Annotated in this window: 43 protein-coding genes; 14 read left to right on the top strand and 29 right to left on the bottom strand. The window is 43.4% G+C overall.

Going from position 1 to position 44,306, the window contains the following annotated elements:
- Positions 1–132: 132 nt before the first annotated feature.
- Positions 133–4,005: a M28 family peptidase gene (locus tag D4N35_RS18615; protein WP_120074811.1), complete on the bottom strand. Its 3,873-nt coding sequence runs from the start codon at positions 4,003–4,005 to the stop codon at positions 133–135.
- Between the two features lie 428 nt (positions 4,006–4,433).
- On the opposite strand from D4N35_RS18615, the gene D4N35_RS14175 reads away from it, so the two are divergent.
- The 4 genes from D4N35_RS14175 to D4N35_RS14160 all read left to right on the top strand — a co-directional run bounded on the left by D4N35_RS14175 (position 4,434) and on the right by D4N35_RS14160 (position 7,173).
- A complete protein-coding gene (locus tag D4N35_RS14175; protein WP_120074809.1) occupies positions 4,434–4,826 on the top strand; it encodes a thiol-disulfide oxidoreductase DCC family protein in 393 nt (130 codons plus the stop codon).
- 76 nt (positions 4,827–4,902) lie between these two features.
- Positions 4,903–5,787, top strand: a complete 885-nt coding sequence (locus D4N35_RS14170; RefSeq protein ID WP_120074807.1) for a WD40/YVTN/BNR-like repeat-containing protein — start codon at positions 4,903–4,905, stop codon at positions 5,785–5,787.
- On the top strand, positions 5,780–6,628 hold the full coding sequence (locus D4N35_RS14165; protein ID WP_120074805.1) for a hypothetical protein: 849 nt from the start codon (positions 5,780–5,782) through the stop codon (positions 6,626–6,628). Before D4N35_RS14170 ends, D4N35_RS14165 begins: the two co-directional genes overlap by 8 nt.
- Before the next feature lie 71 nt (positions 6,629–6,699).
- Positions 6,700–7,173 carry a GyrI-like domain-containing protein gene (locus D4N35_RS14160; RefSeq protein ID WP_120074803.1) on the top strand — a complete coding sequence of 158 codons (474 nt, stop codon included), beginning with the start codon at positions 6,700–6,702 and terminating at the stop codon, positions 7,171–7,173.
- A gap of 455 nt (positions 7,174–7,628) precedes the next feature.
- On the opposite strand, the gene D4N35_RS14155 is transcribed toward D4N35_RS14160, so the two are convergent.
- The 3 genes from D4N35_RS14155 to D4N35_RS14145 all read right to left on the bottom strand — a co-directional run bounded on the left by D4N35_RS14155 (position 7,629) and on the right by D4N35_RS14145 (position 10,698).
- Positions 7,629–8,165, bottom strand: a complete 537-nt coding sequence (locus D4N35_RS14155; RefSeq protein ID WP_120074800.1) for a hypothetical protein — start codon at positions 8,163–8,165, stop codon at positions 7,629–7,631.
- A 235-nt stretch (positions 8,166–8,400) separates the two neighbouring features.
- Positions 8,401–9,258: an AraC family transcriptional regulator gene (locus D4N35_RS14150; protein ID WP_120074798.1), complete on the bottom strand. Its 858-nt coding sequence runs from the start codon at positions 9,256–9,258 to the stop codon at positions 8,401–8,403.
- A 198-nt stretch (positions 9,259–9,456) separates the two neighbouring features.
- Positions 9,457–10,698 (bottom strand): DUF3238 domain-containing protein, encoded by a 1,242-nt coding sequence (locus D4N35_RS14145; RefSeq protein ID WP_120074796.1) that lies wholly within the window; start codon positions 10,696–10,698, stop codon positions 9,457–9,459.
- Between the two features lie 109 nt (positions 10,699–10,807).
- On the opposite strand from D4N35_RS14145, the gene D4N35_RS14140 reads away from it, so the two are divergent.
- Positions 10,808–11,752, top strand: a complete 945-nt coding sequence (locus D4N35_RS14140; protein ID WP_120074794.1) for an AEC family transporter — start codon at positions 10,808–10,810, stop codon at positions 11,750–11,752.
- Positions 11,753–11,787: 35 nt separating this feature from the next.
- Here D4N35_RS14140 and D4N35_RS14135 read toward each other — a convergent pair whose 3' ends face one another.
- Positions 11,788–11,967 carry a hypothetical protein gene (locus tag D4N35_RS14135; RefSeq protein ID WP_120074792.1) on the bottom strand — a complete coding sequence of 60 codons (180 nt, stop codon included), beginning with the start codon at positions 11,965–11,967 and terminating at the stop codon, positions 11,788–11,790.
- A 60-nt stretch (positions 11,968–12,027) separates the two neighbouring features.
- Between D4N35_RS14135 and D4N35_RS14130 the strand changes: the two genes are divergently transcribed.
- The 5 genes from D4N35_RS14130 (at position 12,028) to D4N35_RS14110 (ending at position 17,649) form a co-directional block, all read left to right on the top strand.
- Positions 12,028–12,579, top strand: coding sequence for a DUF420 domain-containing protein (locus D4N35_RS14130; protein ID WP_120074790.1), 552 nt, complete (start codon positions 12,028–12,030; stop codon positions 12,577–12,579).
- A gap of 533 nt (positions 12,580–13,112) precedes the next feature.
- Positions 13,113–13,883 carry a DeoR/GlpR family DNA-binding transcription regulator gene (locus D4N35_RS14125; RefSeq protein WP_120074788.1) on the top strand — a complete coding sequence of 257 codons (771 nt, stop codon included), beginning with the start codon at positions 13,113–13,115 and terminating at the stop codon, positions 13,881–13,883.
- Positions 13,880–15,196, top strand: coding sequence for a four-carbon acid sugar kinase family protein (locus D4N35_RS14120; protein ID WP_120074786.1), 1,317 nt, complete (start codon positions 13,880–13,882; stop codon positions 15,194–15,196). The genes D4N35_RS14125 and D4N35_RS14120 overlap by 4 nt, the downstream gene beginning before the upstream one ends.
- Positions 15,189–16,196: a 4-hydroxythreonine-4-phosphate dehydrogenase PdxA gene (gene pdxA, locus D4N35_RS14115; protein ID WP_120074784.1), complete on the top strand. Its 1,008-nt coding sequence runs from the start codon at positions 15,189–15,191 to the stop codon at positions 16,194–16,196. The genes D4N35_RS14120 and pdxA overlap by 8 nt, the downstream gene beginning before the upstream one ends.
- 73 nt (positions 16,197–16,269) lie before the next feature.
- On the top strand, positions 16,270–17,649 hold the full coding sequence (locus tag D4N35_RS14110) for a GntP family permease (protein WP_120074782.1): 1,380 nt from the start codon (positions 16,270–16,272) through the stop codon (positions 17,647–17,649).
- 202 nt (positions 17,650–17,851) lie between these two features.
- Here D4N35_RS14110 and D4N35_RS14105 read toward each other — a convergent pair whose 3' ends face one another.
- The 12 genes from D4N35_RS14105 to D4N35_RS14050 all read right to left on the bottom strand — a co-directional run bounded on the left by D4N35_RS14105 (position 17,852) and on the right by D4N35_RS14050 (position 29,617).
- Complete coding sequence (locus D4N35_RS14105; protein ID WP_120074780.1) at positions 17,852–18,874, bottom strand: SPFH domain-containing protein; 1,023 nt, start codon at positions 18,872–18,874, stop codon at positions 17,852–17,854.
- 23 nt (positions 18,875–18,897) lie between these two features.
- Positions 18,898–19,692, bottom strand: coding sequence for a TPM domain-containing protein (locus D4N35_RS14100; RefSeq protein ID WP_120074778.1), 795 nt, complete (start codon positions 19,690–19,692; stop codon positions 18,898–18,900).
- Positions 19,689–20,717, bottom strand: coding sequence for a TFIIB-type zinc ribbon-containing protein (locus D4N35_RS14095; protein ID WP_120074776.1), 1,029 nt, complete (start codon positions 20,715–20,717; stop codon positions 19,689–19,691). Before D4N35_RS14095 ends, D4N35_RS14100 begins: the two co-directional genes overlap by 4 nt.
- 92 nt (positions 20,718–20,809) lie before the next feature.
- Entirely contained in the window at positions 20,810–21,487 is a 678-nt protein-coding gene (locus D4N35_RS14090) for a PspA/IM30 family protein (protein WP_120074773.1), read from the bottom strand.
- 121 nt (positions 21,488–21,608) lie between these two features.
- A complete protein-coding gene (locus D4N35_RS14085) occupies positions 21,609–23,207 on the bottom strand; it encodes an amidohydrolase (protein ID WP_120074771.1) in 1,599 nt (532 codons plus the stop codon).
- 637 nt (positions 23,208–23,844) lie between these two features.
- Positions 23,845–24,207, bottom strand: coding sequence for a Na+/H+ antiporter subunit G (locus D4N35_RS14080; RefSeq protein WP_120074769.1), 363 nt, complete (start codon positions 24,205–24,207; stop codon positions 23,845–23,847).
- Entirely contained in the window at positions 24,185–24,469 is a 285-nt protein-coding gene (locus tag D4N35_RS14075) for a Na(+)/H(+) antiporter subunit F1 (RefSeq protein WP_120074767.1), read from the bottom strand. The genes D4N35_RS14080 and D4N35_RS14075 overlap by 23 nt, the downstream gene beginning before the upstream one ends.
- Positions 24,469–24,951 (bottom strand): Na+/H+ antiporter subunit E, encoded by a 483-nt coding sequence (locus D4N35_RS14070; protein WP_120074765.1) that lies wholly within the window; start codon positions 24,949–24,951, stop codon positions 24,469–24,471. Before D4N35_RS14070 ends, D4N35_RS14075 begins: the two co-directional genes overlap by 1 nt.
- A 25-nt stretch (positions 24,952–24,976) precedes the next feature.
- Entirely contained in the window at positions 24,977–26,461 is a 1,485-nt protein-coding gene (locus D4N35_RS14065; protein ID WP_120074763.1) for a Na+/H+ antiporter subunit D, read from the bottom strand.
- The gene (locus tag D4N35_RS14060; protein WP_120074761.1) at positions 26,454–26,792 is read right to left on the bottom strand and encodes a Na(+)/H(+) antiporter subunit C; all 339 of its coding nucleotides are present in this window, start codon (positions 26,790–26,792) and stop codon (positions 26,454–26,456) included. Before D4N35_RS14060 ends, D4N35_RS14065 begins: the two co-directional genes overlap by 8 nt.
- A 4-nt stretch (positions 26,793–26,796) precedes the next feature.
- Complete coding sequence (locus D4N35_RS14055) at positions 26,797–27,219, bottom strand: Na(+)/H(+) antiporter subunit B (protein ID WP_120074759.1); 423 nt, start codon at positions 27,217–27,219, stop codon at positions 26,797–26,799.
- Positions 27,206–29,617 (bottom strand): Na+/H+ antiporter subunit A, encoded by a 2,412-nt coding sequence (locus tag D4N35_RS14050; RefSeq protein ID WP_208646308.1) that lies wholly within the window; start codon positions 29,615–29,617, stop codon positions 27,206–27,208. The genes D4N35_RS14055 and D4N35_RS14050 overlap by 14 nt, the downstream gene beginning before the upstream one ends.
- 577 nt (positions 29,618–30,194) lie before the next feature.
- On the opposite strand from D4N35_RS14050, the gene D4N35_RS14045 reads away from it, so the two are divergent.
- A complete protein-coding gene (locus tag D4N35_RS14045; protein ID WP_120074756.1) occupies positions 30,195–30,899 on the top strand; it encodes a universal stress protein in 705 nt (234 codons plus the stop codon).
- Between the two features lie 306 nt (positions 30,900–31,205).
- On the opposite strand, the gene D4N35_RS14040 is transcribed toward D4N35_RS14045, so the two are convergent.
- The 3 genes from D4N35_RS14040 to D4N35_RS14030 all read right to left on the bottom strand — a co-directional run bounded on the left by D4N35_RS14040 (position 31,206) and on the right by D4N35_RS14030 (position 33,707).
- Positions 31,206–32,219: an AI-2E family transporter gene (locus D4N35_RS14040; protein ID WP_120074754.1), complete on the bottom strand. Its 1,014-nt coding sequence runs from the start codon at positions 32,217–32,219 to the stop codon at positions 31,206–31,208.
- A 210-nt stretch (positions 32,220–32,429) separates the two neighbouring features.
- On the bottom strand, positions 32,430–33,143 hold the full coding sequence (locus D4N35_RS14035) for a class I SAM-dependent methyltransferase (protein WP_120074752.1): 714 nt from the start codon (positions 33,141–33,143) through the stop codon (positions 32,430–32,432).
- A 114-nt stretch (positions 33,144–33,257) separates the two neighbouring features.
- Entirely contained in the window at positions 33,258–33,707 is a 450-nt protein-coding gene (locus D4N35_RS14030) for a GNAT family N-acetyltransferase (protein WP_120074750.1), read from the bottom strand.
- 196 nt (positions 33,708–33,903) lie between these two features.
- Between D4N35_RS14030 and D4N35_RS14025 the strand changes: the two genes are divergently transcribed.
- Positions 33,904–34,689 carry a DUF2268 domain-containing putative Zn-dependent protease gene (locus D4N35_RS14025; RefSeq protein WP_120074748.1) on the top strand — a complete coding sequence of 262 codons (786 nt, stop codon included), beginning with the start codon at positions 33,904–33,906 and terminating at the stop codon, positions 34,687–34,689.
- 66 nt (positions 34,690–34,755) lie between these two features.
- On the opposite strand, the gene D4N35_RS14020 is transcribed toward D4N35_RS14025, so the two are convergent.
- The 6 genes from D4N35_RS14020 to D4N35_RS13995 all read right to left on the bottom strand — a co-directional run bounded on the left by D4N35_RS14020 (position 34,756) and on the right by D4N35_RS13995 (position 39,931).
- Positions 34,756–35,010 carry a hypothetical protein gene (locus D4N35_RS14020; protein WP_120074746.1) on the bottom strand — a complete coding sequence of 85 codons (255 nt, stop codon included), beginning with the start codon at positions 35,008–35,010 and terminating at the stop codon, positions 34,756–34,758.
- 287 nt (positions 35,011–35,297) lie between these two features.
- Positions 35,298–35,951: a DUF4097 family beta strand repeat-containing protein gene (locus D4N35_RS14015; protein WP_120074744.1), complete on the bottom strand. Its 654-nt coding sequence runs from the start codon at positions 35,949–35,951 to the stop codon at positions 35,298–35,300.
- Positions 35,952–35,972: 21 nt separating this feature from the next.
- Entirely contained in the window at positions 35,973–36,620 is a 648-nt protein-coding gene (locus D4N35_RS14010; RefSeq protein WP_120074742.1) for a GAP family protein, read from the bottom strand.
- Complete coding sequence (locus D4N35_RS14005) at positions 36,617–37,378, bottom strand: MerR family transcriptional regulator (RefSeq protein ID WP_120074740.1); 762 nt, start codon at positions 37,376–37,378, stop codon at positions 36,617–36,619. Before D4N35_RS14005 ends, D4N35_RS14010 begins: the two co-directional genes overlap by 4 nt.
- Before the next feature lie 452 nt (positions 37,379–37,830).
- A complete protein-coding gene (locus tag D4N35_RS14000; protein ID WP_120074737.1) occupies positions 37,831–39,717 on the bottom strand; it encodes an ABC-F family ATP-binding cassette domain-containing protein in 1,887 nt (628 codons plus the stop codon).
- Positions 39,704–39,931: a hypothetical protein gene (locus tag D4N35_RS13995; protein WP_128205415.1), complete on the bottom strand. Its 228-nt coding sequence runs from the start codon at positions 39,929–39,931 to the stop codon at positions 39,704–39,706. The genes D4N35_RS14000 and D4N35_RS13995 overlap by 14 nt, the downstream gene beginning before the upstream one ends.
- A 335-nt stretch (positions 39,932–40,266) precedes the next feature.
- Here D4N35_RS13995 and D4N35_RS13990 point away from each other — a divergent pair, with 335 nt between their 5' ends.
- A complete protein-coding gene (locus D4N35_RS13990) occupies positions 40,267–40,617 on the top strand; it encodes a hypothetical protein (RefSeq protein WP_120074733.1) in 351 nt (116 codons plus the stop codon).
- A gap of 262 nt (positions 40,618–40,879) precedes the next feature.
- Here D4N35_RS13990 and D4N35_RS13985 read toward each other — a convergent pair whose 3' ends face one another.
- From D4N35_RS13985 to D4N35_RS13975, 3 genes are all read right to left on the bottom strand, one after another.
- On the bottom strand, positions 40,880–41,410 hold the full coding sequence (locus D4N35_RS13985; RefSeq protein ID WP_120074731.1) for a hypothetical protein: 531 nt from the start codon (positions 41,408–41,410) through the stop codon (positions 40,880–40,882).
- Positions 41,411–41,484: 74 nt separating this feature from the next.
- The gene (locus D4N35_RS13980; protein ID WP_120074729.1) at positions 41,485–42,006 is read right to left on the bottom strand and encodes a YbaK/EbsC family protein; all 522 of its coding nucleotides are present in this window, start codon (positions 42,004–42,006) and stop codon (positions 41,485–41,487) included.
- Positions 42,007–42,117: 111 nt separating this feature from the next.
- Positions 42,118–43,317 (bottom strand): MFS transporter, encoded by a 1,200-nt coding sequence (locus D4N35_RS13975; RefSeq protein WP_120074727.1) that lies wholly within the window; start codon positions 43,315–43,317, stop codon positions 42,118–42,120.
- A gap of 498 nt (positions 43,318–43,815) precedes the next feature.
- Between D4N35_RS13975 and D4N35_RS18540 the strand changes: the two genes are divergently transcribed.
- Positions 43,816–43,983 (top strand): aspartyl-phosphate phosphatase Spo0E family protein, encoded by a 168-nt coding sequence (locus D4N35_RS18540; RefSeq protein ID WP_268920379.1) that lies wholly within the window; start codon positions 43,816–43,818, stop codon positions 43,981–43,983.
- The last annotated feature ends 323 nt before the right edge of the window (positions 43,984–44,306 follow it).

Here is a 44,306-nt window from a genome sequence, read left to right as displayed (position 1 = left end):
CTTGAAAATTTAATGCAACGCTAGTGATAATTTCCTAAAACAACTAAAAATCAGGGGAACAGGTCCCCTGATTTTAGACTTTGATTGTTCCTGCAAGGGAATCTCACAAAGAACTGCCCGGTTGTCCGAATATTAAGATGCTTTTTTCGACTGTGCGCCCTGTTTTTGGGTAATGAGCTCGGATACAGCTGAATGAATAATATTGCCCACTGTTTGAATTCTTTCAGGGCTGACGTTTTCAATCTTGTCGTTCGGCGTGTGGTACCAAGGCTCCAAACCTGCTGTTCCAGGCTCCATCCAGATAAATAACGCAGCATCGATGCCGGCTTCATGGAAAGGCACATGGTCCGATCTGCTGAATTGGTAAAGGTTTAACACATTGTCGTCTATGTTTAACCTGTCTGAAGCCGCTTTTACTGATTCCCATACAAGATTGGATTTCCCATCAACCGTGTTGACATATAGTTGGGAAGCAGGCTCATATTTTGTCCCGACCATGTCCAAGTTGAAATTGGCAATGCTTCTGGAAATTTCATCTTTGGACAATTGGCTGACATAATATCTGGATCCGACTAACCCGATTTCCTCCGCACCGAATGTGACGAACCTGATTTCTTTATTATTCGGTATATTCTGCATGGCTCTGGCCAATTCAAGAATGGTGGCTGTTCCGGATCCGTTGTCGTTCGCGCCAGGAGAACCGGGTACACTGTCCAGGTGAGAAGTAACATACACAATTTCAGGATTTGAAATGCCCTTCGGTTTTTTCACTGCGACGACATTTTGTGACTTTTGATTAGTAAAAGTACGCACCATTAAATTAACTTTTACCTCACCTGAGGAAGCTTTTGATAGCAGGTCCTTCCCATCTGCTTGGGTAATGCCGACTACCGGGATGGTACTCCTATTATTTCCCAGGCTCGGATTAATTGGGGAGGCGCTGTCCGTATTGTCATAGATGATTACACCTACAGCTCCCGCTTCGATTGCATTTTCAACCTTTTCCCAGAAACTGAGTTCTCCTCTCTGAATTAGCGCAATCTTTCCTTCTGCACCTGAAAGATCCTCCTTCTTACCTAAACCTGCATCAAATACATTCCCTGTGAGTCCGTTCTCATCTGTTTGAGACGAGCCGCTTGAAATCGCCATGTTCAGCTTTTTGTTATTATCGGAAACAACCTTCAATTCTCCGCCAAACCGATCCGGAATATCAAACTCCTGTGTAGAGACTTCGTATCCCAGACTCTCAAACTCTTTTTTAATGTATTGAACAGCTTGTCTTTCTTCGGCAGTGCCTGTCACTCTCGGTCCAATATCCACACTCAAATGCTGTATGTGTTTCATCGCTTTTTCAGAGCTGAATTGTGTATCCCATTTCTCAATCAGTTGATCTGAATAGGATTTGAGAATGCGGACCACTTTCCCGGAAACCAGTTTGTTCTTCTCCTGCTGTTCCAGCAGTAAGTTGAAACTCTTCATGTGCTTGGCCACTTTTTCAGCATCGTTTTGCTTCTCGTATAATGCAACTGCCGTCAAGTGCGTTTTCAACGCCCGGGCAGCCACTTCACTAGCGAATTCGCCCTCTTTCTCAAAACGTTCAACGAGTGATTTCATGCCATTGGCTGTAACGCCGTCAGGCAAATAATCAATAACAAACTTCGCTTCGTTGTAATTGTTCTCTTTTCCATCCGGGTTGTAACCGTTTTCGATATTGCCTGCCGCGTCCACGGAGAACCATTTGATTGTTGTCGTTTCGTCAATCGTTAATGCTTCGGCTCCATCCCTTGTACCCGCGACCCCAATGACTTTGGATTTCAATGTGGGTCTTGACCCGTCAAGCGTGTAATAGACGGTGGCCGGCTCACTGGTCTCAAACTTGACTTCAACAGGTTCGTTGTATGTCCCCGCTTCAATGTTTAGATTTGATTCAGGATTCACATTATCATCAGCATTTTCGAGTGCCACTTCGAACATGCCGATTAATCCATTGGCGAATTCCATTGCTTCAGCGTGTCCCTCTTCAAACTCAGGTTGGAAACCGACGCTCACCCAACGCTTCGCAGCCGCATCCCATAAAGGCGCTCCTACTTCAAAGTTCCACGCATAAATGCCATATTCATACCAGAGCGTATCAGCGGAATTTCCTCCCGCAGAATACAATACATCCGGAATCGGGCCGGTCCTTCCGGGCATGATGACCGTTCCACGATGTTCTTTAATTTTTTTCAAAATATGCTCCGACGCCTGCCAGTAATAGGCTTCCTCTCCTGCGGTCGGACGCGGAAGTGTCACGCGGTTGGCGTCATATGCACCAGGTGACCACATGAAGTAACCACCGTTTGAGTGGATATTCATCGCAAACTTAATATTCGGGTTCTCTTCAGCCAGCCAAATCAAATTCCGGCTTTCCGGCTCTGAGAAAGGTTCCGGACCAGCATACGTTCCTGACAGACAGTCTTTTGATCCGCCAATCCAACCGTCCCACACAGTGCCGATTTTATAGTTCCGGTTCAAGTCGACTCCCCACGAGTTCCGGTAGTCGGGATCAGATGTCTCCGGCCCACAATGGTTAACCAAGTTTTTCCTCTGCATAGTGTAGTCGAAGAAAGTGTAATGTCCCCCATCCGGATTTACGCTCGGCACGATGAAAATATCCAGATTGTCTACAAGTTTCTTCGTATTTTCATCCGTATGATAGTTTCTTAGCAAACGCTCGGCAGTTTCGACTGAAACAAGCGGAGTGACCCACTCGCGGGCGTGTTCCTGCGAATACCCAAGTACCCCCGGCTTGGAGCCGTCACGGACTTTACCGATCCGAATCGCTTTGACTGTCCACGGATCCCTGGAAATCTCTTCCGGGGCATTCAATTGATCGGAAAGAGAGATGCCGGATTGAGGTTGTACAATCCCCTTTCCATCCGAATTTCTATACTTGGCCGCACTCACCAAATCACCTGCTGCCTTATTGATGGCCTCTATCACTTCAGCTGATGTACTATTTGGTTTGGATGAACCATCCGTTCCCAAATTTACCGTGATCTTTTTGCCATCTACCGCCACCTTCAATTCAGCATTCGCCTTATCAGTTGATTTCACATCAACCTTTATATCATTTCCTCCCTCATGCCCCCAAGCTTTTGAGGTGAGAATGAAAGCAGCATTCGCTTCGCTTCCAATAGTTGCCTGTGCATGACGGCGGTAACCATTTGTTTTATAAGGCATCTCGACAATTTCCGCCAAATCAGGAAACTCTTCAGCCAACTGCTCAATCCGCTCCGTGACTTCTGTAGGGTTCATATAACGGTCGACAAAGTCGCTGAAATAGTCATCATCGGAAGGTGTACCGTCACCAATCCATTCTTTTAGCTTGGTTTCAATCTTTCCTCCCTCTTTTGTAGTGATGATGACATTCTCCGGAACCGCATCGATATCAGTTAAGATATAATGATAGAGGTATTCTCCGGCATCGACTTTTCTTGTCATGGAACCCGTTTGTTTTTCCCCTTTGCCATTTGTCCATTCAGCCGTCATCGTGGCATTTGGGCCGGCACTTGATTTTACCTCAAGGTATAAAAATGTCCCTGACTGGTTTTTAAAATAATCCGCCCGGAAAACTTTCAGCTTGTCTTCCTGCTGAACGCTCTGCATCTTCCTTTCTTGTTTTCTTAATTTCTTGTTTGCCTCTTGTGCAGTCTGGATTGTTTTCAATTTCAACCCTTGAAGCTTTAACATTTCAATGTCCGCTTCGCTCACAACCAACTGCACTTCGATGTCCCCGTTCCGGTCGTTCAATCCTGCAATATCAATCCCTTTCGCGACAAGATCATCCAGCACTTTCCGATCCGGCAAAACAGTTTGAACGAGTGACATCTCTCGTTCAAACTCGACTTCCTTTTCGGGCTCCTTGGATACCGCGAAAGTTGGCTGTCCCCCGAAAGAAGTCATCGTCAAGGCCATAATACTGGATACAGCAAGCATTCGTGACGTGAACTTTTTTATCCTCATTTAAACCTCCCCTTAGAATTTGTCTAACTAAAGGAGATTATATCATTTTATTCAGAAAATTTTATCGATTCTGATAAAAATAGTGCCTAAGAAACATATTTATCAGTCATTTTGCCTTTTTCACAAGGATAAAAGAATGATAACTAAATTGGTGGGATAGGTGAAAAAACACATATCGCCGTAGGTAAATCGTCCAACACTGCATATTCTGCAATAATTGTCTTAAATGCTTATTAATCGTTGAAATATGATCATATAAAAGCGGATAGGACGAACCAAAAAGAGGAAAATTTAAGCTTCAATCAGGAAAGCATGATCCGGATGCCGGACATGACCCGACCTGGCCCATACAGTGACATAAATCATTATGTTTTCCGGGCCATAAAAAGGTTAAAATAGAGGAAGGCTTACGATCAGGAGGAATAATTGTGAATCCCATCGTATTATTTGACGGCGTTTGTAATTTCTGTGATGCAAGCGTCCGGTTCATCATAAAAAATGACCCGAAAGGAACATTCCGATTTGCTTCGCTTCAAAGCGATATCGGGCAAAAGCTTCTGAAAGAGCGTAACGTGCCCTCTGATATAGACAGTATAATTTTGATTGAGGGGGATAAAGCCTATTATAAATCGACAGCAGCTCTTAGGATCGCCAGGCATTTACAGGGCTTTTGGAAGCTGGCATATGGGTTCCTCATCGTTCCTGCCCCTATCCGGAATCTCGCCTATGATTTTATCGCCAGTAACCGCTATAAATGGTTCGGCAAAAAGGAGAGCTGCATGATTCCTTCCCCTGATGTCCGGGAAAGATTTTTATCGTGAACCAGTTTGGCTTTATACAGCATTTATCAGGTCTAACCTATTAAACTGGTTTTTTTAAAATTAAGGGGAGCTGTCAATGAAAAACTTTATCTTGGGCACGGCCGTCACTGTAATGACCGGCCTGATCGCCGGGTTCATTTTTTACCATTCGCCTTCTAAACTTGCAGAGATACAAGAACCAAATGTTCAAGAACCGCCTATGGAGCAGCCCTTGTATGCAGATGAGGCAGTTGATTATTCCTTACAAAATAATGAAGTGAACATCACATTTGATAAGGGAAAAAGCTGGCTCACCGTTCCGATTGAAAAAGAGAACCTTTTTAATGGGGAATATTCCGGTAATCAAGAAAAATTAATGGAGAACAGCTATGTCCTCACGGAAAAGCGTACAGCCTTCCTATACTCGGAACAGGACAGCATCAAAATACTATCTTCCAGTGACCAGGGTGAATCGTGGCAGGAGTCAGTCGTTGCCGAACATTATCCGCCCATCCGGTTTCGAAAAATCAATATTCTTAATGACCATTTTGGCTATGTCATCATTTCCGGTGACCGCACCATGTCACAGGAAATGTCGAGTGTCTTTTTAACCCATGACGGCGGAAATACCTGGAAGGAAGCCAATCATTCCAATATCACAAGATTGGTAGCTGATGGCGGCTTCATCGATGGGCAAACCGGTTTTTTATCGTTTGGGATCCTGAATCCTGAACAGCCCGAACTTCATGTTACTCAAGACGGCGGTGCAAGCTGGAGTGAAGCGGAAATTCGAATTCCAAAGAAATATCATAAAATTTTTGTGATTGCTGAAACGCCCTTTAAAGAAGGAAATCAATTGGCAATGTTAGTAAATCAAGGCCCCAGCGGTGATTATTCAGGCGGGAAGGTAAAAGGAAAGTTTCTTTCAAGGGATGGGGGTAAAACATGGGAATTTGACGGGGAGGTACAGTCTGATGAATAAGAAGCTTAAAAATATCGGAGGATGGGGCTTATTTCTTATTTCCACAGGCTTATTCCTTTTACAAATGGCTTTCTTGTTTTTGTATGCCCGGTTTCAGGTTGAATACACCGATAACCGACTTTTCTATTTGATCAACATATTAAGTTCCATCTTTCTTTGGCTGGCTCTCCTCCTTTTACTGCAAATGGGCAAAAAGCAAAGACTCCTTGGCGGAGTCTTCATTGCACTATTTATTTTTGCCAATGGGATTTTTCTCACTATTGATCTAACAAAAACACACAATATTGTCAGTCTTTCCCCGGATTTGAAACATGTTTTATCCATCAAAGAAAATAAAGAAAAGGGGCAGGCAACTTATTACAGAACGTTTTACCATATTCTTGCCCGGCCAAAAGAAAGCCTTCCTTATAAAACAGCCGGCGATTTTAAGGTGAAATGGCTGGCCAACGATGTGGCGGCAGTGACGTATCAGTCCACCGACAAAAGCATTCATCAATACATAGGCACTTATGGAGACCGCGGCGGCGGAGGCTATTATTATGTGGGGCCATCCATCTACGGCCGCTGGTCAGGTGGAAATATTGAGGTTATAAGCGGCCAGGAAGGAATAAAGGTGATCCATAGCGGCGGGATCGATACATTTAACTGGGAGCAAGCCGTACAATTTGGAACGTTGGCGATTGTGTTGACCAACGATGATGAAGCGATGTGGACAATTGCTCTGAACGAAAATTTTAGGATACAATCTGAATCTCTCGTGCCGCCAATCGGTAATATCAGCATTTATAAGGCAACAATGGAGAATTCCAGGCCTGTTACATTAAAATATGCAGGTTCGTGAAAAAAAGAGGAAAAAGCTAATCAGCATCGAATGATTATATTTGGAAGAAAAAAACGAGAGGAATGACGGTTATGCAACAAAAAACCATTGCCACTTTTGAATGTGAGATCGTTCAGAAAGAATTGAAGCTGGTTGGCCAAAGTATCACCGCAAACTTCCCGGACTCCTTCCCCGATGCTGCCATCAAAGTGCAAGAGGAATTTTTACAAAGAACAGACGAGATTCATAACGCAAAACATAAAGAAATATTGTTCAGCCCGTTTATGTGCAACGAAATTATCGCAACATATTTTGCCTGCCTTGAAGTGGATGAGATTGACCAAATTCCTGAAGGAATGATCGGGTTCAAACTCCCGATGACGAAATATGCAAAAATATCGTGCTCAAACAAAACAATAAGCGAAGGGTATGACGCCGTTTACGCCTGGATGCAAGAACATGGATACAAGGAGAAATGGTTTAACCATTCGAGCCCGGTGGAAATTTATTATATTGACGAAAATGCCGAGGAAGAACCGGCGGAGATATTAATACCGATTTATTAAACCGGTCAGGCGGCCTTACATGCGAAGGCCGCCTTTATCGCTGTTTAAGAAACCATAAGATGTTTTAGCTTTAAAGTTTTGCACAAAGACTTTTGTTGTCTAGCTCCAGCGCCTATCGACTAGCAGACTTCGCACCTCTGGTGCTCCTGCGCCATAGCTTATCAAGGAAGCCTTGTTCAGCTCGTCGCAAAGCTCAGGAAGACTCTCGAAGAAGAAGCTTTCCTACGATAAGTCAACATCGGCTCGTTCCTCGCCGTGTTGTCTGGCTGCGAGTGCCATCGGCTCGAGGTCATAAGCCAATCGCTGCTGAAGGCAAACTACGCCTTCTTCAGCGCTCGTCTAGCTTTGCGCCGATAAGCAGGCACTCTCCGCCTTTCCTTATCCTTTATCTCGTCGGAGGCACTCCAGTCTGTACGTCGATGGGCAAGGCGCTTGCGCTTTTCTTAATAAACGGGTCAAACTTCATTCAACCCTTCCCTTTCCGTTTCATAATGCACATCATCAATGATCCATTTGTTTCCGTCCCTCTTTTTATAAAAGACAGTCAAAGTCGTAGGCCCATATAATTCAATGGAGCTGAACTGGCTGATTGCCATCTCTTTATCGCTTAGTTGTTTGAATTCATATGGAAGGCTGCTGTCAAACCAAAGCGGAGGCTCAGTCGGGATGTGTTCCATCACTCCATTTTCCTCTATAAAAAAGGCGTTGAGAAACTCTTCTGCCAAATCTGGGTCACTTATATTTTTATAATAGTTCATATAGTCTTCTTTCGTTTTTAAGCCAAGGCTATTTCCATCAGGATGAAGCGGAAGAATAAAATCGTCTGCAAGATCAACAGCAATTATCTCCATCCCTCTTTTATCAGTAACGCCGCTCGCTTCGCTGTCCTTGAGCTGGATGGCCTGTGGAGTATGTATGCTGGAATCCCCAGGGGTATAAGAAAATAACAAACCTGTGGCTGCTAGCAGATTCAAAATGATTGACGCGGGCATATACATTCCTCCTCTTTTATAGCATAAAAGCTTTAGTTATGATTTTCCCTAATACTTAGGGGGGCAAACCCTTTCATCATTTGCAGGAAGATAAAAAGCTGCAGAGTTCTGAAAACAGGGGACAGAAAACAGGGGACAGGCCCCCAACAAGGTAACGCGTTAAAGTAGTGAGGTAAGATAAAAAAGCTGCGGAGTTCGGGATAGTCCCGCTGCCAACAGCTTTTTTCCAAAAAAACTATTTGATTGCTATCCAAATCTCGTTATAGGAATCTTTCTTATACGGATCACTGTCTATATACGCTTCGAAGGAAGCTATTTCAGCCGGCTCACAGCCGTTTGAAGGAAACCACTCCGAATAAATTTTTTTCGTTGTATCTATGATAGCATCCGGGACAGGTCCCCTGGCCTCAAAAACAGCCCATTTGGCTGCAGGGAAGTGAAAAGTCGAAAATCCATCAGGTATTTCTCCGTTGTGTTCTGCAGCAATCGAATAATCAGTTGTGTTTTTCCCGATGTTAAAATTGGAACAAATGCCCAGCAGACCTTTGATCTGGCCATTGTTCAATTGCAATAATTTTGCACTTTCCCCATTTCTGTTTGTTTCTTCCCAAAATTCAGGGACTCCTGGAATCCCCATTTCTTCCCCACATTGAAATTTCCGTTTAATACCTATTGCTTCAAACGCATTTCTTTTCACAATACGATAGTTCATTGGTTCCGCCCCTTTCAGATTTACTTGTATTACCAGACGATTGTAAGACTGCAGCTTTCCTATCCCTTTCCTGGCTTCACTTGGGGTTATCCCGTGCTGCTTTCGGAAAGCTCTTGAGAAAGATTCAGGAGTATCATAGCCATATTTAAAGGCAAGATCGATAATTTTGCTATCTGTACTGGACAATTCTTGGGCCGCTAATGTCAGGCGCCGCCTTCGGAGATATTCTCCCACTGACATATCGGTCAAGATCATAAAAATACGCTGAAAATGAAAGGAAGATACATTCGCCTGTTTCGCAATATCGGCAGCCGTAATTGTGTCCAACAAATGCGTTTCCATATAATCGATAGCTTTTTGCAAAGATTCAACCAATGCCATGCCAATCAACTCCTTATATAAAGATTAACAGTGTGGATTATGCCGTTCATGACTTTTTGTGCTCTGTGTGGTCAGTTGTTGGCTTGAGTACATTACGGAACGGGCATACTAAAAGGTTCAAAAAGAGGTTCTAATGTAAAATTGTGAATCCATCTAACCAAAAAGGCTTGGATCCTTCATCAGAACCTTTCTCTTTTCCTATTTAAAATTCGACACTCTCCAATGCATGGGTGCCATCCTCTCCACCCCTTCGTCCTCCGACTGATGGAGGGTTGTCCATGAACGCTGGACCCCGTGCTTCAAATAAACTTCATGATCAGGAGTCTGCTCATGTACACCCGCAATATCAAAGTATCCGCTGCGATACAGATTAGCCCGGACTCGATAATCAACAGCGGGCAAATCGTCCAAAGGATTTTGGACTGAGTGATTCAGTATGAAGGAAACCTTCTCCTCTCCCGTCTCGATATCTTCCAACTGGATGCCTTCATCAGAAGCCGTTTCTTCTTTCTTCAAAATTCGAAGCATCCCGTATCCTTTCGTTGTCCCTATGTCCTTGTTCAACCTGATCTCAGATCCGTCAGGTGTTACAACGATTTCGGCCATCGAGCGGTATTCCTTGGATGCGGGGTCGAATCCGCGCCCTTCGCCTTTAAAATAGCGATAAGGGGATGCTTCATTCGGATTTTTTATCCAACTTCTTCCTGAAAAAGTTTTATACAGGAATTGCCATTCCTTTTTCTCAAATGGTTCATTTTCCGATTTTAAAATTTCTTCCAAGGGATCCAGCATCTTCGTCATTTGGAATTTTTCCATGACGGCATTTTGGTCTTTCGCTCGTTTTTTCTTTACTCTGGACTCCCGTTCATCCGGATCTTTTTCAAAGTCCTCCAAAGGCCGTTCGGCGTAAACCTGGTATGTATATTCCACTTGGCCCCTTACCCAGCGATCGACAAAGAAAGGCTCCTCCACTTTGGCTATTCTTTTCCCGTTCCGGTAAATGAGGTATTCCTCCACCCCTTCAATCGGCTCCCACTCCATCCCAACAAAAGACCGTGAAATAACGGCGGTTTGAGTGCAGTCCTCCAGTTTATTCTCTGATTCCCTGAATTCCGCGGCCGTTGATGTCTGGACTTTCATCCGCTCCGGCGTACCTCTTCTGGATCCTATTTCGATCGTATAAAGATAAGTAGTCCCCGAAGCCAATTCACTGTCCGTAAAGGATTCATCTTCCCCTTCATAAATCAGCCGGCCTTCCCTGTATATCCGGAACGGTCCTTTTTCGCTTTTAAAATGAAAAATAATTTCGTTTGTTGTCTGCTCAACCGCTTTAATCGGGAAGCTTTTCGGATATGCGATCTTTGTTTGAAGCTTTTTGCCAATCATAACAAGAGCTGTTCCGATTAAACTGATCAATGGTATGACATAGCGTCTGAACATCTTAACTCCTCGCTCTCCCCTTTTTTAAGATTAATACCTGTTTATTGACTTGTTCACTGAACATTTACCAAGAGCCCTTCATATGGTAAAAAAGCGGGGAGGGATCTTGATGATTTCACCAGGTATTTTTGTACAGGAAATGCTTACATTATATTGTATCGCCATATTAGGCTGGCTGGCTAGAAAAAGGAACATTCTGGACAAAAATTCCGTCGGTGTTCTGACCAGACTCCTTCTCTACATAACTTTGCCTGCCCTTATTTTACATTCCCTCAACATCAAACTATCATTGGGTTTTGTAAAAGATTTCATTTGGCTGATAACCATGTCTGCTTATCTATCAGTCCTTTCAGCCCTTTTGGCTGCTTGGTTAAGAAAGCAGTCGCAATTACCAACAGAACAAAAATCGGTGTACGAAGGTCTCATGATTTTTGGTAACCAGGGGTACATCGGATATGCCGTAAGCTTTATTTTGCTAAAAGAGCAGGGAATTATCTATCTCACCGTATTTAATATATGCTATTTAATTTTTATCTGGGCGTATGGAATCCATCTATTTACGCGAAAAAAAGATGCCGCCAATTGGCGTGAAATCTTGGTGAACCCGGGTATTCTTGCAACTGGATCCGGATTAATCCTCTTATTCTCTCCTTTCACATGGCCTATTTTTCTAGCCGACGCCCTGGAAAACGTCGGGAAAATGACTGTCCCCCTTTCGATGATTTTGGTTGGGGCTTTAGTTGCTAACGTTCGATTGAAAGTCTTTTTCTCATCACTGAAAAATAGATATTTGTGGCAGTCCTCCGTTCTCAGACTGCTGCTCTTCCCTATGCTTTTGCTTCCTTTCACCCTTTTGCCGATTCCATTTCCAATATTATTGATTGCCTTTATTGTCTCCGGCATGCCTTCCGCCCCGACAATTTGCCTATATGCGGAAAAATACGGAGCAGACACCCTGTTTGCCTCCCTTGGTGTATTATTGACCACCATATTATGTATCATTACCGTTCCATTTCTACATTTCCTGTTCATTCAGGCCTATCCTTTCAATTGATGTAAATCGGATGACGGTACAAACTTTTTCCACATTCAGCTGAAAAATAAAATGCTGAGAAAGCCTTTCGGCATCATGCCGATTTTGTGGACGCGGACGTGTTCTTTCGTTTTCTTCAATAAATTAAAGGGGCTGTCCCCAAAACCGACTGCATTGACGGTTCTTGAAATAATCGAAAAGACTGTGAACCTTTCGCGTGCAGAACGTTCGGCCATTTGAGTTATGGTACACTTAATTTGATTACATCGGAAAATAAATTGGAGTGTACCGTACATATGAACAATAACAGCTTTGGCACCACGTCACATGTAAAACGGAATTACCGGCCCGCGATTATCGCGATTTCTGTCGTGTTGATCGGCGCGATCGGCGTGCTTGCCGGAATGCCTGGAATGGAGGACTTCGATGCATTCGATGTCACGATCCTCCCTTTAATGAATGCCATTTTGAACAGCTTCACCTTTTTGTTTCTTTCGGCAGCATTGATTGCGATTTTGAAGGGCAATGTGAAGGTTCACCGCCGGTTTATCTATGCGGCGTTTGTGACAACCTTTTTCTTTCTGATCACATATGTGACGTTTCACTATCTCTCCCCTTCCACCCCATACGGAGGAGCGGGACTGTTGGCCGGTATTTATTATTTCATTTTAATCACGCATATCTTGCTCGCTGCAGCGATTGTACCGCTTGCCTTAACAAGTGTGGCACGGGCATGGAACATGGAGAATGAACGCCATAAAAAAATCGCCCGCTGGACGATGCCGATCTGGCTGTATGTCAGCTTGACCGGCGTGTTGGTGTATATTATGATTTCGCCTTATTATTAAAAGAGTTTGAGCAATAACCTGTCATTTTTTAAGAAAGCGAAATACCAAGAATGTTTCTTGGCGTTTTGCTTTCTTTATTTTTAACTATATAAATTGAACTTTAAAATTGTACATATAGACTCCCAGCATGCAATCGGCGCTTAATTAGCTCATCAATGAACTTAGATCCCACTTTTCCGGCAAGCCCGCTAATTGGGACTAATTCCGGGCTTTTTACTCCCCGTTTCAGGAATGAACCGCTTAAAACGGGAACCTATCGGCCGGATTAGTTACCGTTTTTACACTCAACCGTATAGAACGAGCTGCTACGGTTCTAATTTAGTGGCTGTTTTTAGGGCCGTGAACCGGGTGATAATTGTAAAATTGTTTAGTTCAGTTTATGCAGTTTATAAGTCTAGATAAAGGGAATTTACACCTCTTAATGGCCTATTATTCAAAATACTCAATTCTATAATTGACAATTTCAAACAAATATAACATAATTGAACGTGTAAAATGTTAAATTCGAACAAAGTTGATAAGGGGTTACCTGTATGCTGCCTTTAGAACGGCGTAATTGGATTGAATCTCAAATACTTGCAAACGGGAAAGTGGAAATTGAGGATTTGTCGAATGAATTAAATGTGTCCAGTATGACAATACGGCGTGATCTGGCTGAACTGGAACGGTTAGGAAAAGCAATCAGAACACATGGAGGCGCTATTTCTCCTGATTCGCTTATAAGGGAAGTTCCCTATTCAGCTAAAGAAAGCAGAAATATTAACCAGAAGAAAGTAATTGCACAAAACGCACTGCAACTGATACCCAAAAACGCCAATATCATTTTGGACTCTGGAACCACAACGTTGGAGCTGGCAAAGCTTTTGAAAAGCAGAAATGATATAACTGTGATTACGAACGACATCAAAATAGCAGTGGAATTGATGGATAGCGAGCTAAAAGTGATTGTTGCCGGAGGCGAATTGCAGACAAATGTAGGTGCCCTGTCAGGATGGCCGACACAAGAATTTTTCAAAAAAATTCATGTCGATCTCTTCTTTATGGGTGTACACGCGATTGACCTTAAAGCAGGAATCACATCACCTTCATTTGAAAAATCATTGATAAAGAAATTAATGTTGGATTCAGCTGCAGTCACTTGGGCATTAATAGATTCAAGTAAATTTAATAAGAAATCATTTTCTACAGTTTGCCCGATTACCAGCCTGGAGGGCATTATTACGGATGATGGCTTAGACTTAGATATTCGGGAAGAATATGAAGAATATGTTGCCATCAACTATTGTGGAGGCGAACACAATTGAGAGTCGGAGTTATTGCAGATGACTTGACAGGGGCAAATGCAACAGGTGTCAGCCTGGCTAACCAAGGCTTTAAAACCATAACAGTCGTTCAAGATGCACCTTTACCCGAAACAGATAAATATGATGCAATCTGTGTTGATACAGACAGCCGTTATATACGCGGTGAAATTGCTGAACAACGTGTAAAAAAAGTCATCAGGGAATTTAAAGAAAAAGGGTCAGAAGTTTTCTGCAAGCGGATTGACAGCACAGTCCGAGGAAACCTTGGCATTGAAATTGATGCGTTTCTGGATGAGCTCGGGGATACAGCCATAGCCGTTGTCGTCCCTGCCTTTCCAAGTTCGGGGCGAATCACTACAGGCGGCTATCTGCTGGTGGATGGAGTGCCAGTCCAAGAAACGGATGCAGCCAATGATCCCATTACACCTATTAAAAAGTCCTACATTCCATCCATTATTGAAGATCAGAGCAGCAACAAGGTCACTCTTATTGGCCTTGATGTCACTTTGTCAGGCGTGGATGCCATTACAAAAAAACTTCAAGAAAAAATAAATCAAGGAAACAGGATTATTGTTTTAGATGCGGTTAATGACGAACAGATTGAAATGATTGCTGCAGCAATGGCCAATGTTCAGGGAAACTTGATTGTACCCGTTGACCCTGGCCCGCTAACCGCATATTATTCAAAAGCTTTTTTACACAAAAAAGTCACTGAGGAAAAACTATTAGTGACGGTTGGCAGTGTTACCTCTGTCACAGGAAGGCAGCTACATTATTTATATGCTAAAACAAATACAGAACCAATTCTTGTTGACCCCCAAGAGCTCGTTCGCTCTGGTGACAGTTGGAATGAAGAAGTGAAACGAGCAGTCCGTCTGGGGCTGGAAGCGTTAAAAGGCCAATCGATCCTTATCATAACTACCCATCACCCTATAAACAAACGCCTTGATCTAAAGTCAATGTCTGAGACCAGTAAAGTTTCAGAGGATGCGTTGGCAAAGCGTATTACAGATGGGCTTGCTGCTATAACCTACAAGATCATCCAAAAATCGGAATACAAAATCTCCGGAATCTTTTCAAGCGGCGGAGATGTAACATCTTCACTATGTACTGTTGGCCGTGCGAATGGTATAGAGCTTGAAGATGAGGTTCTGCCTCTCACCGCATACGGCAGATTTACAGGAGGACATCTTGATGGTCTCAATGTCGTTACTAAAGGCGGAATGATTGGCGATAACAGGGCAATATATGAAAGCATCAAATTTTTGGAAACAAAGTTGTTAAATCATAAAGGGAGCGTGCTAAATGGTTAATCAAGAAAGAGCATATATCGCAGTACCGATGGGTGATCCGGCAGGAATAGGACCCGAAATCACTGTAAAAGCACTGGATAAAGCTGAAATTTATGACATGTGCAAGCCAGTTGTTATCGGGAACACCGAAGTAATTAAAAAAGCTTTGGCTGTCACAAACACAAAGCTTGAAATACATGAAATTTCTAAGCCATCAGAGGGCAAATATGAACATGGTATCATTGACATCATTCATTTTGACAACCTCAATATGGATACTCTCGAGTGGGGTACTGTCCAGGCTCAATGCGGCCGGGCTGCATTCGATTATATTAAGAGATCAGTAGAACTTGCCCTTGATGGTGAGGTTACGGCTATTGCTACAACTCCAATCAACAAAGAATCTCTTAAAGCCGGTGAAGTCCCATATATCGGTCATACAGAAATGCTTGAGGATCTGACGAATTCACACGATCCTTTAACCATGTTTGAAGTGAGGAACATGCGCATCTTCTTCCTGACCCGGCATTTATCCTTAAAGGATGCAATTTCTGAAATGACAAAAGAAAGAGTATATGATTACATTGGCCGTTGTGAAGAAGCTTTGCAACGTCTGGGTGTTGAAAATCCGTTGATTGCAGTGGCAGGATTAAATCCTCATAGCGGAGAAAATGGATTGTTCGGCCGTGAAGAAGTTGATGAAATCAAGCCTGGCATCGAAATGGCCGTTGCAGAAGGACATAATGCGGTTGGGCCGGTTCCGGCAGATTCTGTTTTCCATCAAGCTCTTCAAGGAAAATATGATGCCGTTCTCTCCTTGTATCATGATCAAGGTCATATTGCGGCAAAAATGACCGATTTTGAACGGACGATTTCAATCACTAACGGCCTGCCATTCCTGCGTACATCGGTTGACCACGGGACTGCGTTTGATATTGCAGGCAAAAACATCGCAAGCAGTATCAGCATGGAAGAATGTATCAAACTGGCGGCCAAATATGCTTTGGATTTCCGGTCATAGTATAGTTTTTTCCCTCTTGGGAGCAACTCCCGGGAGGGACTATAAAATATTATTTTATTTAGGGGGTTAAAAAATGGCAGAAGTCACAGCTTCAGGCGGACAAATGATGTTAGGCCTAGTATTAGGGGTAGTTATTTTAATTTTCTTGGTTTTAAAAACAAAAATCCATGCTTTTTTGGCACTGATCCTTTCCGCTTCCGTGACCGGTCTCGTAGGGGGAATGAAGGCTCCAGATGTAGTAAACGCGATTACTGATGGATTTGGTTCCACACTTGGTTCTATAGGTATCGTTATCGGCTTTGGGGTAATGATGGGAAGGATTCTCGAGGTTTCCGGTGCCGCTGAACGAATGGCCTATACAATTGTAAAGATATTGGGAAAGCGCAAGGAAGAATGGGCGCTTGCAATTACAGGTTATATTGTTTCCATTCCTATCTTTGTTGACTCTGCATTTGTTATTTTATCATCATTAGTTAAAGCGCTTTCCAGGAAAACCGGTAAATCGGTCCTTTCTCTTGGAGTCGCTCTTGGCATCGGCTTAGCCGCCACACATCATGCCGTGCCGCCGACTCCTGGTCCGCTTGGTGTTGCGGGTATTTTCGGGGTCGATATCGGGATGATGATCCTATGGGGACTTGTGTTGGCAATTCCAATCATCATCGTAGGCGTACTTTATGCTAAATGGCTCGGCAAAAAGATCTACCAAATTCCGGATGAGACTGGCCTTGATTACATCCGTCCTGAAAAAGAAATTACGGTGGAGGAGTATATGGCTTCCAGTGAATCAAAAGATCTCCCTTCACTTACCCGGGCCACTTTACCGATTATTATTCCTATACTATTGATTTTTGCAAATACGCTTCTTGCGGCACTTGAGTTAACTGGCGGAATTTATGACTATATTACTTTTATAGGTTCACCAATCATCGCAGTCGGTATTGGTTTGATTTTTGCTATTTATGGACTATATGGGCATGTAAAACAATCCGAGGCTCTTGATAGAATGGAAGAAGGTATTCAGACCGCCGGGATTATCCTGCTTGTAACAGGGGCAGGCGGTGCACTGGGCAACGTTTTACGTGCAAGCGGAAGCGGCGATTATATCGCGGAGCAAATTGCAAGCATCCATATGCCTGCCATCCTTATACCATTTATTATCGCTTCGGTTGTTCGCCTTATTCAAGGCAGTGGAACAGTTGCCATGATTACTGCAGCCTCGATTTCCGCTCCTATTTTGACGGGTCTGGATGTAAATATGGCACTTGCTGCACAAGCTGCGGCTCTAGGCGCGATGGTATTTTCGTACTTCAACGACAGTTTATTCTGGGTTATAAATCGTATGCTTGGTATAAAAAATGTTAAGGAGCAGATCCTAACTTGGTCTGTCCCTACAACATTGGCATGGGGAACCTCTCTTATCATGCTTTTGATTGTCAATGCGTTTTTTGGATGAAAAAATATATCGGGGGTGTCCAGAAAGTCATAATTTTGACTTTTGGGCACCCCTTTTCATGTTCTAAAAACCTTGATATATCAGCATTTTTAATTATTGAGTATTAGGGGGTTTCCACTTTCCGGACAGCCCCTGTATTTAAATTCGAAAGGCTCCTTCACCGATCCTGTGAAGGAGCCTTTACTATGATGCTATTCATTTCCTACACCAGCTTCTGCCCACAATTCGAGCAGAAGTTCCCGCCGCTCGTCTTCTCTCCGCAGTTCGGACAGAAATTCGGTATTTTTCCTTCCCCGGACGACGCCTGCCCGGCCTGGTCCGGAGCATTTTGCGCTTGATTTCCTTCGTTCGGCGCTTGTTGCCCGCCACTTTGATCCTGCATCTGATTCATATTTTTCATCATTTGTCCGGCCATGCCCATTCCCATCATCATTCCGGCCATATCTGCGGCAGTTCCGCCGCCCTTTACCTTTCCGGAAGCGATGCCATCTGTCATCGATACCTGCTGATAACGCTGCAAATCGCCGATCATGCCGTGCGAAGCGGTTTTTGTGATCATGTCCTGGATTTCTTTCGGATAGTTGAAACTTATGATGTTGAAGCCAGTGATGGTCATGCCGCTGTCGATAATTTGCATATCAAGATCTGTCTTGATCCCCTGGGCAATTTCAAAAGCGTTGGCCTGCAGATTGAACATGTCTTTTCCTTCTTTGGAAATCCACTTCATCAGCAGTTGATCCAGGATGGAAGTGATCCTGATTTTCACATCTTCGACAAGATAGCTGTTTTTTACCCCGGCTATTTTATCAATCAGGGCGATGTAATCGTTCACTTTAAAATTGAATGTACCGTTTGCGCGGACCGGGATGCCACCGGGAAGCTGCGGCGAAGGGATATTGATGGCATTTTTCGTCCCCCACTTCACCGTAAATTCCTTCGTGTTGACGAACAGTACTTCGACCCGCATTCCGCTGTTGAAACCAAACTTGAATCCCTTTAAAGTCGACAGGAACGGGATAATCTGGGACTCGATGTTATAGTCCCCCTCTTCCTGAAAAATCCCTTCGATTTTACCGTTGTTGATAAAAATGGCGTCCTGGCCCGGCTGGATGATCAGCCGGCTTCCTTTTTTGATTTCGCGGTTGTTCCATTTCCAAAAGATCATATCATCTCTGAATTCTTCCCATTCTACTACGTTGGCAAATTGATTTTTAAAAAATACCATGCTGTGATTCATTCCTTTCGAACCTAGAATTTCCCTCTGCTGCCGCTGTGGGAATGTCCGCCTCTTGTGACTCCTCCGCCGCCACCGCCGCTGAAGCCGCTGCCGCTGCTTTTATTGGAGGGTTTCCTTCTTTTTGTGGTCGTTGTTCGAATATACTGGTCCCTTCTATGGTTCACTCTCGTATTCTCGTTATCTTGATAAGTACGTGCATTGACAGTCACTTTTCCGCCTGTATTGAAGGCCATGATACCAACAGCCGCCCCGGCAATAGCAAGCGATGCAATAATCTGAAACCATAGATTGAATAATATGTTATCCGGGTTCACTCCCGGCCTGATTCCCATATATTTGGAAGAAGTCTTGATAAAGGACTGAAAAGCTTTGTAGTAATTTCCATTTGATAGATCCGGGGTTATTTTTTCACGGACGAGGGTCGCCCGGTGATTATCCAGATAGGTTTCCGCCTTATAAAAACCTGCTACGTACACATCCCGATTTTTCATATCGAGCGTCAAAATAGCCGTGTTTCCGTGCGGCTTGTCATAGCCGGGTGCCTCTTTATCATAAAATTCCTGCATGAATTCCACGACATCTTTGTTCTCTTCATTATTGGAGGTCAGTATGATAAAATCCGTACCCCGCTTGGCCCCATGTTTTTCCGCCAATTTTTCAAGCTCTTTGACCTCATTGTCACTTAATAGCCCGGCATCATCGTAGATTCTTTGCTTGGAAGGAGAATCGGCGGCCGCAAAGGCAAATGGAAATACTAGAAGGAAAGCTATCAGGATCAACGTTTTTTTGAAAAAGCCGCTCTTCACCACAGGCCACCTCCCATAGCCAAGGCGGCCAGCTTCAATACTATGAATGACGTCCCCGCAATGCCACCAAACCAGGCTGCCACTTTGGAGTAGCTTATCGGCGGCTTCCCGACCACCTTTCCGGTCTGGCCGTTCATTGCAAAAGTATGTTCCGTTTTATCATAATCATAGTAGACCATCCAGACAGGAAGAAGGACGTAATAGCTGCGGACTTTCTTCGTGTTGATATGCTTATGATTATAACTGACGGAGGAATATCCTGAAATCGTGGAACTGATATACGTATCTATGAATTTCTGAATTTTGGATTCGACCCGGGGATACAATTGTTTATCGTCGTAGTTATATTTTTCCGCAATATATCCCGCCAAATAGGGGGTTTTGAAATCCTTTAATTGATCATAGGGAAAAGGCTCCAATTTATCCATGATTTTATCGTCCATTTTTTCGGATGCATCGACGGGGACCTTAACATAAGACAGGTCGATATCCCGGTACACATCGTAATATTTCGTTTCAGTGTATTCATAATCTCCTCTTGTGTACTTCCGCACCTTCGTAGCAACCGCTTCAACCTTTGCCTTCGTGTTTAAATCATAAAGCCAAAAAGGGACATACATTCCGGTGATGCCCTTGATCCGGTCAGCTGTCATGAATCCTTTTGGAGTCAGGCGTCCGTTTCGGCACCACTTTTTAAATGCCTGCATCGCCTCTTCCTTGCTGATGGTAAAAGGAATTACCTTTGCCGGAGCCAACGCACCGGAAAGACGTTCCTGCAAAACCACGCCAGCCCCGCAAAAGCTGCACGTCGTCGCCGCGGTCTCCGCCTCTGTAATCAGCATGGCACCGCAGTTTTCACAGTGATATTCCTTCGCCTCATCCTCGGAAAATACCGCTGTCTTTAAGTCCTCTGAATAATCTTCTATTTGATCCTGCCTTCCGCAGCTTTGACAGGTCAGCATTCCTGATTCACTGTCAAAAGCCATATCATCACCGCAGTTCGGACACTTATAATGAGTGACCAATGAGATCCCCCCTTTTTCAAACAAAAGCTGTAGCCTTGGCTACAGCTCAAGTCTTTTCTGTTTAATTGCTTCTGAAGCCCCTGCGCCGAAAATTACTCTTTATTCTTGATTTGCTCCTTCAAGGCAGCCAATTCGTCTTCCACATCCGGTTTACTATCATATTTCGCCGTCAAATCATTTATGCCATCTTCCGGAGCTGCATTCAATTCTGCCATCGCATTGGCTTCATCCAGCGCCCTCTCGACTTTTTCTTCCATTCTATTGAAAGCCGACATGGACTTGTTGGCGCCGGATACCGAGGAACCGATTTTATTCAGCCTTTCCTGCGTTTTCGCTACGGCCATCTTGCTTTTGATCATCGTTCTCCGAGCTTCCAGCTCGCCGATATCAGAAACAAGCTTGTCATGCATCTCTCTCATCCGGACTGCGTTGGAAGCAGCCAAACTGTATGCCTTCTGAAGCTCCGCTTCTTTTTCAGATAAAGACGATTTTTTCTCCAAAAACTTTCGTGCGTCGTCTTCATTCCCTGCTTCCAATGCTTTGACCGCGTAATTCTGCATCTTTTCAATCTCTGCCGAACATTCATTGAGCGCCCGTTTTGACCGCTGTTCCTCCGCCATAACCGAAGCCGTTTCAGCTTTCACCTTGCCCAAATCACTATTCAGGTTTCTCATATACTGATCAATCATTTTCTCCGGATTCTCCGCCTTGTCCAATAATGCATTGATATTGCTCGACATAATATCTTTAAACCTTGATAAAATACCCATTACAGCCACCCCTTAAAAATTATTCTAAACATATATACTGGGTGAGGGGAGGAAAAGATTCATTTTTTCCACACAATTTCAATAAAAACTAAGCGCCCCTTTACGGGACGCAACGCTTCATCTATTTCCGATACACAATCTCTCCCCCAATCACCGTCATCTCTATCTCAGTATCCAACAGCTCATCCGGGTGCTCTATCTCAAACAAATCCCGTGAAAAGACGGTCATATCCGCTAATTTTCCCGGGGCTATCGTCCCCTTCCTACCTTCTTCGTTCGTCGCGCAGGCTCCGCCGATTGTAAATACTTCCAAAGCCTCCCGCATAGACAGTTTTTCTTTTTCATTCCAGCCATTGTGGGTTTCCCTTGGATGCCTCTGTGTGACGGCCGCATGAATTCCCAAAAGCGGGTCAACAGGTTCCACTGGCGCATCTGAGCCGCCTGCACACATCACACCGGCGGATAACAGGGATTTCCAAGCATATAAATACTTAATTCTTTCCTTGCCAAGTCTGTCCTGTACCCAAGGATAATCACCGACGACAAATCTTGGCTGAATATCCGCGACAAGAGATGGTTTGGCCAGTCGCCGGATCAAGTCTTCTCTCAGCAGCGATACATGAATGATGCGGTCGCGATGCTTCACACTCGGGAATTGCTCAAGTACCTGCAGTACATTTTCCACCGCCTGATCGCCGATTGTATGAATGGCGACCGGCATCGAATGGTCTCTCGCCTCTTTGACCATTTGGAAAAGCGTTTCCTGGTCATGCATTGCTTCCCCATACTTACCCGACGCATCCAGATAAGGTTCCGAAAGGAGCGCCGTCCTTCCTCCAAATGCACCATCTGCAAAAATTTTGACCGCCCCGATCTGCAGCGTATCATTCCCATACCCCGCATACATTCCTGTTTCCTTCAGGCGATCCAAGAATGGATAATCGATCAACAGGTTGCAGCGCAGGCCTTTTCTTTCCTGATTAAGCAATTCATCATACATTTTGTATGTTTGATCAAGTCCGCCCAAATAGCGGGGATCATTCGTATGAATACTTGTCAGTCCGCTCTTCATAGCGTATTCCATCGCCAATGACAATCCATGCTTCAATTCTTCATACGTCTTTTCTGGCATGCGATCAGTAATCAGCGTGGAAGCCGACTCAAGTAACAATCCCGTTGGCTTCTTCGTATCGGGATCAAGAACGATGCTTCCGCCCGTCGGCACTTCCATTGAAGGATGATAATTGGCCATTTCAAGCGCTTTGCTGTTCACAAGGAAAGCGTGGTGGCAGATCCTTTTGATAAAAACCGGGCAATGCGGTGCCGCCTCATCCAGCTCTTGAATCGTCGGCATTCCACCGTCATCGAAAAGGTTTTCATCAAAACCCAGGCCTGTCAGCCATTTTCCGGGAGAAGTGACATTTGCCCTTTCCCTTATTTTTTCAATCATCTCCCTTTTGGATGTAACCCCTGTCAAATTCAAATCCAAGAACTGAAACGCAACTCCGGAAAGGTGCATGTGGCTGTCAATCAGGCCGGGGGTTGTCATTTTTTCCTGTAAATCAACGATCTTCGTGCCCTCTCTTCCCCATTGCAGCATCATGTCTTCGTGTGCGCCCAAATCTAAAATATTTCCATTTTCAACTACAACCGATTCAACAAAAGGCTGATTCTTATCAAGGGTATAAATTTTTCCGTTTGTAAAAATAGTTTTTGCCATGTATGTTCCTCCAAACCGGATATTAGCAGATTGGCATATTTTTATTTTTCCAGAATTCAGGAAAAGAGTCTCATGTTGAAGCAAAAGTCTCCACCGGGTATCCGGATTCCATGATTGTTCGGCAGGCATACGAGGTCCATGCCTACCGTGTATTCAGATTCCACTGGTGCTCGGGAGGTGTTCACGCTCTTTGACTACCGAATATTCAGATTCCGCCGGCATTCGGGAGGCATACGCACTCTTTGACTACCGAATATCCAGATTCCGCCGGCGTTCGGGAGGCATACACACTCTTTGCCTACCGAATATCCAGATTCCACCGGTGTTCGGCAGGCATACACACTCTTTGCCTACCGAATATCCAGATTCCACCGGTGTTCGGCAGGCATACACACTCTTTGCCTACCGAATATCCAGATTCCACCGGTGTTCGGCAGGCATACACACTCTTTGCCTACCGAACATACAGATTCCACCGGTGCTCGGGAAGCATACACGCCCTTTGCCTACCGAATATACAGATTCCACCGTTGTTCAGTAGGCATATGCGCTCTTCACCTGTCGGATTCCCCAATTTTCACATTTGTTCAGCCGGGCATACGCTGTCTGATGCCTATTACGCAATAAGAATATTTTTTCAGGCTTCTGGTTTATTCCCCAAAACCTCTTTCAACTCATCCTCAACCGTGTCTTCCGTCATTTTTACTTTCGACCGGTAGGCGGCCCGGATTATTAAATGCCCGGATACCGGTGCAGTGATGAAAACAAACACGATTCCCAGAATGAGCCGTACACTGATAAGACTTTCAGTCATCCATATATATATAAACGCTCCAACCAGCGACAACAGTACCCCCAAAGTGGTGCTTTTTGTCGCTGCATGTGCCCGTGTATAAACATCCGGAAACCGGATAATGCCCAATGCGCTGATCACCGAAATAATCCCGCCGATTAAAATGAGAAAAGCTCCTATGAATTCATCGATTTCGCTTCCTTTCAATGATAACTCCCCTCTCGATAAATTTTGACAGCGCAATGGTACTGATAAAAGCCAGTATCCCCAAAATGAGAATCACTTCAAGAAAGGCTTTTGTCTTAAGTAAAACCGAAATCACAGCTATTCCGGAAATTAGATTCACTACAATCATATCCATGGCGACGACCCGGTCAGGAATGGAAGGCCCGCGGATAATCCGAAAAAGGGCAATGGCAATCGCCACAGCAAAAAGAACAAGTGCTGTTCCCAGCATCATTTCAATCATTAGCGTGTTACCTCCATGATCGCTTTTTCAAATTTGCCTAAAGATCGCAATAATGTATCTTTATAGCGTTCAATATCAAGCGCATGTATATAGAACACATTCCCTTCAGGTGAAACCTCCATCACAACCGAACCAGGAGTCAAAGTCAGAAGCATGGCAAGCGTCGTCACTTCCCAATCGGTTTTCAACTCGGTCTTATATGAAAATATCCCTGGTTTTACATCCACTTTCCAGCTGACAATATGCTTCATCACCAAAAATGCGGATAGAAACAGTTCCCAATTAAAGATACAGACCAATTTTACAACATAATAGAAGCGCTGCAGATAAAACTGCGTTCCAAAAAAACGATGCATGAGAAACACAATCACGATTCCCGCCAAAAAACCGATGAAAAATGTTGAAAACCTTAATTCATCCTCGTCATTCAGTACCATCCAAAGGAATGCTATAAACAAATTGAGTATAAATTGAGCAGGCATTTGCATCCCTCCCTCACGCATATTGTTACTCATCCTGTACCAAAACTCCTTCGATATAAACATTTGGATTCGTAAGGGTAACCGCTGCATCACGAACATACCCAGCCAGCAGTTCCGACCCCAAACCGAGACCAATCGATGCAGCAGCAAGCAATACGGCTGGAATCAACATCCCTTTTCCAAGAGGAACCTCTTCATCCTCACTGATTGTCGTTTCACCCCAAAAGCACTGTTTGAAAATACGAAGCAGCGAATACAGCACAAAAAGACTCGATATCAAAGAGATGGCAAGCAGAATATATGAGCCGGATTCAATAGCGCCCTGACTGACAAGAACTTTTCCCAAAAACCCACTTAATGGCGGAATGCCTGCAAGGGACAGCATGACAATAAAAAATAACCAGCCCAACACCGGATAATTGCGAATCAGTCCGCTCATCCGCTCCATTTTTGCATGTCCGGTAAGAGCTATCATCGTGCCTGCCAAAAGAAATAATAAAGCCTTTGAAATCATGTCATGAACGAGGTAAAAGATTGAACCTTCAATAGCAGCGGGTGTTGAAACAGCAAGCCCCACAAGGATAAAGCCGGCTCCGATGATGACATTGTAGGAAACAATCAAGCGAATATCCCGATAAGCTACAGCCCCCAAACTGCCGCCTATCAGTGTCAACCCAGCCATGATTCCAATCAGCGTATGGGTGACCTGCGGTTCGTGGTAAAAGATCAACGAAAACATCCGGAACATCGAGTAGATGCCCACCTTGGTCAATAATGCGCCAAACAAAGCGGCCACGGCAGTCGGGGGGGCGCTGTAAGAGCCCGGAAGCCAGAAGTATAGCAGCAATCCTGCCTTCAAGCCGAATACGATCAAAAATAAAATGCTAATGACAGTTAGAATCGGAGTTTGTCCGGATTCAGCTATTCGCTGGGACAAATGCGCCATATTCAAAGTCCCCACTGTACCGTACAAATAAGCTACCGCTACGAGAAAGAACCAGGAAGAAAGTACATTTACCGCTACATAAATCACTGATTCCTTCAATTGAATTTTCGTTCCCCCAAGGGATATCAATATGTAGGAAGCCAATAACATCACTTCAAAGCAAACAAAAAGATTGAAAATGTCCCCGGTTAAAAATGAGCCGTTTACTCCTGCAACCATTAACAGGACAAATGGGTAAAAAAACATTTCTTCCCTGGCGCGGTCAATGGAAAAGAATGCATACAACAGGCAAATCGCAGTTACAATGCTTGCCGTCAATACAAGCAGCGCCGAGAAAGAATCTGCAACAAACAGGATGCCGAAAGGCGGTTCCCACCCCCCAAAATCAAGGCGAAGAATTCCCTTGGTCTGTATAAGATTCAAAATATATAAGCTAATGCCTGCAACAAAAGCCATAACTCCTATGCTCATCCAGCGCTGGAGCTGTATGTGCTTTCGAAAAAAAACAAGAATAATTCCGGTCAAAAGCGGAAGAACCATCGGAAAAACAATCACATTATTCATTTTTATTACCTCTTAACAAAGCATGGCGGCTAACGCCGGTTTCCTGATACATCCGGTAAGCCATAACAAGAAAAACGGCAGTAACTGCAAAACTGATGACGATGGCTGTTAAAATAAGCGCCTGAGGAATAGCATCGGTATATGTATTCGGTTTTTCTCCCAACAGCGGGACCGTGCCTCTTTTCAATCCTCCCATGACCATCAAAAGAAGGTGAACAGCATGGGACAAAATCGCTGATCCCAATATAACACGCAAAAGGTCCTTGGAAAGAATTAAATAAGTTGCCGCTGTAACAAGGACGCCGGACAGAATGGTGATTAATATTTCCATAAACTTAAACATCCTCACTTATACTTAGAATGATTGAAACCACTACACCAACAACCGTCAAGGCCACACCCGCTTCAAAAATGGTAATCGTTGCAAATTCGGTTTCGCCGAAATAAGGCAGGTGGAAAGTGAAATGTGATTGGGTTAAAAAGGGGGCTCCAAACAGAAGCGCCCCCAGGCCAGTTGTCACCGAAATAAACACTCCCAATGCTGCAACTCTTTTAAAGTCAAAAGGAATCCCCTTCTGAACCGTTTCAATATCAGAGGCAAGGAGCAGAAGGACGAAGGCAGAGGCAAGGACAAGACCGCCGATAAAGCCTCCACCGGGACTGTTATGTCCGGAGAAAAACAAATAGACGGCGACAGTCAATATGATAAACACGACGATTTTCGTTACCGTCTCTAATATGACATCATTGATCTTCAACGTTCTTTCCTCCCTTGCCCAATTTCAACTTTGTCAATGTAAATACGCCGATTCCCGCAATGAAGAGGACAACGACTTCAAGCATCGTATCAAAAGCACGGAAGTCGCCCAATATAGCATTGACAATGTTCTTTCCGCCGGTCAGTTCATCGGCTTTTTCAAAAAACCCGGAAATAGTATTGAATAATTTACCGCTTTGAACGGAAAGTGCCGTCATGACAAAAATGGCCCCAACAGAAATTGAGATGAGCAAATTGATCGATTTTATCCTTGGGGCAGCCTTTGCTCTCCCGCTTTCCCATTTAGGAAGGAAAAAGAAACATAGCAAGAACAAAGCGGTTGTCACCGTCTCAACGACAATTTGAGTAAGGGCCAAATCCGGGGCGCGGAATATGACAAACAAAGCGGCCATTCCATAGCCAAGGACTCCATTCAGCAATATGGCTGTTACTCTCGTTTTGACAAACGGTACGGCAATTCCGGCAGCCATCATCACCAAAATAATGACCCACTCGTATAGGCGTACGGGTGCCTGGTGAATCGGATCAATAGAGAACGCTCCCGTCATAAATAAGGATCCGCCAACGGCCAATATGAAAAACACATAGATATATAGCAAATAATCCCGGAGAACACCTGTCATATAGAACCTCGTAAATCCGGAAGAACCGCTCTCCAATCTCAGCAGCATATTGTTATAAAGAGCATCAAACGACCATGAAGCCAGAAAAAGTGTAAATACCCCTTTCCATCTTCGCATGTATTTATATAAAAGAGACCCGAAGGCAATCACACCGATCGTCATTAAAATCTCGGCATTAAAGCCGTGCCAGATCGAAATATGCTGACTTAATTCAACTTTGTCAGCTAACGACGGGAAAATGCCGGCCATTGCCGGACGCAATAAATAGTCCCCAACGATATTCGGAAAGAAGAAAACAGCCAAAACCAAAGCAGCCAAAATGCCCGGTGAAATCAGCATCCCAACAGGCGCTTCATGTACTTTGCGGTCTCCGGTTTCAAGCCGGCTCGTACCAAGGAAAGTTTTAAAAACGATAATCATGCTATAAACAAATGTAAAAATACTTGCTATCCACGCTATCACCGGGATCAAGACGCCCCATGTGCCAAGTGCAAAAAAGTCAAGCTGTGATATATTCAAAACAGCGGTAAAGAACATTTCCTTGCTCAAGAACCCATTGAACGGCGGCAGCCCGGCCATAGAAAAACTCCCGATCATCGCGATCGTAAACGAAACAGGCATGAAAGACATCAACCCTCCCAGCCTGCGGATATCCCTTGTTCCGATTTCGTGGTCAATGATCCCTACCACCATGAACAGGGCACCCTTAAATGTGGAATGATTGATCAGGTGAAAAAGCCCGGCAAATGTCGCTTGTGTAAATACAACAGCCTCCATGCTTGACCCCATATGCATGGATATAGAACCGATTCCCAGAAGGCTCATAATCAACCCCAACTGACTGATCGTGGAATATGCCAACAGGGCCTTTAGATCAGTCTGGCGGACTGCCGTAAAAGAGCCCCAGAAAAGCGTTACAATCCCGACTCCTGTTACAAGCCAAAACCAAAGTTCGCCTCCGCCGAAAATCGGAGTGAACCGGGCGACCAGATAAATCCCCGCTTTCACCATCGTGGCAGAATGCAAATAAGCACTGACCGGCGTCGGCGCCTCCATCGCGTCGGGCAGCCAAATATGAAACGGAAACTGGGCTGATTTTGTGAAGGCACCTACGAGCAGCAGAACAAGGGCAGGGATAAACAGCGGATGATCGATATCAACAACCGCTATAATTTCCCTTATGCTCATTGTTCCTGTCATCAAATAAATCATGATAAAGCTGGTTAGCATGGCCAGTCCGCCGCTGACAGTAATCAACATGGCCTTTTGTGCACCATATCTTGATCTTTTTCTATGGAACCAAAAAGCGATCAACAGGAATGATGAAATGCTTGTAAGCTCCCAGAATACATATAAAACCATTAAATTATCTGAGAAGACAACACCAAGCATGCTGCCCATAAACAGCAGCAAATAGATATAAAAGTGCTGCAAAGATTCTTCAGAGGATAAATAGTAAATTGAGTAGAGGATAACAAGACTTCCAATCCCAGTGATCAAAAGTCCAAAAATTAAGCTGAGACCATCAAAGTATGTAGTAAAGTCAATGTCAAAGGAAGGGATCCACTTCATCGTGTTCAAATAGGTTTCCCCGTTTGCTATGGATGGGATATAACGGGCAAGAATCACGAATAAAGCCGCCGGTACAAGGAATACAGGCCAGCCTATATGTATAGGGGATTTTCTTTTAATTAGAATAGGGATAAGAACAGCGGCTAGAAAAGGGATCATGATGACCAAATTCATTGTTATCAAAACAGGACCTCACTTTCATGCTGGATTTGCATTTACTGTTACGAAATTATCGTTTAGGTTTCCGTTAATTGCCATTTAATTCTTGTACACACACAATAAAACGAGCATGCATACAATACCGCAACTCCTATAATTAATTTAACATTAAAGCCTAATAACACCTTTCCCCTCTTGACTCTTTAGCCGGTAAGCGGGATAATGGGAATCCATAAGGTACTCTTATGAAATATAAAGGATGAGAGGTGTCCAATCTTGACCGGTTGAACATGAGATTCCTTGGAATCTTTTTCAAATTGGGGACCTGCGGTTAAACCATGTGACCAGATTCAACTTTGAAAAAACCTATTTGCGGAAAATGTGGAATAACATTAGACAGAATAATTTTTTCCTATTAAATTATACACTAAACATTATAGATCTGCACTTAACAGGATTGGCTGCTGCAAATAAGCTAATTCTGCATCCACGTTTATCCAATTGAAATAACGCAGGAGATTCATTATAATAAGTCAGCTGTACTTTATTAGTTGGCCAGTTCAGATACTGTTGCCATATTAATGCAGAGGTGAAGATCGTCGTGAAAAATAAAAAGGGTCGTATGGATGAGAGCATTCTCGTTTGTGTATATTACGGTCCAAATGGAGAACGGCTGATCAAGCGCGGAGCCAAAATGGCACACATGCTGGATTGTCCTTTCTATATTTTGACTGTCGATCCGCTTCCATATGACGAATTCGATGCGGACAAATCCGGGTATGTCGACCGGTGGGAAGAACTGGCTGACGAATTGGGTGCGGAAGAGTTCATCCTCATGGATAATGAAAAGCGCCCGACAGCCAAGGCCATCGCGGAGGTCGCGCACAAATACAATATAACTCAAATTGTTATCGGGCAGACTGCCCAAAACAGATGGGAAGAGATTACAAAAGGATCTTTTGTAAATGTCCTGTTAAGGGTAATGTCCTTCATTGATATTCATATCGTCTCCTTTGACCGTGAAGTACACACGGAAGAAGATTCCTCTTTTGAAGGCGGCGTACGCTGTTTTCTGCTAAAAGAGGGAGACGATTATGTGCTAAGTTTCACTTGCATGAGAGAAATATGCTATGAAGGCATCTTTTATAAGGAGATCGGCACTGATTTCAACAACGGGATATTTAAATATGTGCATAACGGCAAAACCTATCAGGTTCAGGTCCATGATAATAAAATTACCGAACCGTTGAAGACACCGGGTAACGTAAAATTTTATGGTGAAAAAAAACCCAAGGATAGGGATTAGAAAAGAAAGGCCTGCAACAAAGCAGGCCTTTCTTTATTGTTTGGAAATTATAAAATGCTCAGGTTGTGAGTAACTTATTTGTCACTTAGTGCTGCGTCCGGCTCCGACGGACAGGAAGTCCTAGTGCCGCCGGCGCCACAGGACGTGGCGCTTTAAGGCGGCCAGCGCCTATCGACTAGCAGACTTCACGCTCTTCCTACGATAAGTCAACATCGCTCCGCTCCGCTGCGCGTGTTTCCTTTATCTCGTCAGAAGCGCTCCAGTCTGTACGTCGATAAACAGGCGCTTGCGCCTTTGTTCTTTTTGCTATGTCTTGGCAATTTTTTCCTTATTTGTCACCTCAAGAACATCCAGCAGGAACACGAAAACGGGAATGCCGATGATCAATCCCCACACGCCGAAGAAGTTTTGCGAGAAAATCAAAACGATGAACGTATAAAATACCGGCAAATCGGTTTTGGCCGACATCAATTTCGGATTCAATATATAAGCTTCCACCGCATGAATGATGGTGATGGCAACAACGACGTATACAACTTTGACGAAGCCGCCGATCGTATAGGCAATCATGCAAAGCGGAACCAGGGAAATGATGACACCTGCAACCGGAATAAGGCCAAGAAAGAAAATCATGATCGCCAGCACGAACAATTGCGGAAAGCCCATGATGGAGAGTGCTATGATCGTCAAAAGCGTATTGACGAGAGCAATGATGAACTGTGCTTCGATGACTTTTCCGAACGTGCGGGTGAACTTTTTCCCGAAAAATTCAATTTCAAAATAGAACGGCGCCAATTTGCTTTCCTTGAATTTTGCGGTAAATTCCTTCAAGCGAGGTTTTTCCAGAAGGAAAAACAGACTTAATATTAAAGCAACAATCACTTGGACGCTTGTTTTGCTAATATCTGTAAAAGATTTCACTAAAAACGATAATCCATTTTCCAAATAAGCGGCAATTTGGTTTTTGGATATGATTGCCTCAATAAAGCTTAAAATGGCATTTTCATGCGGCTGTGAGTAAAAGGCCGTAATCTGTACGATCAACTGGCTGATTTCCGAAGTAATGATAGGAAAATATTTTACAAGCCCATACGTGAGTATGCCCACGATTGCCACGTACATGAACAGCACAAGCACCCGCCTTGGAACAGGAATCCGTTTGGCGGTGAATTCTATGAGACGATTCATTAAGTATGAAAAAATAAAGGTCAGCAAAATCAAGTTGATCATACTTCTCAGGCTGTACAAAATCAGAACAATCAGCCCGAAGATGATAATGCGTTTTACTCCCTTTTTCTGAAAAAGTGCTGCCACATCCATCGATTCATTTCCCCTTGCTGTAAATCTTCCTATACTTAATTATCACCTACGCGTGCGAAAGATTACAAGGAAAATTAAAAGGAATTTTGAAATAAAATTAAAAAAGCTAATATTTTTAGTATCTTAAATGCAATGAGGTCCACTTTATGAATTACGTAAAAGAAAAAACTCCCGCTGAAAATCACAGCAAGAGTTTTTGACTAAATGGCTTCATACTGTACATCTGAATTTACCGCAGGCTAAAATATCCTTATAAACGATCGACAAATGATGATGCTTCTCAAAAATCTCATAAAACGAAGGATGAATCTGCTTTGAAAGTGAGTAATCATTTGAAACACCCACTTGTTGAATATCGGGCTGCAGCTCAACTTTTTCCATTTCTATCTGTTCAAAGCCAGCTTTTTGGAAAGCGCTTCGCCACTCCTGTTCACTAAGCAATTGTTTCACCCCATAAAAATCCAGGATTTCTTTCATTTGCTGCCCGGAAATGTCTTTATCACGGACCATTTCAACGGCCAGTAAAACTCCATTCGGCTTTAAAACCCGTTTAAATTCGGGAACCGTTTTTGAGACGTCGGTAAATGCCGTGACGGATTCAGATAGGATGAAATCAAATGTGTGATTTTCAAAAGGCAGATTTTCGGCGCTGCCATGCCGGATTTCGATTGGAAGATTCATGGATTGAAATCTTCTTCCGGCTTTTTCCAACATGATTTTGTTGTTATCCAATGCTGTGACATGGCTTCCATATTCCTTTGCAATATATGCGGAAGTTTGCCCTGTTCCGCAGCCGACGTCAAGAATCTTAGAAGAGCCATCAATTTTTTCCTTGGATAAAATCCTTTTTGTAAGATTAAGGCCCCCGGGATGGGCACCTCCAACCCCGAATAATGCCAAACAATTTAAATATGTGCTTTCCATATTGATTCCCGCCTTTTGCTTTGAAATCTCCTATATGGTATTCAAAAGGGCCGGAAATGCCCCAAAAGAAACAGGATTAGGGGGCATTCTTCAGGCATCCGGGGAATTGTAACACTAAAAATGGTTGTCTAACTGTTTTTCCATCAACGTGACTATTTCTTGAAAGCCCAGTTTTTGGCACAGGTGTTTGGAGATGTTTCCTTCAAATACATATAACTGTACCCTATTAACCCCCTCTTCTTGAAGATGCCTGAATGCTTCATTGCACAGCTTTTCTGCGATGCCGCGCTTACGGTATTGAGGATACACGTATACTTCCGGAAGGACCCCGATCATTTCATCTGTGTGATAGTCCATTGTCCTCCCGACACCTATCCAGCCCTGGACTTCGTTATTTTCAACATGGACGAGGTAGAATCCTCCCGCATCCAAAAATGGCGACACCATTTCACTGGCTTTTTCTTTGTCCGGTTTCACATGCCCCATTGTTGCTTCTTTTAATACTTCCAGGGAATAATCCAAAATCTTTTGGGTCTCGCGGCTGGTGGCTTTTCTGATGGTCATCTGCTAATCCATCTCCTTTCGGTTTAAGTGCGTCTTAAAAACGCAGCCCTATCTGAAATCTGTTATAGGGTATTCAAAAGGGATGTTTATGGAAAGTTGCCAAATCCTTTATTGCAGATAAAAAACATTTTCGCAACTCAATATGATAAATGCATACTGTATAGAAAGATGGCGAGTCGTTTAAGGGTGGGTTGATATGAGCGTGATCAGGACTGATAGATGGCTGACGGATTTATATGATGACCCTGTAAAAATATGTAAAAAATTAAAAGTACATTTTGATGGGGCTTCCGCTTCTGAAATTTATGATTACTTAGCTTTCCATGGAATGTATACTCCGCAAAAAAACGGAAACATTGCAGTGAAAAAGTTAAGGGATAATAAAGTGTGGGACATTGTCCAAAACGAAAAACAGAAACTTCAAAAGATATGGGAAGGGCCCAGTATACCGGTTTTCATTTTTCCGTCAGATACAACTAATGAAGTATTAAAACGGGAATTTCACGGGAAGTCGGGGCTGGCTTTTAAAGATAAATTATTCTTGTTTGTCTCGGAAGAAAATAATGATGCGGAAATCAGGTCATTATTTACGCATGAATACAATCACGCATGCCGCTTATCCAAATATCATAAAGACGAAGTAGATTATGTCCTGCTTGATACGATTATTTTGGAAGGCATGGCTGAAAATGCTGTCCGTGAAAGATTGGGAACGGAATTTATGTCCAACTGGACCTCCTACTACCCCAATAAAAAATTGGAGAAAATATGGAGAAGGCTGGTGTATCCGAATAGAAATGTTTTAAAGACAAGTCCCAAACATCAAAACATCCTGTACGGCTTGCGTTCTTATCCCAAAATGGCAGGTTACTGCGTCGGATATTACCTGGTGAAGAAATATATGGAATCAACCGGTTTATCAAGCAAAGATTTGCTGAGCATACATTCCGAGGAGTTTGCAAGCATTGCTAATAAAAACTAAACAGTCCAACCAGCAAGAATGCCAGTTGAACCGCGTTCATTTAAGGGGGTGGGCACTGTTAAAATGCTACCACCACCAGAGTAAAGAAACTCCGGCGATAAAGCCCAGGGCAATACCCGCACCGAAGCCCCACCAGCCATATCCGAATCCGCCAAAACCGTATCCAAAACCGCCTCTTCTGGGACCTATCGGCTCCAAAAAAACTCTTGTGGGCGAAACATGCCGAATGATGCCCCTGTGAGACCTCCCATCCCGGGTCCTGATTACCACGGCTCTCCCCATATGTCTGTTACATATCGAATGAAAGTGTTCAACCGACATAAAGTAATCCTCCTTCTCCAGTGAAGTCTATAACATCTTATGTAAAAACTTCATAAACATAGAGGATACAAGCACTAAGATAGAAGTGGAAGTATGGCCTCTTTTGGAAAGGTTTGAAGGATTTGGGGTAATATTATGGCTGGACGTTGCAAGGCGGGAAAAAATCTCTCTTAATTGAAACCGCGGGTATTTTCGTTTTCTATGGTGGTTTCCTTTATCAGCGGAGTCATGAGTGTTTTTTTTTATAAACGGGCACCCGGCTGATATACTTCGTGTACAGCCGCTCGTTACTCAACTGTAATATTTCCTGAAGCCGTCTCAATTTTAATATCATACGTGCCATCTCCTAATGTACCTTCGATCTCTTTTTCATTTTCGCGGCTGATCGAAAGCGGCAAAGTGACTATTTGACGGCCGCTTGCCGTCTTGGTTGTTAGATGGACGTCGGGATTTTTTTTATTGACGGAAAGATCGATATTTCCGCTTGCTGTTTTGGCTTGAACATGACTGTGGTAACTTTCAAATTCCAGGGAGATGTCTCCACTTTTTGAAATAGCTTCTATATATTCCGTTTCCAATCCTTCCGCCTTAATATTGCCCGAACCTCCATTGATAATCACCTTGCCTTTATAATCCTTGGGAATGTCCACTTGAAGCTGTTTATTTAAATTAATTTTGGGGCCAATATGAAACTTTCTTTTCTTTACATTAATGGCTATGCCGCTTTTTTCTTTTTTCATATCAATGATCGGTTTTTGGTGGGATATCTCCAATTGGGATTGATCCACACTCTTGATATGGACGTTTGTACTGCCATGGTCGATATAGATGGAGTCTATATTGTCGAGATCGGCTGTTTCCACTTTGCTTCCTTCCCCTGCTGAGCAACCAGAACAGAGCAAAATGGCTGACAGGAATAAACAGACGAATACTTTTTTCAATTTGAAAGCCTCCTTTTTCCTCTATGCATTGATTAATAAAATCAGTCCGGCGATACTCATCATCCATGAAAGAGTTGATCCAGAGTTTTTTTCAATCGAAATCCGTATTTTTTCCAATGGCCTCTGCAGCCAGCCTTTAAACAGGAAATGCGCCACCATCAGAATCAATGCCGGAAGAACCATTATGACATTGTAGCCGGCCAGAATGGGAAGCCACTCCACGGGATGCAAGCGGGCGGCCGTCATAATTCCAACGGCAGCAAAATATGGCAGGGCCGTTCCCACTTCAATCAAGCCGGTTGTCAATCCGAGTGCCACCATTGCAGGCATGCTTTTACTTCTCGGTTTACGTACTTTGGGGGTGGAGTTTTTAGTGGGAATGAAAAAGCTGCCAATCAATAGACCCAACCCAAGAATGGTCATGAAACGGCTCAATAAAGCATTATTGCCAAGACCGGAAATGACATCAGTCACAGTATCCAGTCCCAACATCAGAACAACGCCGACAATAAAATAAAAACAGGCAACTGTACTCAAATAGACAAGTAATCGTCCTGCAATTTTTCCACGCTCCGAAAGCAGCATGTATACAGTGACCCCCAATGTTGTCGGGCTGAGTGTATCCAGCAAGGCCAATGCCCCTACTGAAAGCAATAAGGCTGTGCTCATCCGGAATCACCCTTCCCTTTTTTAATATTCCTTAAATAAATATCGGAAGCTCCTTCAAGGAAATCCAACACTTCGGGTTCAATCGGATAAAACCCCGCCTTCTTCGACTTTTCAGGGGATTTTCTGACATTCCATAATTTATCAAGAAATTCATCATTGTCCCCAAAAGCCTCTTCCTGCTTTTCGAACATGCGCCTTATGATTTGCTGGACCTGCGGCGCCCCCTCTCCTTTATGCATATGTTTTTTTAATTGGGCAAGCAAGGAAACCCACTCGAGCGTATCAGGGTCTGCCCGATTGACATTGGGGAGAAGCTTCAACAGTTCCATTTCGGATTTGTTAAATATCTGATTTCTGTATGTTTCTCTGCTTTGCGGATCCTTCGTATACAGTTGAATCAACCGCTGGACCTCCAACAGGTCAATTTTTCCGTCAATGGCCATGCTGTTTAACAACCCCTGCAAAATCTGTTCAATTTGTTCAAGCTTCAGCTTTTCATTGATTACATAAGCCAACTGCCCCTGCAAACACTCTTTCCAATCCCTCTCATCGGAAAGCATTTCTTTGATTTCGCTGAGACTGAAGCCCAATGACTTTAAAAATTGGATCTCCTGCAGTTTTATCATTTCCTTTTCCCCGTACAGCCTGTGCCCTCCTTGCGTTTTGTCCGCCGGAAGAAGCAGTCCGATCTGGTCATAATAGCGCAGTGTTCGAACTGTTACACCGGTCTGCTTCTTGACCTCCTGTATGGAAAGCATCTTGATACACCACCCTCGTTTCATATGTTGCTTCCAGTATACAAGGTGACGTAACGTCACTTTCAACTGTTATTTTGCATTTTAGAAAATAAACGGCGTGAGGACATCCGGAACTAAGAAAAGCGCAAGCGCCTTGTCCATCGACGTACAGACTGGAGTGCCTCCGACGAGATAAAGGAAACACGGCGAGGAACGAGCCGATGTTGACTTATCGTAGGAGGAGGTGCGAAGTCTGCTAGTCGATAGGCGCTGGCCGCCTTAAAGCGCCACGTCCTGTGGCGTCGGCGGCACTAGGACCTCCTGTCCGTCGAAGCTAGACAACAAAAGGCTTTGTTCAAAATTTTAAAGCTAAAAAATCTTATACTTTACTCAGTAAAATAAATCAGGCTGCGAAAACGATTCGTTTTCGCAGCCTGATTTGTAATTTGGTATCCCGAATTCTGACACAGACCTTATGCTTTGTTGCTTTCAATCTCTTCAACCATCAGCGACAGTTCTTCCCACCGCTCCATTTTCCGCTCCAAGGCGGTTTCAGCCTCTTGCTGCCTTGTGAACAGCTCCTGTACTGTTTCGGAGTCGCTGCCAGCCTCGACGATCTTTTCACCAAGCTCCTCAATTTGCTTTTCGAGCTCGGCGATTTCATCTTCTATGACATCCCATTCCTTTTGATCTTTGTAGCTTAATCTTGCTGGTTTTTTATTTGCCGGTTGCTCCTTCACCGGCTTTTCATTCTTTTCAGGCTTTGGCTCTTCGGAGCTGATTTCAAGATATTCGCTGTAATTTCCGTAAAATTCATTAATGATGCCTGAGCCTTTGAAGATAAGCAGGCGGTCGACAACCCGGTCAAGGAAATAGCGGTCATGCGATACCGCAACGACGACACCGGAGAAATTTTCAAGATATTCTTCCAGGACACCAAGCGTCTGCGTATCCAAATCATTCGTCGGCTCATCCAGAAACAGCACATTGGGTTCTGTCATCAATACTTTCAGCAAGTAAAGCCTCCGTTTTTCTCCACCGGAAAGTTTCCGTATATACGTCCACTGGACCGGACGCGGGAACAGGAAACGCTCCAGCATCTGCTCCGCCGTAATGGGTTCTCCGCTTTTTGTATGAATGACGCTTGCCGTTTCTTTCATATAATCAATGACACGCTGATCCCCATCAAGTTCTTCGTCCCCCTGGGTATAATAGCCGATTTTTACAGTATCACCCGTTTCAATTTCTCCGGAGTCCGGCTTGATCCGCTTGGCCATGATATTTAGAAGCGTCGTTTTTCCGACACCATTCGGTCCGATGATTCCAATTTTGTCACCCGGTTTAAGCAAATAGTCAAAAGAGGTGATCAACGCTCTGCCATCAAGTCTTTTTTCGATTCCTTTCAGTTCAATGACCTTTTTTCCGAGCCTGCTCGTTCCTGCCTGGAAAGCGGCTTTCTCTTTTTCCGTATTGAATTTACGGTTTTGCATCTCTTCGATCCGTTCAATACGCGCTTTTTGTTTCGTCGAACGGGCCCGCGCACCACGCCGCAGCCATGCCAATTCCCTTCGTAGTGTATTGGCGTGTTTTTGCTCGCTTGACCGCTCTTCCGCTTCTCGCTTCGCCTTTTTCTCAAGAAAAAATTCATAATTTCCTTCATACGCATATAACTGTCCATTATCCAGCTCATAGATCCGGTTGGTCACACGGTTGAGGAAATAGCGGTCATGCGTGACAAGCAGCAAGGCTCCGGGATAGCTGGTCAAATGTTTTTCCAGCCAGTCAATCGTTATATTGTCAAGATGGTTGGTCGGCTCGTCAAGGATCAGGAGATCGGCAGGCTGGATCAGCGCTTTCGCAATAGCCACCCGCTTTTTCTGGCCGCCGGATAAAGTGCTCACTTTTTGATCAAAATCTTGGATGCCAAGCTTAGAAAGCACAGTTTTCGCCTGGGCGCTGGCATCCCACGCCTCCAGTTCATCCATTTTCTGCTGCATAGAAAACAGCAGCTCCTGCGCCCTTTCACTTTCCGGCTCACGCTCCAGCTTACGGGCCGCCTGTTCATATTGGCGCATCGCCTTCATGATATCCGCTTCTCCGTAGTAAATCTGCTCTATAACTGTCAAATCTGGATCAAGCGCCGGTTCCTGCGCCAAATATTCGATCCGGTAATCCTTGGCATGATTAATTTCACCCTGATCCGGTGCCTCAATCCCGGCTAAAACTTTTAAAAAGCTGGATTTGCCCGTCCCATTCACGCCGATCAGGCCGATCCGCTCCCGCTTCCGAATAACGCAGTTTATTCCTTCAAACAGCACTTTATCTCCATAAGATTTATATAAATTTTCAACAGTCAGCATCAGGCCAGCCCCGTTTCATATTTTTTCTTTTGCCGGGATTTTCCCCGCTTCCGACAGTATTTATCAAAGAATGATTAATAGGCAAATGAAGAATGCCAAAATTGATAATGCCCAATGTCATTACTACCGCCATAGATCCGGTATTTATATATATCTTTTTTCGATAAAATACAAGATTGATGATGGCTGCAAGGGCAATGAGTACAAAAACCATGAAAAAACCCTCTCGTTGTTTCATGGTTTTATTATAATTCAAATTTGAGAAGTCTGCTTTAACCTTGATTTGCATTTGACAGGATAACTAAAAAACAAGAATTAAAAGGCTCCTTCAATGGCCGTCTTTAATTCCTGTTTTTCTTTGCAAAATATTCTTCTTCCTATTCGATGCCTCATGCTGTTGAGTGTCAATAAAGTTGTTTAATTACAGTAAAGTCGTTAAAAAAATAATAAAATCATTTTAAAAATGACAGTCATGCTATTCAACAATCGGGCCATATTGTTTAAGATTGTATGTTAAAATAAGAAGAAATATATTAGAGGAGGCTTGAAATGAACATTAAGAAAAAATGGATTGTTGGTGTTTTACTTGCTTTTGTAATTATGAATTTATCTGCTTGTGGCGGATCTAGTAAGTGGTTAGGTACTTATGGAGGAACTAGTACTAGTGGGAGTAAAATAGAAATTACTATTAATAAAAATGGATCTGTTATTTACAAAAAAGATGGTAAAGAGTCTGAAGGGGAATGGACGGAAAACGAAAATAGTATAAATCTTGATTTTGATGGTGAGGTATCTAGTGCATCTGAACCTTTAATCGTAACTCTTTCTTCTGATGAACAGTCTATAACTGTTGAATCTATGAATAGTGGTTGGAATCCAGACCATTACCAAAGAAGATGAATCATCGGCTATAATATTTAAGAAATAATTAAGTATCTTATAAAAAATACATATATACATATTAAAGGTGCTAAAACCTCAGTCTGTTTGTATTAAGCAATCGGACTCGATTATTGAATAAAACCTAGATTTTTAAACGACTTTATTGTTCTTTTAAAGTTTAGGTGAAGTGTTTTTATCAAAAATTTAACAACTTTATTTTAACCTCGTCCAATAGTTAGGGCGAGGTTATGCGTGTTTAAGGTTTTAAAATTAAATAACTTTATTCCGCTGAATCATCAAAAAATCTTTTCATTTCTTCATCATATATTTTCAGTATTAAATCAACATCATCCACCATCCAATACTGCTCCCCTTCAGGAATGTGGTCAGTGAAATTTTCATATTGTCCGGTCCATCCGTCCGGCACATAACGCTCGAAAGGGAGACCTTCCGGATAGGCGGAGTACAATTTCTTTTGGTCAAAATCAATGTATAAAGACGGACTTAACGACAGAATCGTATCCTCATATTGTTGATTCAATATGAATCCTTTTAATTCAGGCGCCGCCACTTTAAATGGTTCTAAAAAAGATAAGTAGTCGCCTGCTGACTTCTCATTGACAATTTCAATATTGAATCTGGTTGCCAAAATATCGCCGGCATCGTATTCAAATCCATTTTTTATAAAATCCGCTCTTCTTTTTTCTAAATCCAGTATCCAATAATCCTTGTCAGCCACATACCAGGAAAAACTATTATGATAATTTACTCCGACAATAACATTGTTGCCATATTCGGGAGTGATTCGCATCCTCAAACCGCCTTTCTTTGCATGGAAAACCGAAAGATCCCCAACCGTTATCCTTCGGGGACCTTTTCTGCTTCTTAAGCTTGGCCTCTGCTGCTGACAGCCGCTTCCTCTTCATGCTTTTCATCTTCCCAGCCTTTGCAGACATCCACCCATGTAACGGCAGAGGAATATTCAAACAGCTCATCGCAGGTAAGCTCAATCGCCGAATTGGTACTTCCGCAAGCAGGAAATACCGTATCAAAGCGCTTCAGCGAAATATCTAAATACACTTTTAAATCATTTGCCAGCCCAAATGGGCAAACGCCGCCAATGGCATGTCCCGTCTGCTCCAATACTTCGTCCGGCGAAAGCATGCGAGCCTTGAAGTTAAAGAGATGACGGAACTTCTTATTGTCAATCTTGGCATCTCCGGCAGCAACAACCAGGATTGCCTGATCCTCTTCCCCTCTGAAAGAGAGGGTTTTGGCAATCCGCGCCGGGATGACACCGATTGTTTCAGCCGCTTGTTCCACTGTCGCACTGGTTGTTTCGAACTCCATCACATCATTTTGCCGATTCCATTGTTGTAAATGGTCTTTCACACTTTCCAATGACATGTCATTCACCTTCCTGTTTGCCTTTGATCATTTCAATCATACCATCAATGGGCGGCCTTCAGGGTGTACTAAAAAGCATTCGCGGCACTAATTTCCACGAATGCTTAACAGTTACTTGGAGCTCGCCGGATTAAATGAAGGAGAGGTTTCCTTATCTTTTCTTCCATGCAATAGATAATAAGCGGCGATGCCGGCCAGAATCACTAAAACCATTGATGAATACAGCCCCTTAAATCCAACCAATGGAACGAGAAAGCCTAGCGCTAACGGTCCCACTCCAAGACCGAGATCCATGCAGATGAAGTATGTTGAATTTGCCAACCCCATCCGATGCGGCTGTGTAACTTTAATGGCCAGGGCCTGTGCGCATGATTGGAAATTGCCGTAGCCCAACCCAATGACAGCCGCCGCCAGTAAAAAGGCGAAATTAGTGTTTGCCTGGCTGAGCATGAACATTCCAATCGCAAATAAAACCAATGCGGGATAGGCCACACTGTTGCTGCCTCTATTATCCATCAGCTTTCCTGTAAAGGGGCGTGAAATAAATACAATGACGGCGTAAACGAGAAAATAGTAGCTGCTTGCTGTCATCAAATTCATTTCCTGGGCGTAGGAAGTAATAAATGACAGGATTCCCGAATAAGCCAGGCTTACGATCAGCATGACGATAGAAATGGGCAATGCCCGCATCTCGAAAAAGTTTGAAAGCTTGAATCCCTTAGTGTCAGCACTTGCCGTATGTTCAACAATTGGCGCCTTAACCGGAAGGGCAATGATGAAGCTGATCATCCCCATCAAAAGAGAAAAGATAAAAACACTCGTATAACCTGCATATTTGATTAGAGTAAGCCCCACGAATGGGCCGATAGCTGTTGCCAACACCACACTCAAACTAAAGTAGCCGATGCCTTCCCCGTTTCTGCTTCGAGGAATGATCTGCGCTACAATCGTACTGGTTGCCGTTGTTGCCAGGCCGACTCCAATTCCATGTAAAAAACGGATAAGAACCAAGAAATAAATACCGGCGGAAATAAAGTAACCGGCTGTGACAACTACGAAGAAAACAATTCCGGCAATCAGCATTTTCTTACTTCCCAAGCGTTCAATTTGCCTTCCAGCAAATAATCGTCCTGTTAATGCCCCCAAAATAAAAATACTGGCAACCAATCCCGCTGCACTGGCGGATGCATCATATTGATCAGTTGCATAAGGCGCCATTATAACAAGCAGCAAGTACATTGACAGCATCATCACAAAGTTCACTATCGAAGTTGAAATAAAATCCTTTGTCCAAAGTTTTTCTTTTTGCATCAAATCATCCTTCTATCCTAAATACCGGGAAATTTTTCACAAGACTGGGTGATTCATATATGCGTGATACATCAGTTTAATCAAAAAAACAGCCTTTACGGCGGCTTCATTGAACATTCTCCCGAATAAATTATTTCGGGAAGCTAAATAAAAGTATATCGGATTCCTACAACATTGTCTACACTATACCCAACAAAACCTCTATGAATTCTTCTTTAGTCTTTTTCTCCTATTTTACAGGCAGACCAATTGGGATTTTTGACGAAAAAACTCGATTTTTTTCCAAAACAACACTATTTTTCAAATATTTTCAACTATATATAGTATATCTATAGAATTCAAATAACAACATATGGTATAATCGTTTTATCCTATTGATGAGCCGGGAGGGATCCTTCCTCAACTTTTCATCTCCATTTACCTTTGGTTTTCCTGTGCAGCTTTTTTATCAAACTCCCCGGCTGCACAGATAATAAAACTACAGAGGAGAGTTAATGAGTGAAGAAAACGATAAACACTAAAATAGAGCAAACATTGTTGGATGAGATCAATTCATTGAGGAGAGAAATGATAATCCAAGGTATTACTAAAGGACTAAATAATAAAAAGACGATCGAATTAAGTCAAAAACTAGATATTGTTTTAAACCAGTATCAATTGACTTAATAGAATCCGTTCATCAAATGTCCCTCCTGTGAACCTTTTACCTGGTAACCGATGTCTTTAGGATAAAAATGATGATACCGGCCAAAAATTGGACAATATATCGAAACTGACGGATTAAGGAAAAATTAAAAGGCATGAGCCCAATACAGTATCGGGTCCATGCCCAACATGCCTCCAACGAAATAACCTGTCTAACTTTATTGGGCCGCTTCCAATCAGGGGATTTTTAAAGCGGAGGAAGATACCGCTGTATCTGTGTTTATTTTCGATCGAAAAATATAAGCTTAGAAATGATGATCCCAAATTACGAAAGTAAATTTACT

This window comes from Siminovitchia fortis (genome assembly GCF_003605365.2).
Classification (GTDB): Bacteria; Bacillota; Bacilli; order Bacillales; family Bacillaceae_C; genus Siminovitchia; species Siminovitchia fortis.
Note: the sequence above shows the minus strand (reverse complement) of the source record. Positions and strands in the feature narration are given on the sequence as shown.

Excerpts from the sequence above, each read along its gene's own strand:
- D4N35_RS13990 (WP_120074733.1), top strand. The coding sequence starts at position 40,267 with ATGAACATTAAGAAAAAATGGATTGTTGGTGTTTTACTTGCTTTTGTA.
- D4N35_RS14090 (WP_120074773.1), bottom strand. The coding sequence starts at position 21,487 with ATGGGTATTTTATCAAGGTTTAAAGATATTATGTCGAGCAATATCAAT.
- D4N35_RS18615 (WP_120074811.1), bottom strand. The coding sequence starts at position 4,005 with ATGAGGATAAAAAAGTTCACGTCACGAATGCTTGCTGTATCCAGTATT.
- D4N35_RS14110 (WP_120074782.1), top strand. The coding sequence starts at position 16,270 with ATGGCAGAAGTCACAGCTTCAGGCGGACAAATGATGTTAGGCCTAGTA.
- D4N35_RS14065 (WP_120074763.1), bottom strand. The coding sequence starts at position 26,461 with ATGAATAATGTGATTGTTTTTCCGATGGTTCTTCCGCTTTTGACCGGA.
- D4N35_RS14155 (WP_120074800.1), bottom strand. The coding sequence starts at position 8,165 with ATGCCCGCGTCAATCATTTTGAATCTGCTAGCAGCCACAGGTTTGTTA.
- D4N35_RS14150 (WP_120074798.1), bottom strand. The coding sequence starts at position 9,258 with ATGGCATTGGTTGAATCTTTGCAAAAAGCTATCGATTATATGGAAACG.
- D4N35_RS14085 (WP_120074771.1), bottom strand. The coding sequence starts at position 23,207 with ATGGCAAAAACTATTTTTACAAACGGAAAAATTTATACCCTTGATAAG.
- D4N35_RS14020 (WP_120074746.1), bottom strand. The coding sequence starts at position 35,010 with ATGTCGGTTGAACACTTTCATTCGATATGTAACAGACATATGGGGAGA.
- D4N35_RS14075 (WP_120074767.1), bottom strand. The coding sequence starts at position 24,469 with ATGATTGAAATGATGCTGGGAACAGCACTTGTTCTTTTTGCTGTGGCG.
- D4N35_RS14040 (WP_120074754.1), bottom strand. The coding sequence starts at position 32,219 with ATGGATGTGGCAGCACTTTTTCAGAAAAAGGGAGTAAAACGCATTATC.
- D4N35_RS14145 (WP_120074796.1), bottom strand. The coding sequence starts at position 10,698 with ATGTTCAGACGCTATGTCATACCATTGATCAGTTTAATCGGAACAGCT.
- D4N35_RS13975 (WP_120074727.1), bottom strand. The coding sequence starts at position 43,317 with ATGCAAAAAGAAAAACTTTGGACAAAGGATTTTATTTCAACTTCGATA.
- D4N35_RS14060 (WP_120074761.1), bottom strand. The coding sequence starts at position 26,792 with ATGGAAATATTAATCACCATTCTGTCCGGCGTCCTTGTTACAGCGGCA.
- D4N35_RS13980 (WP_120074729.1), bottom strand. The coding sequence starts at position 42,006 with ATGTCATTGGAAAGTGTGAAAGACCATTTACAACAATGGAATCGGCAA.
- D4N35_RS14025 (WP_120074748.1), top strand. The coding sequence starts at position 33,904 with ATGAGCGTGATCAGGACTGATAGATGGCTGACGGATTTATATGATGAC.
- D4N35_RS14125 (WP_120074788.1), top strand. The coding sequence starts at position 13,113 with ATGCTGCCTTTAGAACGGCGTAATTGGATTGAATCTCAAATACTTGCA.
- D4N35_RS13985 (WP_120074731.1), bottom strand. The coding sequence starts at position 41,410 with ATGCGAATCACTCCCGAATATGGCAACAATGTTATTGTCGGAGTAAAT.
- D4N35_RS14165 (WP_120074805.1), top strand. The coding sequence starts at position 5,780 with ATGAATAAGAAGCTTAAAAATATCGGAGGATGGGGCTTATTTCTTATT.
- D4N35_RS14010 (WP_120074742.1), bottom strand. The coding sequence starts at position 36,620 with ATGAGCACAGCCTTATTGCTTTCAGTAGGGGCATTGGCCTTGCTGGAT.
- D4N35_RS14035 (WP_120074752.1), bottom strand. The coding sequence starts at position 33,143 with ATGGAAAGCACATATTTAAATTGTTTGGCATTATTCGGGGTTGGAGGT.
- D4N35_RS14135 (WP_120074792.1), bottom strand. The coding sequence starts at position 11,967 with ATGGCCGAACGTTCTGCACGCGAAAGGTTCACAGTCTTTTCGATTATT.
- D4N35_RS14130 (WP_120074790.1), top strand. The coding sequence starts at position 12,028 with ATGAACAATAACAGCTTTGGCACCACGTCACATGTAAAACGGAATTAC.
- D4N35_RS14105 (WP_120074780.1), bottom strand. The coding sequence starts at position 18,874 with ATGGTATTTTTTAAAAATCAATTTGCCAACGTAGTAGAATGGGAAGAA.
- D4N35_RS14170 (WP_120074807.1), top strand. The coding sequence starts at position 4,903 with ATGAAAAACTTTATCTTGGGCACGGCCGTCACTGTAATGACCGGCCTG.
- D4N35_RS14070 (WP_120074765.1), bottom strand. The coding sequence starts at position 24,951 with ATGCCTGCTCAATTTATACTCAATTTGTTTATAGCATTCCTTTGGATG.
- D4N35_RS14160 (WP_120074803.1), top strand. The coding sequence starts at position 6,700 with ATGCAACAAAAAACCATTGCCACTTTTGAATGTGAGATCGTTCAGAAA.
- D4N35_RS14030 (WP_120074750.1), bottom strand. The coding sequence starts at position 33,707 with ATGACCATCAGAAAAGCCACCAGCCGCGAGACCCAAAAGATTTTGGAT.
- D4N35_RS14140 (WP_120074794.1), top strand. The coding sequence starts at position 10,808 with ATGATTTCACCAGGTATTTTTGTACAGGAAATGCTTACATTATATTGT.
- D4N35_RS14005 (WP_120074740.1), bottom strand. The coding sequence starts at position 37,378 with ATGCTTTCCATACAGGAGGTCAAGAAGCAGACCGGTGTAACAGTTCGA.
- D4N35_RS13995 (WP_128205415.1), bottom strand. The coding sequence starts at position 39,931 with ATGGTTTTTGTACTCATTGCCCTTGCAGCCATCATCAATCTTGTATTT.
- D4N35_RS14000 (WP_120074737.1), bottom strand. The coding sequence starts at position 39,717 with ATGCTGACTGTTGAAAATTTATATAAATCTTATGGAGATAAAGTGCTG.
- pdxA (WP_120074784.1), top strand. The coding sequence starts at position 15,189 with ATGGTTAATCAAGAAAGAGCATATATCGCAGTACCGATGGGTGATCCG.